At 65.6% G+C, this 57,671-nt stretch carries 53 protein-coding genes and 4 tRNA genes (2 of these 57 only partly in view); 37 read left to right on the forward strand and 20 right to left on the reverse strand.

The features are described 5' to 3' along the window. The 5 genes in view from M1247_RS08650 to M1247_RS08670 are tightly spaced (at most 5 nt apart) and all read left to right on the forward strand, a layout consistent with a single transcriptional unit that may run on beyond the window. A protein-coding gene (locus M1247_RS08650; protein ID WP_317155875.1) for an ABC transporter permease crosses the window boundary here: on the forward strand, positions 1–564 show its 3' portion. Its footprint begins 393 nt before the window's first position; only the last 564 of its 957 coding nucleotides appear in the window; its start codon lies beyond the left edge, outside the window; its stop codon occupies positions 562–564. After that, positions 561–1,409: an ABC transporter permease gene (locus M1247_RS08655; protein WP_317155876.1), complete on the forward strand. Its 849-nt coding sequence runs from the start codon at positions 561–563 to the stop codon at positions 1,407–1,409. The genes M1247_RS08650 and M1247_RS08655 overlap by 4 nt, the downstream gene beginning before the upstream one ends. Position 1,410: 1 nt before the next feature. Continuing rightward, positions 1,411–3,003: a dipeptide ABC transporter ATP-binding protein gene (locus M1247_RS08660; RefSeq protein WP_317155877.1), complete on the forward strand. Its 1,593-nt coding sequence runs from the start codon at positions 1,411–1,413 to the stop codon at positions 3,001–3,003. Further along, entirely contained in the window at positions 3,000–4,640 is a 1,641-nt protein-coding gene (locus tag M1247_RS08665; RefSeq protein ID WP_317155878.1) for an ABC transporter substrate-binding protein, read from the forward strand. Before M1247_RS08660 ends, M1247_RS08665 begins: the two co-directional genes overlap by 4 nt. 5 nt (positions 4,641–4,645) lie before the next feature. Beyond that, positions 4,646–5,854: an acyl-CoA dehydrogenase family protein gene (locus tag M1247_RS08670; protein ID WP_317155879.1), complete on the forward strand. Its 1,209-nt coding sequence runs from the start codon at positions 4,646–4,648 to the stop codon at positions 5,852–5,854. A gap of 90 nt (positions 5,855–5,944) precedes the next feature. On the opposite strand, the gene M1247_RS08675 is transcribed toward M1247_RS08670, so the two are convergent. Together M1247_RS08675 and M1247_RS08680 are read right to left on the reverse strand one after the other, a co-directional pair. Beyond that, on the reverse strand, positions 5,945–6,961 hold the full coding sequence (locus M1247_RS08675) for an aldo/keto reductase (RefSeq protein WP_317155880.1): 1,017 nt from the start codon (positions 6,959–6,961) through the stop codon (positions 5,945–5,947). Positions 6,962–7,003: 42 nt separating this feature from the next. Beyond that, entirely contained in the window at positions 7,004–7,945 is a 942-nt protein-coding gene (locus M1247_RS08680) for a TauD/TfdA dioxygenase family protein (protein ID WP_317155881.1), read from the reverse strand. A gap of 549 nt (positions 7,946–8,494) precedes the next feature. On the opposite strand from M1247_RS08680, the gene M1247_RS08685 reads away from it, so the two are divergent. The 10 genes from M1247_RS08685 to M1247_RS08730 all read left to right on the forward strand — a co-directional run bounded on the left by M1247_RS08685 (position 8,495) and on the right by M1247_RS08730 (position 20,073). Next, complete coding sequence (locus M1247_RS08685; protein ID WP_317155882.1) at positions 8,495–9,427, forward strand: LysR family transcriptional regulator; 933 nt, start codon at positions 8,495–8,497, stop codon at positions 9,425–9,427. A gap of 121 nt (positions 9,428–9,548) precedes the next feature. Continuing rightward, positions 9,549–10,346, forward strand: coding sequence for an SDR family NAD(P)-dependent oxidoreductase (locus tag M1247_RS08690; protein ID WP_317155883.1), 798 nt, complete (start codon positions 9,549–9,551; stop codon positions 10,344–10,346). A gap of 144 nt (positions 10,347–10,490) precedes the next feature. After that, the gene (locus tag M1247_RS08695; RefSeq protein ID WP_317155884.1) at positions 10,491–11,006 is read left to right on the forward strand and encodes a nitroreductase family protein; all 516 of its coding nucleotides are present in this window, start codon (positions 10,491–10,493) and stop codon (positions 11,004–11,006) included. Between the two features lie 20 nt (positions 11,007–11,026). After that, positions 11,027–11,953, forward strand: a complete 927-nt coding sequence (locus M1247_RS08700) for a 2-hydroxyacid dehydrogenase (protein WP_317155885.1) — start codon at positions 11,027–11,029, stop codon at positions 11,951–11,953. 308 nt (positions 11,954–12,261) lie between these two features. Further along, positions 12,262–13,845 carry an ABC transporter substrate-binding protein gene (locus M1247_RS08705; RefSeq protein WP_410506838.1) on the forward strand — a complete coding sequence of 528 codons (1,584 nt, stop codon included), beginning with the start codon at positions 12,262–12,264 and terminating at the stop codon, positions 13,843–13,845. Beyond that, on the forward strand, positions 13,842–14,804 hold the full coding sequence (locus M1247_RS08710) for an ABC transporter permease (RefSeq protein ID WP_317155887.1): 963 nt from the start codon (positions 13,842–13,844) through the stop codon (positions 14,802–14,804). The genes M1247_RS08705 and M1247_RS08710 overlap by 4 nt, the downstream gene beginning before the upstream one ends. A gap of 5 nt (positions 14,805–14,809) precedes the next feature. Further along, the gene (locus M1247_RS08715; protein ID WP_317156172.1) at positions 14,810–15,637 is read left to right on the forward strand and encodes an ABC transporter permease; all 828 of its coding nucleotides are present in this window, start codon (positions 14,810–14,812) and stop codon (positions 15,635–15,637) included. Between the two features lie 15 nt (positions 15,638–15,652). Then, entirely contained in the window at positions 15,653–17,272 is a 1,620-nt protein-coding gene (locus M1247_RS08720; protein WP_317155888.1) for a dipeptide ABC transporter ATP-binding protein, read from the forward strand. Between the two features lie 4 nt (positions 17,273–17,276). Then, positions 17,277–18,572: an NtaA/DmoA family FMN-dependent monooxygenase gene (locus M1247_RS08725; RefSeq protein WP_317155889.1), complete on the forward strand. Its 1,296-nt coding sequence runs from the start codon at positions 17,277–17,279 to the stop codon at positions 18,570–18,572. An 85-nt stretch (positions 18,573–18,657) separates the two neighbouring features. After that, positions 18,658–20,073 carry an LLM class flavin-dependent oxidoreductase gene (locus tag M1247_RS08730; RefSeq protein ID WP_317155890.1) on the forward strand — a complete coding sequence of 472 codons (1,416 nt, stop codon included), beginning with the start codon at positions 18,658–18,660 and terminating at the stop codon, positions 20,071–20,073. Positions 20,074–20,085: 12 nt separating this feature from the next. On the opposite strand, the gene M1247_RS08735 is transcribed toward M1247_RS08730, so the two are convergent. The 6 genes from M1247_RS08735 to M1247_RS08760 form a co-directional block, all read right to left on the reverse strand. Then, positions 20,086–20,292, reverse strand: a complete 207-nt coding sequence (locus M1247_RS08735; RefSeq protein ID WP_317155891.1) for a hypothetical protein — start codon at positions 20,290–20,292, stop codon at positions 20,086–20,088. 94 nt (positions 20,293–20,386) lie between these two features. Then, positions 20,387–21,418: an ABC transporter substrate-binding protein gene (locus tag M1247_RS08740; protein WP_317155892.1), complete on the reverse strand. Its 1,032-nt coding sequence runs from the start codon at positions 21,416–21,418 to the stop codon at positions 20,387–20,389. Further along, on the reverse strand, positions 21,415–22,161 hold the full coding sequence (locus tag M1247_RS08745; protein WP_317155893.1) for an ABC transporter ATP-binding protein: 747 nt from the start codon (positions 22,159–22,161) through the stop codon (positions 21,415–21,417). The genes M1247_RS08740 and M1247_RS08745 overlap by 4 nt, the downstream gene beginning before the upstream one ends. Next, complete coding sequence (locus tag M1247_RS08750; protein WP_317155894.1) at positions 22,148–23,017, reverse strand: ABC transporter permease; 870 nt, start codon at positions 23,015–23,017, stop codon at positions 22,148–22,150. Before M1247_RS08750 ends, M1247_RS08745 begins: the two co-directional genes overlap by 14 nt. Next, positions 23,014–24,564 (reverse strand): rhodanese-like domain-containing protein, encoded by a 1,551-nt coding sequence (locus M1247_RS08755; protein WP_317155895.1) that lies wholly within the window; start codon positions 24,562–24,564, stop codon positions 23,014–23,016. The genes M1247_RS08750 and M1247_RS08755 overlap by 4 nt, the downstream gene beginning before the upstream one ends. A gap of 23 nt (positions 24,565–24,587) precedes the next feature. Next, a complete protein-coding gene (locus M1247_RS08760; protein ID WP_317155896.1) occupies positions 24,588–25,928 on the reverse strand; it encodes an LLM class flavin-dependent oxidoreductase in 1,341 nt (446 codons plus the stop codon). 207 nt (positions 25,929–26,135) lie between these two features. Between M1247_RS08760 and M1247_RS08765 the strand changes: the two genes are divergently transcribed. Then, positions 26,136–27,374, forward strand: a complete 1,239-nt coding sequence (locus M1247_RS08765; RefSeq protein WP_317155897.1) for an acyl-CoA dehydrogenase family protein — start codon at positions 26,136–26,138, stop codon at positions 27,372–27,374. Beyond that, entirely contained in the window at positions 27,371–27,865 is a 495-nt protein-coding gene (locus M1247_RS08770; protein ID WP_317155898.1) for a DUF7700 domain-containing protein, read from the forward strand. The genes M1247_RS08765 and M1247_RS08770 overlap by 4 nt, the downstream gene beginning before the upstream one ends. Here the strand turns inward: M1247_RS08770 and M1247_RS08775 are convergent. Continuing rightward, a complete protein-coding gene (locus M1247_RS08775; protein ID WP_317155899.1) occupies positions 27,850–29,259 on the reverse strand; it encodes an amidase in 1,410 nt (469 codons plus the stop codon). The two genes, M1247_RS08770 and M1247_RS08775, sit on opposite strands and share 16 nt — an antisense overlap. A gap of 101 nt (positions 29,260–29,360) precedes the next feature. On the opposite strand from M1247_RS08775, the gene M1247_RS08780 reads away from it, so the two are divergent. Continuing rightward, entirely contained in the window at positions 29,361–29,963 is a 603-nt protein-coding gene (locus M1247_RS08780; protein WP_317155900.1) for a TetR/AcrR family transcriptional regulator, read from the forward strand. Between the two features lie 17 nt (positions 29,964–29,980). Here M1247_RS08780 and M1247_RS08785 read toward each other — a convergent pair whose 3' ends face one another. Further along, positions 29,981–30,967, reverse strand: a complete 987-nt coding sequence (locus M1247_RS08785; protein WP_317155901.1) for an amidohydrolase family protein — start codon at positions 30,965–30,967, stop codon at positions 29,981–29,983. Between the two features lie 58 nt (positions 30,968–31,025). On the opposite strand from M1247_RS08785, the gene M1247_RS08790 reads away from it, so the two are divergent. From M1247_RS08790 to M1247_RS08805, 4 genes are all read left to right on the forward strand, one after another. Next, positions 31,026–31,928: a LysR family transcriptional regulator gene (locus M1247_RS08790; RefSeq protein ID WP_317155902.1), complete on the forward strand. Its 903-nt coding sequence runs from the start codon at positions 31,026–31,028 to the stop codon at positions 31,926–31,928. A gap of 161 nt (positions 31,929–32,089) precedes the next feature. After that, positions 32,090–33,268, forward strand: coding sequence for an LLM class flavin-dependent oxidoreductase (locus M1247_RS08795; protein ID WP_317155903.1), 1,179 nt, complete (start codon positions 32,090–32,092; stop codon positions 33,266–33,268). A 7-nt stretch (positions 33,269–33,275) separates the two neighbouring features. Beyond that, complete coding sequence (locus tag M1247_RS08800) at positions 33,276–34,640, forward strand: NtaA/DmoA family FMN-dependent monooxygenase (protein WP_317155904.1); 1,365 nt, start codon at positions 33,276–33,278, stop codon at positions 34,638–34,640. Between the two features lie 60 nt (positions 34,641–34,700). Then, on the forward strand, positions 34,701–35,435 hold the full coding sequence (locus tag M1247_RS08805; protein ID WP_317155905.1) for a TVP38/TMEM64 family protein: 735 nt from the start codon (positions 34,701–34,703) through the stop codon (positions 35,433–35,435). A 13-nt stretch (positions 35,436–35,448) separates the two neighbouring features. Here M1247_RS08805 and M1247_RS08810 read toward each other — a convergent pair whose 3' ends face one another. The 3 genes from M1247_RS08810 to M1247_RS08820 form a co-directional block, all read right to left on the reverse strand. After that, complete coding sequence (locus tag M1247_RS08810) at positions 35,449–37,794, reverse strand: Tex family protein (protein ID WP_317156173.1); 2,346 nt, start codon at positions 37,792–37,794, stop codon at positions 35,449–35,451. Positions 37,795–37,929: 135 nt separating this feature from the next. Beyond that, entirely contained in the window at positions 37,930–38,823 is an 894-nt protein-coding gene (locus tag M1247_RS08815) for a LysR family transcriptional regulator (RefSeq protein ID WP_317156174.1), read from the reverse strand. A gap of 71 nt (positions 38,824–38,894) precedes the next feature. After that, positions 38,895–39,833 (reverse strand): alpha/beta hydrolase, encoded by a 939-nt coding sequence (locus tag M1247_RS08820; RefSeq protein ID WP_410506839.1) that lies wholly within the window; start codon positions 39,831–39,833, stop codon positions 38,895–38,897. A gap of 170 nt (positions 39,834–40,003) precedes the next feature. Here M1247_RS08820 and M1247_RS08825 point away from each other — a divergent pair, with 170 nt between their 5' ends. Continuing rightward, positions 40,004–40,693, forward strand: a complete 690-nt coding sequence (locus M1247_RS08825) for a sigma-70 family RNA polymerase sigma factor (protein WP_317155906.1) — start codon at positions 40,004–40,006, stop codon at positions 40,691–40,693. Here the strand turns inward: M1247_RS08825 and M1247_RS08830 are convergent. After that, positions 40,597–41,706 (reverse strand): aldo/keto reductase, encoded by a 1,110-nt coding sequence (locus M1247_RS08830; RefSeq protein WP_317155907.1) that lies wholly within the window; start codon positions 41,704–41,706, stop codon positions 40,597–40,599. The genes M1247_RS08825 and M1247_RS08830 overlap by 97 nt on opposite strands. A 347-nt stretch (positions 41,707–42,053) precedes the next feature. Between M1247_RS08830 and M1247_RS08835 the strand changes: the two genes are divergently transcribed. Then, positions 42,054–42,407 (forward strand): DUF6319 family protein, encoded by a 354-nt coding sequence (locus tag M1247_RS08835; RefSeq protein WP_410506849.1) that lies wholly within the window; start codon positions 42,054–42,056, stop codon positions 42,405–42,407. A 97-nt stretch (positions 42,408–42,504) separates the two neighbouring features. Here M1247_RS08835 and M1247_RS08840 read toward each other — a convergent pair. Further along, positions 42,505–42,579, reverse strand: a tRNA-Val gene (locus M1247_RS08840). A gap of 298 nt (positions 42,580–42,877) precedes the next feature. Between M1247_RS08840 and M1247_RS08845 the strand changes: the two genes are divergently transcribed. The 3 genes from M1247_RS08845 to M1247_RS08855 all read left to right on the forward strand — a co-directional run bounded on the left by M1247_RS08845 (position 42,878) and on the right by M1247_RS08855 (position 43,140). Next, a tRNA-Gly gene (locus tag M1247_RS08845) sits at positions 42,878–42,950 on the forward strand. Between the two features lie 27 nt (positions 42,951–42,977). Further along, a tRNA-Cys gene (locus M1247_RS08850) sits at positions 42,978–43,051 on the forward strand. 14 nt (positions 43,052–43,065) lie between these two features. Continuing rightward, positions 43,066–43,140 (forward strand) — tRNA-Val (locus M1247_RS08855). A 97-nt stretch (positions 43,141–43,237) separates the two neighbouring features. Here M1247_RS08855 and M1247_RS08860 read toward each other — a convergent pair. Beyond that, positions 43,238–43,927, reverse strand: a complete 690-nt coding sequence (locus M1247_RS08860; RefSeq protein ID WP_317155908.1) for a cupin domain-containing protein — start codon at positions 43,925–43,927, stop codon at positions 43,238–43,240. Between the two features lie 418 nt (positions 43,928–44,345). On the opposite strand from M1247_RS08860, the gene M1247_RS08865 reads away from it, so the two are divergent. Together M1247_RS08865 and M1247_RS08870 are read left to right on the forward strand one after the other, a co-directional pair. Next, positions 44,346–45,872: a PPE family protein gene (locus tag M1247_RS08865; RefSeq protein WP_317155909.1), complete on the forward strand. Its 1,527-nt coding sequence runs from the start codon at positions 44,346–44,348 to the stop codon at positions 45,870–45,872. A 122-nt stretch (positions 45,873–45,994) separates the two neighbouring features. Beyond that, positions 45,995–46,807, forward strand: coding sequence for a hypothetical protein (locus M1247_RS08870; RefSeq protein WP_317155910.1), 813 nt, complete (start codon positions 45,995–45,997; stop codon positions 46,805–46,807). Here the strand turns inward: M1247_RS08870 and M1247_RS08875 are convergent. After that, the gene (locus M1247_RS08875; RefSeq protein ID WP_317155911.1) at positions 46,804–47,859 is read right to left on the reverse strand and encodes a 3-deoxy-7-phosphoheptulonate synthase; all 1,056 of its coding nucleotides are present in this window, start codon (positions 47,857–47,859) and stop codon (positions 46,804–46,806) included. The two genes, M1247_RS08870 and M1247_RS08875, sit on opposite strands and share 4 nt — an antisense overlap. Positions 47,860–48,163: 304 nt before the next feature. After that, on the reverse strand, positions 48,164–49,336 hold the full coding sequence (locus M1247_RS08880) for a CynX/NimT family MFS transporter (RefSeq protein ID WP_317156177.1): 1,173 nt from the start codon (positions 49,334–49,336) through the stop codon (positions 48,164–48,166). Between the two features lie 140 nt (positions 49,337–49,476). Between M1247_RS08880 and M1247_RS08885 the strand changes: the two genes are divergently transcribed. Then, positions 49,477–50,139, forward strand: a complete 663-nt coding sequence (locus M1247_RS08885) for a FadR/GntR family transcriptional regulator (RefSeq protein WP_317155912.1) — start codon at positions 49,477–49,479, stop codon at positions 50,137–50,139. Between the two features lie 11 nt (positions 50,140–50,150). Here the strand turns inward: M1247_RS08885 and M1247_RS08890 are convergent, their stop codons facing one another. Further along, positions 50,151–51,491, reverse strand: coding sequence for an ATP-binding protein (locus M1247_RS08890; protein ID WP_317156178.1), 1,341 nt, complete (start codon positions 51,489–51,491; stop codon positions 50,151–50,153). 148 nt (positions 51,492–51,639) lie between these two features. On the opposite strand from M1247_RS08890, the gene M1247_RS08895 reads away from it, so the two are divergent. Genes M1247_RS08895 through M1247_RS08910 form a run of 4 tightly spaced genes read left to right on the forward strand, consistent with a single transcriptional unit; the run spans position 51,640 to position 53,934 of the window. Beyond that, positions 51,640–52,374 (forward strand): Clp protease N-terminal domain-containing protein, encoded by a 735-nt coding sequence (locus tag M1247_RS08895; protein ID WP_317155913.1) that lies wholly within the window; start codon positions 51,640–51,642, stop codon positions 52,372–52,374. A gap of 28 nt (positions 52,375–52,402) precedes the next feature. After that, complete coding sequence (locus tag M1247_RS08900) at positions 52,403–52,840, forward strand: PPOX class F420-dependent oxidoreductase (protein ID WP_317155914.1); 438 nt, start codon at positions 52,403–52,405, stop codon at positions 52,838–52,840. 30 nt (positions 52,841–52,870) lie between these two features. Next, on the forward strand, positions 52,871–53,398 hold the full coding sequence (locus tag M1247_RS08905; protein WP_317155915.1) for a hypothetical protein: 528 nt from the start codon (positions 52,871–52,873) through the stop codon (positions 53,396–53,398). A 5-nt stretch (positions 53,399–53,403) separates the two neighbouring features. After that, on the forward strand, positions 53,404–53,934 hold the full coding sequence (locus tag M1247_RS08910) for a GNAT family N-acetyltransferase (protein ID WP_317155916.1): 531 nt from the start codon (positions 53,404–53,406) through the stop codon (positions 53,932–53,934). Here the strand turns inward: M1247_RS08910 and zapE are convergent. Further along, positions 53,910–54,959 (reverse strand): cell division protein ZapE, encoded by a 1,050-nt coding sequence (gene zapE / locus M1247_RS08915; RefSeq protein ID WP_458695201.1) that lies wholly within the window; start codon positions 54,957–54,959, stop codon positions 53,910–53,912. The two genes, M1247_RS08910 and zapE, sit on opposite strands and share 25 nt — an antisense overlap. A gap of 34 nt (positions 54,960–54,993) precedes the next feature. On the opposite strand from zapE, the gene M1247_RS08920 reads away from it, so the two are divergent. The 3 genes in view from M1247_RS08920 to aftC are tightly spaced (at most 31 nt apart) and all read left to right on the forward strand, a layout consistent with a single transcriptional unit that may run on beyond the window. Then, positions 54,994–55,764, forward strand: a complete 771-nt coding sequence (locus tag M1247_RS08920) for a pyrimidine reductase family protein (protein WP_317155918.1) — start codon at positions 54,994–54,996, stop codon at positions 55,762–55,764. A 31-nt stretch (positions 55,765–55,795) separates the two neighbouring features. Next, a complete protein-coding gene (locus M1247_RS08925) occupies positions 55,796–57,376 on the forward strand; it encodes an alpha/beta hydrolase (protein WP_317155919.1) in 1,581 nt (526 codons plus the stop codon). Between the two features lie 21 nt (positions 57,377–57,397). Then, on the forward strand, positions 57,398–57,671 hold the start of the coding sequence (gene aftC / locus M1247_RS08930) for an arabinofuranan 3-O-arabinosyltransferase (RefSeq protein WP_317155920.1). The gene runs 1,031 nt beyond the window's last position; the window shows 274 of its 1,305 coding nt (coding positions 1–274); its start codon is at positions 57,398–57,400; its stop codon lies off the right edge, out of view.

Genomic DNA, 57,671 nt, shown 5'->3' on the forward strand with positions numbered 1-57,671 from the left:
CGTGAGGTCGCGCGCGCACTGCCCCCTGCTTTTCTGTCGATACCCGTCTTCGTCACCGGATTGATTGCTCTGCAATTCCTTTCCTTCGGCTTGGGCTGGGTTTCCGCGGTGCGCGACGAGGGGTTCAAATCAACGCTGCTCGCCGCCATCCCACTGGCGTTGCCGGTGGCAGCACCAATTGCGCAGGTACTGATTCAAGGCCTGAGCAACACGGCCGGGCAGCCCTATGTCGAAGTGTTGCAAGCCAAAGGACTTGGCAAGCAGCGGATCATCTTCGGCCACCTCCTCAAGAACGGATCCATCCCCACCGTGACCATCGTCGCCATCACAGTCGGTGAGCTGCTCGCCGGTTCGATCATCACCGAGACGATCTTCAACCGCACCGGTATCGGCTATCTGACCGAGACTGCGGTCCGCAACCAGGACACCCCGATCATCCAGGCCGTGGTGATCACGGTTTCTGTCACGTTCGTCGTCGTCAACCTCGTTGTCGATCTGCTGTATCCCCTGATCGACCCCCGCATCACGCACTCCGTCCCACGGGCGATGGCGGTGCCCGCGTGACGCTCACCGGCGCACTTCCCGCCGTGCGCACGCCGAGCCTCGGTCGTCGAATCGACCTCAATGTGTGGGATATCCCCCCACTGGCAATTCTGCTGCTCGTCGCGGCGATGATCATCGCACCGGCGGCCATCGCGCCCTACGATCCGCTGCAGGAAAATCCCGACATCCCGCTGGCAGGCCCGAGCCTGGCACACCCGTTCGGGACGGACTACATCGGACGTGACCTGCTGAGCCGGGTGGTCGCGGGCACCGGCGCCACGATCACAGGATCATTCATCGCGGTGGTCATCGGCCTTGTCGCCGGGACGGTCCTCGGAGTGCTGGCGGCCTACTTCGGTCGCGCCACCGACAGCATCATCAGTCGGATCATGGATGTCCTGTTGTCGATTCCCACCCTGTTGCTTTCGATCACCATCATCGTGGCGCTCGGTTTCGGGACGGTGAATGCGGCGATCGCGGTGGGTGTCTCCTCCATCGCCGTGTTCGCCCGGTTGGCGCGGTCCGAGGTGCTCGCCGTGCGGAATCTGCCGTTCGTCGAGGCCAGCGAACACTTGGGCGCAGGCCATCTGACTTTGTTGGTGCGCCACATCCTGCCCAACTCCTACTCGGCCGTTTTGTCGCTGGCCGCCCTGCAGTTCGGCACGGCGATCCTCGCGATCGCATCGCTGAGCTTTCTGGGCTACGGCGCACAACCCCCCGAACCCGAATGGGGCCTGCTGATCTCAGAGGCCCGCAATTACATCAACTCCGCACCGGGACTGGTGTTCTACCCGTCCCTGGCGATCGTCCTGACGGTCATGAGTCTGTCCCGACTCGCCCACCTCATCCGAAAGAAAGTCGACTGACATGAATTCTCCTGCGTTGCTGTCGGTTTCCGGGCTCACGGTCGAATACGCACGCCCGGTGGTGCGCGAGGTCTCCTTCGACCTCAGTGCGGGCGAGGTTGTCGCTCTGGTCGGTCAGTCCGGCTCGGGCAAGTCGACGATCGCCCGCGCCGTGCAGGGGTTGCTACCCGACAACGGCCGCGTCAGCGCGGGACAGATCCGGATCGGCGGCCGGGAGGTCGGCGCTCTGTCGCAGCGCGGATGGCGCGAGCTCCGTGGCACCACGATCGGTTTCGTGCCGCAGGATCCGTTGGGCTCCCTTGACCCGTTGAAGCGAATCGGCGATCAGATCGCCGAAGTGCTCAGGGTGCACCGGCTCGCCGACCGGCACGGTGCGGCCAAGCGGGCAGTGGAACTACTCGACCGGGTCGGTATCGCTGAACCGCAGCACCGGGCCGCCGACTATCCACATCAGTTGTCCGGAGGACAGTTGCAGCGCGTGCTGATCGCCATTGCCATCGCCGGCGAGCCTGCGCTGTTGATCGCCGACGAACCCACGTCAGCACTCGATGTCACGGTGCAGCAGCGCATCCTGGAACTACTCGATGAGTTGCGCGCCGAACGCCGGCTCGGGGTTTTGTTCATCACCCACGATCTGGCTCTGGCCGAGCATCACAGCGACAGTGTGGTGGTCCTGCGCGACGGACAAGTTCGCGAAGCCGGGCCGACCAACACCGTGCTCGTCGCCCCACAGAACAGCTATACGCGTCAGCTGATTGCGGACGCGCCCGCACTTTCCCCTGACAAGTACGCGAGGCAGTCGGATGCGGCACCGTCCACCACACCGATCCTGCAGGTGAACCAGCTGGTGAAGCAGTTCGGTGGTACCCGCGCACTCGACAATGTCTCGTTCGACGTGAGAACGGGCTCGATTCATGCGCTGGTGGGTGAATCGGGGTCGGGGAAAACCACTGCAGCGCGAATACTCGCCGGTCTCACCGACTTCGATTCGGGTCAGGTGCGGGTCGACGGAGTACTCCGCGAGCCGCACCACCCGCTGAACTCGGCGCAACAACGCACGCAGGCCCGAACCCTGCAGCTCGTGCACCAGAACCCGCTCGCGGCCCTCGACCCCCGGTTCACCGTCGGTGAGGCGATCGCAGAACCGTTGCGGATCAATCGGGTCGGTTCCCGGTCGCAGCGTCGACGTCAGGTCGCTGACGCTCTCGACCGCGTCGGTCTACCGGCCGATCTGGCCGGCCGCAGACCTCGGGAGATATCCGGTGGCCAGCGCCAGCGTGTTGCGCTCGCCAGGGCGCTGGTGTTGCACCCGCCGGTCCTGGTACTCGACGAACCCACGTCGGCGCTGGACGTCACCGTGCAGGCGCAGGTGGTGGATCTGCTCATCGAACTGCAGCGGGAACTGAGCCTGACCTATCTGTTCATCTCCCACGACCTGAGCCTGGTTCGTCAGATCGCCGATGACGTCAGTGTGCTCGAACACGGCAAACTGGTGGAAACCGGCTCGGCGGCGCGCATTTTCGCCATGCCGGACGCCGCGTACACACAACGTCTACTCGATGCCGTCCCCGGCGCAGCTGCGCGCGCGGCATGAGCGTCCACCGAGGTGTCGCCGCCGTGATGCTCACCGCGTTGCTCACCGCGAGCAGTCTGACTGCGTGCGACTCCGATGAACATCCGATCCCCGAAAGCACCCGCGGTGGCGACCTGACCTATCTGGATGCCGAAGCACCCGCCTCCCTGCAGATTCAGGTCGGCTACTGGCAGAACAGTCTACTCAAGGACCAGATGCTGGACCGCTTGATCTATCAGGACCCGAAGACCTTCGAATTCGTCCCGTGGATCGCCGAGAAGTGGGCCGTCGACGACACCAAGCGTGTCTACGAGTTCACCATCCGCAACGGCGTGACCTACAGCAACGGGCAGCCGCTGGACGCCGAGTCCGTACGGCGCAACCTGGACTGGGAGGCCAACGGGGACAAGGACAAAGGAATCACCCGCAATATCTACTTCCCGGAAGTCGAATCGATCACGGCAGACAATGCCCGTCGCACGGTCCGGGTCACTCTCGCCGAACCATATGCGCCGTTCATCGCGGTGCTGTCGTTGAACACCTCGGGACTTGTCGCCGATGCCACGATCGACGCCAGCAAGGAAAAGCAGTCCGTCGTCACCAACCTGATCGGGTCCGGGCCGTTCTACGCCACATCCGAGATCCCCGACAAGAAGATCGTGCTGTCCAAACGCCGTGGTTACAACTGGGCGCCTGAGACCGCACCGCATCAGGGCGAGGCCTACCTCGACACCATCACCGTCATCCCGGTGACCGAGGACAGCGTCCGCGTGGGGGCGCTGCGGGCCGGCCAGGCCGACGCGATCCGCTACGCCCAACCACCAGATGAACGTCTGCTGGGCAGAGAGGGTTTCGATGTGCGGGGTCTGCGGACCCCAGGGCTGGCCAACACCCTCGACGTCCGCCAGACCGCGCCCAACATGTCGGACATCAACATCCGCAAGGCCATCGGGTTCGGGATCGACCGCGAGGAGATCCTGCACACCCTCTACACCGACAACTGGAAACCAGCACAGAACATCGTCACGAAGAACTTCCCCGGCTACATCGACCGTAGTGACGCCGTCCGATTCGACCCGGCCGCGGCCGTCCGCTTGCTAGAGGCCTCCGGGTGGACACAGCTCAACGCCGACGGCTACCGCGTCCGGGACGGTCAGGAACTTTCGGCAAAGATCTACGTCGACGTGTACGACCACACCGCCAAACCGATGTACGAACTGATCCAACGCCAACTGCGCCGGATCGGCATCAGGCTGGTGATCCGCCAGACGGATTTCGCCAACTACCCCACCGCCAGCATCGAAGACTCGGTGGGGCTGCGGCGCAACGGATGGCCGACCGCCGACCCGGTGCGACTGTGGCAGAACTACGCCAGCTCGGGCGGCGACCTGTACGCGCTCAATGGTTCCGATCCGAACATCGACCGCCTGCTACATGACCAGATCAGCGCCACCGATCCCGCACAGCGCGAACGGCTGCTGCGGGAATACAACAACTACGTGATCGACAACGCCTACTCCGTCCCCTTGTTGGAAGACACCCAGATTTTCGCGGTGGCGCCCAGAGTGCAGGGCTTCGCCAACGCGGCCAACTCGGTGCCGTGGTTCTACGACACCTGGATCGATGAGTCAGTGCACGCTGACACCGGAAAGGATTGACACCGATGACCACCGAGGTCGTACTGAAGACTGCTCCCGCCGAAGCCGAGTTGCACGGTGTGTTCGACGCCATAGCAGCCGACTACCGTCGGCGCCTCGACGACGGCGGGCTTGAACCACCGCGATTGGGACTGCGACTCGTACGCGAGCATCGGCTGGGAGCGGTACGGCTGGGCGGTGAGTTCGGCGGCGCGGACTACACCGTGGCGGAGTTCTTCGACTTCCTCATCGCGCTCGCCGCGGCAGACCCTGACCTCGCGCACATCCTGCGCGTGCACTTCGCCAACGTCGAAGAGCTGCAACGAGCCCCAGTCGATCCCGGAAAGCTGCGGTGGATCTCGGTGATCGCCGAAGGAAACCTCATCGGCGGTGTCAGCTCGGAACAGAGCACTGCCAGGGTGGGCGGTCAGAGCTACGACACAAAGTTGGTGCACAGCGCAGATGGGTTGCGATTGGACGGCCGAAAGTTCTACAGCACCGGTGCGCAGTTCTCGGATTATCTGCGGGTGACCGCCGAGAATGAGCATGGCGCACCGGTCGCGGCGGTGATCCCCGCGGATCGGCACGGGGTGGCCCATGCCGACGATTGGGACGGGGTCGGCCAGCGTCACACCGGCAGCGGGACCACGATTTTCACCGACGTCGAGGTCTCCGGCGACGAAGTGCTGACGCTGGGCACCACTATCGGCGTCGACCGTGCCCGTGGCGCCCTGGTCCAGTTGTATCTGCACGCGATCGCCGCTGGAATCCTGCGTACCGCCGCCGCCGAGGCCGCCGACCTGGTACGCAACAGGCACCGAACCTACACGTTCGCGACGGCCGAAACCCCCTCCGGCGACCCACAGTTACTGGCGGTCGTCGGCGAGATCGACGCGGTCGCCTTCGCAGCGGAAGCCGTGGTGCTGCACGCGGCAAGCAAACTGGCGGCCGCGCTGGACGCCGCCCGTATCAACGGCATCGACACCACCCTGGAAACGCGAGCCTCGATCGCGGCCGCCCGGGTCAAGGTCGCGATCGAGGAGCCTGCCCTGCGTGCCGCGTCACGCCTCTTCGATGCCGGCGGTGCCTCATCGGTTCGGGCGTCGACTCACCTCGACCGGCACTGGCGCAACCTGCGGACCCTGTTCTCACACAATCCGACGGTCTACAAGGCTCGCGTGCTCGGGGACATCGCGGTAAACGGGGCAGCGTTACCTGACAGCGGCTTTTTCTGAGCGCTCACACCCGCCTTCACCCGCCCGACGTGAAGAGGATGGCGAGATTTCTCGAAAATCTCGCCATCCTCTTCACATTCGGCCGGCGTCTCAGTGCACTGCGGGAGGAGCTTCAGTACCCAGGTGCTCCGGACGAATCGAGCGATGGCCCGCCACCTGCCCGGCAATGGTGTCAAGCCGTCCCAGCTGCTCGTCGGTGAGCTTCACGTCCAACGCTCCGATGTTCTCCCGCAGATATTCGACGTGGCGAGTTCCCGGGATGGGCACGACATCGTCGCCGCGCGACAGCACCCAGGCCAGGGCGATCTGACTGGGCTGCACCCCGATCTCGGCGGCGATCTCGGCCACGTTGTCGGCCAGCGCCCGGTTTCGGTCGAAAACATCTGCGCCGAAACGTGGATGACGGCTCTGGACACCGGTGACGTCGGCCGCCGAACGCACCCGCCCGGTCAACCAGCCCCGCCCCAGTGGTGAATACGGCACGATACTGATTCCCAGTTGCCGAGCGATGGGCACGGTGTCGTTCTCGATATCCCGAGTGAACAGCGACCATTCGTTCTGGATCGCGGCGATCGGGTGCACCGCGTGGGCGCGCCGCAGGGTCTGCGGGCCGGGCTCGGACAACCCGATGTGACGGATCTTGCCCGCGTCGACGAGTTCCTTGAGTGCGCCGACGGTGTCCTCGATCGGTACGTCAGGATCGACGCGGTGCTGGTAGTAGAGGTCGACGTGATCGATACCGAGTCGCCGCAGCGATCCCTCGATCGCGGTGCGCACATACTCGGGCCGCCCGTCGAGCGCACGGGCGTTCGGGTTCGTGTCCCGGTCCAGCGCGTTGCCGAACTTCGTGGCGATGGTCAGCGCGTCCCGCCGGCCCCGGATGGCGCGGCCGAGCAGGATCTCGCTGAACTCCGGTCCGTACACATCGGCGGTGTCGAACAGTGTGATGCCCAGGTCGATCGCGGCGTCAACGATACTTCTGGCCTGCTTTTCGTCGTCCGGTTCGGCCCCGGTACGAAAGCTCATGAAGCCCAATCCGATTGCCGAGACCTCCGGGCCGTCGGCACCCAGTCGGCGCAGACGGTTGCTGAGTGGTGCCACTGTCATAGATATCCGTTTCTCTTGATTGCGGGTGGAGCTCAGCTGTCGTCAGGAACCGTAGAACGGCTCCCCCGACACCAGTTCGGACTCGCGCCCGTCGACGCCCTTCGGCACGTCTCCTTCGAGGGTGACCCGGTAGAGCACCCTGTCGTAGTCGAGGTGTCCGGCGTCGGGGATCGCCAGATGCGAGGTGGCACGATTGTCCCAGAACGCGACACTGCCGGGGGCCCACCGGAACCGGACCGTGTATTCGGTACGGGTGGCTTCCTCCCAGAACAGCTTGAGGATTGCCTCGCTCTGCGACGGCGTATAACCCCGGATCTTGCGCGCCCCCCGGGTGAAGCCGGGACTGACGAACAACGCCCGCTCACCGGTGACGGGGTGCACCCGAACTGCTGGGTGGTAGGCCACCAGATTCGCCTCCCGTACCTTGCGTTCGCGCTGACTGCCCTCGGCCGCCCTGGTGTTGAATTGATGCTTGATATCCAGCTTGTCGGCGAACTCACGCAGCTCTTTCGGCAGATTCTCGTATGCCGCGACGAGGTTGGTCCAAGCCGTGTCACCACCATAGGGCGGCAAGATGTGTGCGCGCAGGATCGAGGCTGCGGGCGGGTTCACGAGTGCGGTGACGTCGGTGTGCCAGCTGGCGTCATATGAGGTGCGCTTGCGCCCGAGATTCCGTTCGTAGCGGCGGCTGTCGATCGGCAGGATCTCCGGGAAGCCCTCGGGCGGCTCCTCCTCATGCGGGTGGGCCGGAGTGACCTTCCCGAACTGCCGCGCGAACGCGATCTGCTCGGCGTGACCGATCTCCTGATCGCGGAAGAAGATCACCTTGTAGGTGTGGAGTGCACCGCGGATCTCCTCGACCACGCTGGGTTCCAGCGTGGTCCGCAGGTCGACTCCGCGGATCTCGGCGCCGATGTAGCCGGCTTGCGGCACGACGTCGAGACCGGTATCGGTGAGAACGCCGCTTTCCCTGAGTTCGGTCATGGTTCTACTCCCCTGTCGTGACGTGGTGGGCCTGCGGAACGAGCCGGTCTGCCCGTGCCGCTACCGTCAGCGTCGGTCCAGAAGCCGAACAGAACAATGGTCTTTGGCTACCAGAACCATTCAGCGCGCCTTAACGCTGGACCTGAGTACGCCCGTTGGGACCGCCGATCCCGAACACGTCAGGCTGGACCACGCCGGAATTACATCCGCCGTGATTCCTGCCGACGTCACGCCGTAACCCCAGGTCAGACGGCAAGAGGAATGTTGGTCGACGCGACCGTCCACGCGCCCACCTGCATTTCTCTGTCATCATTCGACCTGTGAACTCGACGGATCACATCGCCAGGCACTACGTCGATCTCATGCGTGACTGCAGCGCGATCTGTTGTCGGTGAACCTGTCCCCGGATCGCCGCGCGCCAGCACTGATCGACACGGTGGACCCCACCGTGTCAGCCGAACGTCTTGCACCCAAGCCGATGAGGTCCACCATGCCCACCTCCGTTCACTCCGCACTCCTCGACCAGATCGCAATCGCAGGCGGTGCCTGATGCTCGACCTGCGCCGCATGATGTTGCTCTCCGACCTTGCCGATCTCGGTTCGGTCACCGCCGTCGCCGAGCGCCGCAACATCACCAGTTCTGCTGTGTCACAACAGCTGCGTGTGCTCGAAGAAGAGGCGGGTGCGACCTTGTTCCGCCGGGACGGTAGAACGCTGGGACTGACCCGTAGCGGCCAGGTGCTCGCCGAGCACGTGCGCCGGGTCTTGGTCGCCGTCGACGAGGCCATGAGCGCAGTCGCCGAGACCCGGGACCGAGTCGCCGGACAGGTCGCCGTCGCGACGTTCAACATGGGGCTGCCCACGCTGGCGGCTCCGATGATGCGGCGGTTGAACGCCGATGCACCCGAGCTGCGTGTGCAGGTACAACAGGAGACCACCACAGCGGCGCTACGGCTGCTGCGACAGGGCGAGGTTGACGTTGCGATCACCTGCCAATACGACTTCGTCGGAGAGCAAACGCCTGGCGGCCTCGCCACCACCCCGTTGCTGTTTGAACCACTCGTGCTGCTGGCACCGACACAGTCACACCTCAAGATCCGCAAGCAGGGGTTGGCCGCATTGGCCGACGGCCCGTGGGTGACCGGTCCGCCGAACTCCGGCCTCGGCATCGCCGTCCTACGGGCGGGTGAAAGCGCGGGCTTCACACCTCAGGTCAAGCACCGGCTGATCGGCGCGCAGAACATCTGCGACCTCGCCGCAACCGAGATCGCTTCGGCGATCGTCCCGCGGTTGTCGGTCCCGGCCCAACTGGAGCCGATGATCGTTCCCGATCTGAGTCTCGGAGGCCGCACCGTCAGCGCCGTGATACGCGCCGGTCGACAGCGTGACCCGAACATCGCCCTGATCCTGCGCACATTGCGCGAAATCGCGGCGGCCGCGTTGCCGGAGCGGCCGACCGATTCGCTGCGCGTCGCTTCGTGATCAGCACGCCCTATTCGCCAGATCATCGAAATGGTCGAAATCACATTGTAGTTTCGACCATTTCGATGATCTCGGGTTAAGTCAGCCGGCTCAACAGCGCAATCGCCGAACGGGAGACACAATGGATCTACAACTGACGGGCAAGCGGGCCATCATCACCGGCAGCAGCAAGGGTATCGGCCTGGCGGTGGCACATGCTCTTGCCGCCGAGGGCGTCGATGTGGTGCTGGCCGCACGCGGCAAGGAGACGCTGGAGAAAGCCGCTGCCCAGGTTTCCGAACGCAGTGGGCGCCGCGCCGTACCAGTGGTCACAGACACGGGCGACGACGACTCGGTCAAAGCGCTGGTCGCGCGGACCGTCGAAGAGCTGGGCGGGGTGGACATTCTGGTCAACAACGCGTCGAATCAGGCTGTTGGTGCGGGTTTTCCCGATCTGGCCGGCACCAGCGACGAAGACTTCTGGGCCGATGTCAACATCAAGGTGGTCGGCTATCTGCGTGCGGCACGTGCGGTGGCACCGCACCTGGTCGAGCAGGGCTGGGGCCGGATCATCAACGTCAGCGGGCTGGGCTACCGGCAGACCCATTCGATCGTGCGCAGCATCCGCAATGTCAGTGTGGCCGCTCTGACCAAGAACCTCGCCGATGAGCTCGGGCCGCACGGGATCAACGTCACTGTCGTACATCCGGGCCAGACCCGCACCGAGACCAGGACGCCGCAGTACGAAGCCGCGGCCAAAGCTGCAGGCCTGGCGGTCGCCGATTACGAGAAGCAGATCGCCGACAACGCGATCGGCCGTGTGGTGGACGCGACCGAGGTCGCCGACGTCATCGCCTTCCTGGCCTCCCCGCGCAGCGTGAGCATCACCGGCGATGCCGTCGCCGTGGGGGGCGGGTTGCTCGGCACGGTGAACTACTAGGGGGCCGGGCGGGCCTCGAACTGACCGATTGATCGGTACCGGCCGGCGGCGGGACCTGACCAATGAAGCGGAGTGCCGCCCCTCCCACGGCGCTCCCGTGACCGGCGAGGAGAATCTGCGATAAACCACACTACGGAGGACGCAATGGAGACGTGGGATGCGATACGTGCCAGGCGAAACGTACGAAACTACCTCCCGGACCCGATCGCCGATCACGATCTGGACCGGATCGTCGAGGCGGGTTGGCGGGCACCGTCGGCCTCCAATCGCCAACATTGGGACTTCGTCATCGTCACCGATCGCTCCCAGCTCCAAGAACTCTCGACGGTGTGGCGCGGCGCCGGCCACATCGCGGCGGCACCCGCGGCGATCGCGTTGATCGTTCCCCGACCTCCTGACGAACGCACCAAGCTCATCGACCAGTACGACCTTGGGCAGGCGACGCTGGCCATGACCATCGCGGCAACCGACCTCGGAATCGGCACCGGTCACTCTTCGGTGGGCGATCAGGACAAGGCACGCGAAATCCTCGGCGTTCCCGACGATCACCTGGTCTGCTATCTGCTCGGGGTCGGATACCCGGCGGACCGTCCGTTCAAGCCGATCGACAATCCCGATCGTCGTCCTTTCGATGAAGTCGTGCATCGAGGTCGCTGGTGACCGGTCCGTCAGAATCCGTCGTGAAAGTTCTTGTCCCAGACGACCTCGGCGTCAAGGCGCTGACGACGGAGACTAACCTCGAGCCGATCCGCTACGAGCCTGGCCACCCGTGGCCGGCCGGACATACAGACGCAGCCGTGGTCGTCGTCGGCTACGAGTCGGTCGCTGCCGTCGGTGCCCGATTCGTCGAGTTGCCCGACCTGCGTCTGGTACAGACCCTCAATGCCGGATATGACCAGTGGCTGCCGCATCTGCCGGCCGGGGTATTGCTGTCCAACGCGCGCGGCGCGCATGGCGGCTCGTCCGCCGAATGGGCGGTGGCTGCGCTGCTTGCGCTCTATCGCGACTTACCGTTCTTCAACGATATGCAGTCACAGGGAATTTGGCGACCCAAGACGACTGAGACCTTGATCGGCAAACGAGTAGTCATACTCGGCGCTGGCGACCTGGCGGTCAATCTGGCCTCCCGACTCACTCCGTTCGAAACGGAGGTGACATTGGTCGGTCTACGCGCCAGGCCGGGCGTCCACACGTTCCAAGACATCGAGGGCCTGTTGCCAGACGTCGACGCCGTGGTCGCAATGCTGCCCGCTGACGAATCCACTTACCACATCATCGATGCCGGATTCCTCGCCGAGCTGCGCGACGGTGCCGTGGTCGTCAACGCGGGCCGCGGCGCGGCAGTGGACACCGATGCGCTGCTGGCGGAACTGACGGCCGGGCGCCTGCGCGCCGCACTCGATGTCACGGACCCCGAACCGCTGCCGCAGGATCATCCGCTGTGGTCAGCACCGGGCCTGCTACTGACGCCGCACGTCGCCGGGAGCACTACCGGGGCCTGGGACCGCGCATGGGCGATCGCCGCCGAGCAGATCACCAGGTACGCCGACGGTGGAATCCCGAAGAATGTGGTGGCTGGGCCAGTTACCTCCCCAGACAGCCGGTGATCACCTCACGGTAGCCAGGGGCTCCGCGTGACTACGGCAGGCACGGCAGATCCGTGATGAGCTGGCATGCAGATCTTCAACGTCGGAGGCGCATCAGCAATTTCGTCCTGATCGGCCAAATAGTTTTGCGCACTGCAAGGTAAACCGTTGAACCTTGCCGGCCGCACCCATAACGTTCTGCATACGTTCGGGTGGGTCCGGCGGCGTCGACGCGTGGTTGAGTTCCGTTGTATCCGTGTGGTTCCGGTAGTCCGGCCGAACTCGACACGCAATGCACATCGAATAGCCGAAGGACGCCAATGCGCCGAATGTACACACTGATCGCCAGCGCACTCACGGTCGCAGTGCTGGCGAGCTGCTCAGGACAGCAGCATTCGGCGAGCACCGGTCCGACCGGTGACCCCCAACCGGGAGGCACGCTGACGTTCTCCGATGTCCAGTTCGTCACCGACGCGCTGAGCACCAACTACACGACCGCCAACCTGCTCTTCCAGGTCGTCGACCGGCTTGTCTATCTCGATCCGAAGACCGGGGAGGTCCAGGGCTGGTTGGCGAGTGAGTTCTCCCGCAACGACGACGCGACCCGATACACCTTCACGATCCGCGACGACGTCACCTTCAGTGACGGGACGCCGCTCACCGCCGACATCGTCAAGGCGAACTTCGACCAGCTCGGCAAAGGTGATCCGGGCAAAAAGATCCCGCCCTTCACCGACTTCGTCGGCTATGACCACAGTGAGGTCAACGGCAACACCATCACGGTCTTTCTCAGCCAGCCCAACAGCAACTTCTTCCGGGTGGCGGCCAGGGCGCGTTCGGGGATTCGCGGACCGAAAACGCTGGCGCTGGACTACGACGGCCAAGCCAAGATCGAAAACGTCGTCGGCTCAGGCCCGTTCGTCTACGAATCGCAGATCACCGACCAGGAGGTAGTACTCACCAAGCGTCCGGACTACGCCTGGCCACCGACGTCCTCCCCCAATCAGGGCGCGGCCCATCTCGACAAGCTCGTCGTCCGCGTCATCGGTGAGCCCGGGCTGAGGGCGGGTGCGGTCCAGTCCAAGCAGGTGGACCTGGCCCGCGGTATCCAGCCGACCGACGAGCCTGCCCTGGAACAGGGCGGCTTCCAGGTGATTCCGGTGGCCGGACCGGTGCTCACCGCCAACATCGTCGGGTTAAGGGTCAACAACGAGTTGGTCAGCGATCCCCGCGTGCGCCGCGCCCTGCAACTGGCCATCGACCGCCAGGCCGTCGTCGACACCGTGCTGTCTCCCAGTTATCAGGCCGCTGATTCCGTTCTTGGACATGATGACCCGCTGTACGTAGACGAGAGTGCCGACATCGGCTATGACCCTGAGACAGCAAAAGGCCTGCTCGACGAGGCCGGTTGGAAGGTCGGCAGCGACGGGATTCGCGAAAAGGACGGCAAGAAGCTCAATCTCACCCTGGCGGCGTCGAACCAGAGTGTGGTGTTCCGACCAGCCTTCGAGTTCATCGAGTCCGGATGGCGCGACATCGGTGTGGCACTGCAGAACCGTGCCGGTGACACCACGCTGTTCAACGCCGCCAACACCGATCCGTCGACTCCGCTGTTGGGCACACGAACCGGCTACGACAACGGCCTGGGACTGCTGTTCGGGCGGGAGAACGGCAACCTGACGTTCGCCCGCGACGACGAACTCATCGCCCTCTCGAAAGAGGAATTGCGAGCCACAGATCCCGCCAGGGTCAAAGATGTGGTCGCACAAATCCAGAAGAAGGTCATCGACGACCAGCTGGCGTTGATCCTCTGGGACGAGGTGCAGGTACACGCCGCCACACCGAATGTGCACGTGGAGTTCACCAATTACACCGAGCCGCTGTTCCAGAGCGCCTGGAAGAGCCAATCGTGATCAGGTACGCCGCCGCACGCATAGGCCAGTCTCTGCTGGTACTCGTGCTGGCTTTCACCGTGATCTTCTGGGGCGTCAGCATCCTGCCGACCGATCCGGTGTCGATCTTCGTCGCCAAAGGCGACGGCTATTTCAACCCGGACATCGTCGCTCAGGTCAAAGAGTTCTACGGCTATGACCGGCCCACCTACATCCAATATTTCTCCCAACTGAATCAGCTGCTACACGGCCAGTTCGGCTTCTCGCTTTCGAGCGGACAGGCGGTCACCGAACGGATCGGCAGTGTGATCGGCGAGACCCTCAAGTTGGCGTCGACGGCAACCGTGCTGGCCCTCACATTCGCCATGGGCATCCTATTGCTGTCCTCGACCACCGGGTGGCTGCGCACCTTCATCCGCAGCATCCCTTCGCTGTTCAGCGCGGTACCCACATTCTGGCTGGGGCTGGTTGTCCTGCAGATCTTCTCGGTGCAGCTGGGGTTGTTCTCGTTGTTCCCGGACGGGTCGGTGGCCTCGCTCCTGGTCCCAGCCGTCGTCCTTGCGGTGCCGATCTCGGCACCGATTGCGCAGGTGCTGCTCAAGAATGCGGAAGCGACGCTCGCGCTTCCGCACGTCAATACCGCACGTGCGAAAGGCGGCAGCCCCGCCTGGGTGATCCGCAAACACGTGCTGAAGAACGCGGCAGGCCCCGCGCTGACCGTGACCGCAACCACGATCGGTGCGCTGCTGGGCGGATCGGTGGTCACCGAGACGGTGTTCTCCCGGTCCGGATTGGGCACCGTCCTGCTGCAGGCGGTGTCCAACCAGGACATCTCGCTCATCCAGGGTCTGGTGCTGCTCACCACCGTCGTCATCGTCGGAGCCAATCTCCTGGTGGACCTGGTCTATCCGATCCTCGACCCCCGTGTCACCAAATCACAGCAACATGGTTTCAACACCCGATTGGGCAGGTTCAATTGACCACCATCCTCTCGACTCCGGTCATCTCGGCGGTCAAGGCGGCGCCGTGGTCAGTCCGGGTATCGAGCGCGATACTCGTTCTGGTTACGGCCTGGGCCATCGTGCCCGGCCTGTTCACGAACCAGGACCCGCTCAGCGGCAACCGGTTGGAGAAGTTCCAGCCACCCAGCTGGGCACATTGGTTCGGCACCGACCATCTCGGCCGGGATGTGTTGACCCGCGTCATCTACGGCACCTCACACACCATCCTGACCGCGGGGTTGGCGGTAGCGGTGGGCCTGGTCGTCGGCAGCCTGGTGGGCATCATCGCGGGTGTGTCGGGTCCTGTGGTCGACGCCGTCGGGATGCGGTTCAGCGACGTGCTGTTGGCGCTGCCCGGCTTTCTCGTCTCGGTGTGGATCGTCACTGCCTACGGCGCAGGTCCGCTCTCAGTGGGAATCGGCGTGGGAATCGGCTCGATTGCGATCTTCGCCAGGGTGTTCCGGGCGGAGGTGATGCGCGTGCGCGCACTGGACTACGTCGAGGCTGCCTTCCTGTCGGGCGAGAGCCGATGGTCGGTGGTCAGGCGACATATCGTGCCCAATGCGATCGGCGCGGTGGTGGCGCTGGCCGTCATCGATCTGAGTGCAGCGATTCTCGCGATCTCGGCACTCGGCTACCTCGGATACAGCGCTCCGCCACCGATACCGGAGTGGGGTCTGCTGGTCGCCGAGGGCCGTAGTTATCTCGCCACCGCCTGGTGGCTCACGTCCCTGCCCGGCGCGGTCATCCTCGTGGTCATCGTCGCCCTCGGCGTGGTGAGCAGGCGCGTGCTGAAGTCCAACAACATCTGACCGGGAGCATCCGACATGTCTCTGCTCGAATTGTCCGACGTCACCGTGACCTACCCCGGTGATGAACCCGCCGCCGAGCCCAAGCTCGCCCTTGATCGGGTCAGCCTGACCCTGTCGGCGGGCGAGTTCGTCGCCGTCGTCGGCGAATCCGGCTCAGGGAAGACGACGTTGGCCAATACGGTGATCGGATTACTGCCTTCCACGTCGACTCTCACCGCCACCTCACTCCGACTCCGCGGCAACAGCACCATCGGATTGACCGAACGAGAATGGAGCCGCATCCGCGGCACCACCGTCGGATTGGTTCCCCAGGATCCCGGCGCATCACTGAACCCGGTGCGCACCATTGGATCCCAGCTGGGCGAGATCTTCGAGCTCAGGGGCGAGAAACTCAGTCGGCGCGACCGCAGACAACGTTGCATCGAACTGCTCGAGCAGGTGGAGATCGATCATCCCGAGCGGAGGCTGGACCAGTACCCCGGAGAACTCTCCGGGGGAATGCGCCAACGTGTGCTCATCGCGATCGCGTTCGGACTCAACCCCGAACTGCTCGTCGCCGACGAGCCGACATCGGCGCTCGACGTCACCGTGCAGAGCCAGATCCTGCGGGTATTCGACCGGTTGGTGGCCGAGCACGGCACCACCGTTCTGTTCGTCACCCACGACATCGGGGTCGCTACCGACCATGCGTCCCGTGTCGTGGTGATGCGCAACGGCACGATTGTGGAGGATGCGCCGGTCGACGAGATCATCAGCCGACCCAAGTCGGACTACACCGCGACCCTGGTGCGCCGAGTGGGCACGGCGGAACGCCCGCCCGCCGCACCCGAGCAGCCGGATGCCGAGGAAGTCATCCGGGTTACCGGCGTCTCCAAAGAGTTCCGGATCAGCCGGCGGAACCACCACACCGCGGTCGACAATGTGAGCTTGGCCGTTCGCCGCGGCGAAACGCTGGCACTGGTAGGCGAATCCGGATCGGGTAAGTCGACAACCGCCAAGATGATCATCGGCCTGACCAAGCCCACCCGTGGATCGATCGAGGTGCTCGGCAGCGATATCACCAAGCTCGATCAGCGGGCCCGGCGCGCGCAGTGGAAGAACATTCAACTCGTCTACCAGAACCCCGATTCCGCTCTGGACCCACGCTGGAACGTACGACAGATACTTGAGAATCCGCTGCAGTCCTACCACCTGGGTGACCGAACCACCCGGACACAGCGGGTTGCCGAGGCACTCGACAACGTCAACCTCACCCGGGAGAAGCTCGACCGGCGCACCTCCGAGCTCTCCGGTGGCGAACGTCAACGCGTCGCCATCGCCAGGGCACTGGTGGTTCAGCCGGAGATCATCCTGCTCGACGAGCCGCTGTCGGCACTCGACGTCGTGACGCAGGATCAGATCCTGCGTCTGCTCCTCGACCTGCAGGACGGCCTCGGCCTGACCTATCTGTTCATCTCCCACGACCTGTCGGTGGTGCAGCGATTGTCGCACCGAGTCGTCGTTCTGAAATCGGGACAGGTGGCCGAAAGCGGTGATACCGCAGCCGTGTTCGCTTCCCCCAAATCGCCCTACACCCGCACGCTCATCGACGCGGTACCCGGGCGCCGTCTCGCACAGTTGGCGCTGGCCTCGTGACGCGATGACCGGGCCGACGCAACTGCACCTCAACCTCAACCTGCTCGCTACCGGGCGACACGACCAAGCCTGGCGAACCGTGCCCGGCAAGGTCACCCCCGTTGACGTTTCTCACTTCCGGGAGATCGCGCAGATTGCCGAGCGGGGCCGGTTCGACTCACTGTTCCTGGCGGACAGCCTGGCGTTGGAGGGTGAGGCGTACCGCAGGCCGTGGCGGGCGCTCGATCCCGTCGTGCTGTTCAGTGCCCTGTCCCAGGCGACCGAGCGGATCGGGTTCATCGCGACGATCAACGCGCTCTTCGCGGAGCCCTTCTCAATCGCCCGGCAGGTTTCGAGTCTGGACCACATCAGCGACGGCCGGGCCGGCTGGAACATCGTCACCAGTCTCAACCCGTCCACACAGGCCAACTATTCGCAGGTCGGCGCTATCGACCACGCGGACCGCTACCGCAAGGCCCGGGAATCGGTCGAGGTGGTTCACGCACTGTGGCGCAGCTTCGATCCCGATGCGTTACGCAGCGATCTGCAGTCGGGTACCTATCTCGATCCCGAGAAGGTGCACCGCATCGATCACAATGGGGATTTCTTCTCCGTGACAGGCCCGTTCATCTTGCCTCGGACGCCGCAGGATCGCCCGGTCATTGTGCAGGCGGGCGATTCAGAGCAGTTGCGGGACATGGCCGGCCGATGGGCGGACGCAATCTTCACCGTCCAGCGCGATATCGGGGCCTCGCGCGAGTTCGCGCGCGACGCAAAACGCCGAGCGACGACACACGGTCGGCGACCGAGCGACCTAAAGATCCTGCCTGGTCTATTCGTCGTCGTGGGCGGAACAGAAGCGGAAGCGCTGGACCGCAAGGCCGAGATCGACGCCTACGTGGACGTCGAGACCGAGCGGGAGCGACTGGCTCAGCGGATCGGGTCCGACGCGAAACTGCTGGTGCTCGACAAGCCGGTTCCCGCCGCTGTGCTGGATTCACCGCGGACCGGCACCTCCGCCAGCCCCGCCTTCGCGAAAGCACTGGTCGCACAATCGAACAGTGAGGGTCTGACTGTGCGCGACCTGCTGACCAGCAATCCAGGCGGGCACCGTTATCTGGTGGGTTCACCGGAATCGGTCGCCGACAATCTTGAGCACTGGTTTCGCGAGGGAGCCGCCGACGGATTCAACCTCAACATCGACAGGCTACCCGACGGGTTGTCGGCATTCGTCGACCACGTGGTACCGATCCTTCAGCGGCGCGGAATCTTTCGCCGGGAATACCGCGGTGCCACGCTGCGCGACCATCTGTCGAACTGAGGTGGGTTGCCGTTGCGCGAATACGTTTCGCGCCCGGTGAGGCAAACCATGTTCGATGTGCGCATCAATGCCTAGCCTCGGTGATATGACCCGCCCGCGGCTGATCCTCAACGCGTTCACCATGAATACCGCCACCCACGTCTCCTACGGCTCCTGGCGCAACCCGGCGACGCGCAGTGTCGAATTCGATCAACTCGACGTCTGGGTGGACCTGGTGAAACTTCTCGAACGCGGGAAATTCGATTCCGTGTTCTTCGCCGACGTCGTCGGGCTGTACGACGACTACCGTGGCGGCTGGGAAACCTATTTACGCGAGGGCCTGCAGATCCCCAATCACGATCCGTCCGCAATCGTGTCGGCACTGGCGCTCTCAACGCGACACCTGGGCCTGGTGATCACGAGTTCGGTGTTGCAGGACCATCCATTCTCGTTCGCGCGCAAGATCTCCACGCTCGATCATGCGTCGAATGGCCGGATCGGCTGGAACGTCGTGACGAGCGCACTGCAGAACTCGGCTCGCAACTTCGGCCTGGTCGAGCGCGAAGAACATGATGCGCGCTACGACTGGGCCGAGGAATACACCGAGGTCGTGTACAAGCTCTGGGAAGGGTCGTGGGACGACGGCGCCCTGGTGCGCGACCGCGAACGCGGTATCCATGCCGACCCTGACAAGGTGCACAAGATCCATCATGTGGGTAAGCGGTATCGGGTGGAGGGTCCGCATCTGAGCTTTCCCTCCCCGCAGCGCACACCGGTGATATTTCAGGCCGGAACTTCCACGGCGGGAAGGAGGTTCGCGGCCCGCCACGCCGAAGGCGTGTTCATCAACGCCGCGTCGCCGAAGGGCGCGGCTGTGGTCATCGACGACACCCGCGACCGCGCGGTTGCGGCGGGTCGGCAACGCGATGACATCAAGTTCTTCCAGGGCCTGTCCTTCGTCGTCGGCTCGACCGAAGCCGAGGCAAAAGCACGCGCCGTCGAACTTGACGAGTACCTCAGCGTCGACGGTCTGATCGCGCACCGTAGCGGAGGCATCGGTATCGATCTGGGCGGCCTGGACCACCACACTCCGATCGGCGATCTGGCGCCAGATGTGCAGGGCACCCGCAGCACCATCGAGTCGCTGATCGCGGCCGCGCCACCCGGCACCAATCCGACGATCGCTGATCTGGTTCGCCAGCAACAGGAATCCACGCGGATCGTGGGTACCCCGGAACAGATCGCAGACCGGCTCGAGCAGTGGCAGGACGCGGGGGTGGACGGAATCAACATCCGCTACATCACCACGCCGGGGAGTTTCGAGGACTTCATCGACCACGTGGTTCCCGAGCTGCAGTCCCGAGGTCTCGCGCAGACCGAGTACGCACCGGGGACACTGCGCGACAAGTTGTTCGGTGTAGGACCCGAACTGCCCGACCGTCACCCCGCCCGGCAGTGGCGCGGCCAGTTCACCTCGACCGCGGTCGGGGTGGGGACGGGCGTCACGACCGCACAAGACTGACGCCGGTCATGGTCAGGCCTGCAGTGCGATGGCCGCAACCTTATCGAGCATGGCCCGTGGAATCCGGTCACTCGCAGCCTGAGCGATCCCGTTGAGAGTCGTCATGACGTACTGGGCGAGTGCTCCCGCATCACTTTTACGAGACAACTCACCCGCCGTCATGTCGGCCCTGATCTTGTCGGCGATCTCGTCCGTTTTGTGGCGGCGGATGCCGATCAATGGATCGACGCCAGCGGCGGATCGATGCTCTGACGGCTGTTGCGCGGCCCCGATCCGTCGGCCAGTGGTCAGCGATCCATTCCCGCACCGACTGTCACCTCAGCGCAGGCACCGGAGCGGGTCCCTGCGCCTTCTGTGCCTCGTTGTACCGCGGGTCGTACTCGACAGCGACGTCGACGCGCTTCTTCACCACACCACTGCGTGCGAGTTCATCGGCCACGGCCTGTTCCTCGGCGACCAGCGGAGCGTCCAGTTTGCGAAAACCGCCACTACGGACCTGGTATTCGAAGTCGGTGCGTTCGTCGGTGAGTTTGAGCGTCGATTTCAAGGTCTGCTTCACCGCGTCGGGGTTCTGGTCATACCAGTCCCAGAACGTGGCGAGCCGGGCGAAGAAGTCCCGCAGCGCGGAATCCTTGGCCGGGTCGGCCAGCACATCGGTGCGGGCGGTCCACACGTTCAGGGCAGGGATCCCAGTGTCGCGGTCGGTCAGCAGGATCTTGGCGTCGCCGCTGGTGATCGACTGCAGGATCGCTGCCTGGCTACCCGAGTAGACATCGACCTGCCCGGAGTTGAACGCCGCCGCCGAAGCGTTGCCGTCATTGAACTTCACCGGGGTGATATCCGATTCCGACAGGCCGGCTTTCGCCAGGGACACCAGATACTGGCCGTGGTTGTAACCACCGAAGTTGTAGGCCCAGGAGTGGCCACGCAGATCGGCCCGCGTGTGGATGCCCGCGGTGGTGCGCACCGCGGTGACCAGTGGGGTGTACTGCGGGTCGAAACCGTTACGCCAGCCTGCGACGATCTTGAGCGGAGTGTTCTGCGGGCCCCAGTCGGTGGCGGCGTTGGCCTGCTCGATGGTCAACGAGGTATCACCCATGTGCCCGACATCGATCGTCTTGCCGTACAGCGCCGACAGATTCGCGGCCGGCCCGGCCAGGATCGCCCAGTCGACCTGATACGGCGCACCGTCCAGCACCCCGGACTGTTTGACCAGTGCCGGAATCCCGTTGTCCTGGTAGGCGATCACCAGCTTCGGGGTGTCGTCGTCGGCGTCCGAGGAACATCCGGCCATGGCGGCCGCGGTGACGATCGCCAGCATCGTCGCGAGTAGTCGATTGATCACGTTGTCCCCCTTGAGGTATTGCTGAGGCTGTCGAGCACGGCGCGCTTGATGGCGTTGAAGCCCGCGGAGGTGACATCGCGGGTCCGGGGCACCGTCACCGGAATGTCAGCCTGCACCACTCCCCGGCCAAGCACCACGATGCGGTCCGCCAACAGAACCGCCTCTTCAATGTCATGGGTGACCATCAGCACCCCGACCCGGTGTTCCTGCCACAGCGCGGTGACCAGGTCCTGTGCGCTCCTGCGGGTGAAGGCGTCAAGTGCGCCGAACGGCTCGTCGAGCAGCAACAGATCCGGTGACCGGAACAGCGCCCGCGCCAACCCGACCCGCTGCGCTTCGCCACCGGACAGACTCTTGGGCCACGCGTCGACCTTGTCGGCCAGGCCCACCTCGGTGAGTGCCTCGACGGCACGCCGACGGGTATCTGCACTGCGCGACGTGCTCAGAACCACGTTCTTCCAGACCCGCTGCGCCTGGATCAACCGCGGCTCCTGAAAGACCACCGACGTCCGCGCGGCAATGCTCACGTGCCCGGACGTGGCGTCCTCCAGCCCGGCCAGAATTCGCAGCAACGTTGTCTTCCCGGTACCCGACGGCCCCAGCAGGGCCACGAACTCACCCTTACGGACCCTGAGCTCAAGGTCATCGAGGATGACCTGGCTGCCATAGGCTTTCGACAACCCGGACAGATCGATGACGTCGTCGGCGACCGGCCCGGCCGTCGTGAGATCAGGTGCCGTCATGGGTGGACCTCCACGGGAGCAGCACACGCTCGGCCAGGCGCATTACCACGTCGACGACAATGCCCAACGCCGCATATACCAGGATGCCGGCAATGATGATGTCGGTGCGCTGAAACTGGTTGGCGGTGTTGAGGATATAGCCGATCCCCGAGGTGGTGTTGATCTGCTCTGCAGCCACCAGCGCCAACAGCGCGGTTCCTGCCGCGTAGCGCCAGCCCACCAGGATCGCCGGCATCGCCAGTGGCACCACGATCAGCCGGATCGCTTCGCGACGAGTCAGGCCGAAGGTGCGGCCGACCTCGAGCAGCCGGCGGTCGATGGCCCGGATGCCGTGATAGGTGTTCAGATACACCGGGAAAATGGACGCACCGACGATCAGCGCCACCTTCGACTCTTCGCCGATGCCGAACCACACCACAAACAGCGGGACCATCGCGATGAACGGAACGGTTCGCAGCATCTGCAGCGGGGCGTCGTAGACGCGTTCGGCGACCGCCCACAGCCCGGCAGCCACCCCGAGGAGCAGGCCTGCCAGCCCACCCATCAACAGACCGAGACCGGCCCGCTGCAGTGAGATGGGCAGCGCCGCTTGCAGATCGCCGGTGGTCCACAGCTCCTGGTAGCTCTCCAGGATGGTCAGCGGCCCTGGCAACACCGAAGGGCTGATGACTCCCAGCGATGCGGTGATCTGCCAGACCGCCAAGAGCAGCACGGGCACCACCAGGCGGATACCCCAGGTCGCGGCGCGGTCCGACCCGCGACGCCGCTCCTCGCTCTCGGTGCGATAGTCACGCCGCACGGTCACGGTGGGCTCGACCGTGACCGGTGCCGCCGGCGCCGACGTCGTCGCGGTCACGTGGCGGACACCGCGGTGAAATCGAAGAACGGGTCACCCGCGGATTCCTCGAGTAGCGCGAGCTCCCAGTCGAAGTACTCCGCGTACCAGGCGTCGCGCTCCGGGCCGAAATCCGGTGGTCCGGTGCGGTCCACGATCTCGCCGGCGTAGCGGGCGTCGTCGGTGACCAACTCCTCCTGCGCAGCGGCGATACCGCCGTCGAGCACCCAGACGTCGCCGATCCGCGGGTCGGCGAGATGCTCCGCGGCGAACTCGTTGTCGCCGATCAACACCACCCTGCCGGCACCGGCGGCAAGTTCGTCGAGATGTTCGCGTCTGGCGTGCACGGAGCCCGGGACGTGGCCTGCGGCGTAGCGGGCCGAGGACCGCACATCCACCAGTTCGACCGGACCGTCAGCCCGCCACTGCACCAACGTGTTCCAGGTGACGCGGCGACCAGCTGCCGGCGCCGGAGTCACCTGCTCGGCGCGCACCAGATCAGCCGCCGGATCGAACACCACCACTGCCAGCGGTCCACGGTGCAGGAATTGCAGCCACTGCACGGTGTTGGCGGCGCGCACGAGATCAGCCGTGTCCACCAAGACGAGACGAGCGTTGCGCACGGCGACGAAATCATCGGTCGCCTGCACCAGTTGACCACCGGGTGTCGAGATCGCCGCAGCGTAGTGGGCCGTGGCGAACTCCCCCGGCGAACGAACGTCGAGCAGATACGTGGTCGACGCCGCATCGTCGAGGTGGCGTTGCGCAGCAGCGGCGGCCAGAATCGTCGCGCCGGCCCCGGCGAGGGTGCGCCGCGCCCAGGCCAGCGTCTCCGCGGGCACCTCGTCAGGCGCGGGAACGTCTGTTCCAGCGCCGTATTCGAGCGGTTGCCCGGCCCATTCCCAGGCCGGTGTCCCGTTCTGGAGCGAGAAGACAGGGTTCGCGATGCCGGTGTTGATCAGCGACTGGGCACCGACGATGCCTCGGGTCCGCCCCTGGCAGTTGATCACCACCTTGGTCGCCGGATCATCGATGACCTGATGTGCCCGGTAGGTGACCTCGGCGCCACCGCCCGTGTTGAAGCCGCCCGGGATGTGGTGGTGGAGGTACTCGGCCGGGGTTCGGGTGTCCAGGATGACCACCCGCTCGCCTGCGGCCTGCCACGCCGCGACCGTATCGGCCGCGACCGTCGGCGTGGCGTAGGTGTGTTCGATCCACTCTCCGAGCGTCTTGCTCCGCACATTGGTACCGGTGTAGACCCGACCGCCGGCACTCTTCCAACCGTCGATCCCGTTGTCCAACACCGCCACATCGCGGTACCCGAGCGCTTCCAGCAGCGCAGCACCCCGCTCGTCGACATCGGGCCGCCCGGCCAACACGATGGCGGTGCCCGGATTGGGCACGAGGCGACCGACGCGCTGTTCGAGGTCGTGAAGTGGGATACCGGCGCCGACCGCGATGTGACCGCCGGCCCGCTCCGCGGGGGCCCGTAGATCGAGAACCGCGAGTTGACGGTCGGTGGACAGCAGAGCTGACAACAGCTCCGCTCCGGCAATCCGTCGAACCATGAATATTCCTCCCGATTGATGGGTCAGGGCAGCGCTGCCGTGACAGGTTGTCGCGGCGATGGCGCAGGCAGCCCGAGGTGGCCGCGCAGTGTGCTCGAGGTGTAGGCCCGGCGAAACAGCCCGCGCCGGCGTAGTTCCGGCACGACCTGGTCGGCGAACAACCGCAACCCGCCCGGATACACGTCGAAGTTGAGGTTGAACCCGTCGGCGGCACCCGTGGTGAACCAGAGCTCGATATCATCGGCGATCTGTTCCGGCGTGCCGATGACCATCCGGTGAGCTCCGCCGTTACGGTCGATGAGGTCACGGATCGTCAGCCCGGAACGCTGCGCGAATGCCACGGTGGTGTTGAGGAAGCCGTGCGAGGTCGACACGGCACCTACGTCGGTGATGAGTCGCGCGTTGAGCGGCTGGTCCAGCGGCAGGTCATCCGGGGTGACGCCGAGTTGATGTGCCAGCCTGCGGAGTTCGCGGTCGTAGTCGAGTTGCTCGTTGAACTCGCGGAGCCGCGCCGCGGCCTCTGCCTCGGTGGAGCCGACGACGGGGAACAGGCCCGGCAGTACCAGCACTGAACCGGGTGTGCGGCCGAACTCCTGCGCGCGTGCATTGATGTCGCGGTAGAACCATTGGGCGTCTTCGCGCACGGTCTGGACGGTGAACACCACGTCTGCCCAGCGGGCGGCCAGCTCCTTGCCCTGCTCCGAGGCGCCGGCCTGCACGAGCACTGGTCTGCCCTGCGGGGTTCGCGGAACGTTGAGCGGGCCTGCGACTCGGTAGTGGGCGCCGGCGTGATCGATCGCAGGGATGGCTTCGACGCCGCTGAACACCCCCGAGCGAGCATCGGGCTGCAGACCCTCAACCGGCCAGGAGTCCCACAGTTTGGTGACGACGTCGACGAACTCATCGGCTTGTGCATAACGCTCGTCGTGACCGGGCAGGTGTTCGACACCGAAGTTGCCTGCCGCTTGGGCATGCATCGTGGTCACGATGTTCCAGGCCACCCGACCGTGACTCAGGTGATCCAGTGACGCGAACCGCCGCGCCAGCTCGTAGGGAGTGCTGAAAGTCGTTGAGGCCGTGCCGATCAGGCCGATATGAGTGGTGGCAGCGGCGACGGTGGCCAGTACCACTGTCGGGTCAAGCGATTGCCACGGTTTGGTCGGCGGGTTCTCGGCCAACGCCGGCCAGTCGGACAGGAAGATCGCATCAAAGGTCGCTTGCTCGGCGATGGCGCCGATCTCAGTGAAGTACTGCGGGGTCAGAAACGACAACGGGTCGGACTGATGACGCCAGGCACTCGGATGTTTCCCGGCGTCGGTGATATTGGCGTTCAGATGCAATTGACGGGCAGGCTGGAGAGTCACAGACCAATCGATTCGGCTAGCACAGCGATGCGGACATTCATAGGCTAGGTACCGACGGGGACACCGACCACCATTAACCGCGCCATGCGCAAAACTGTGCCGACTCTTGGCGCGGGCCACGGCGCGTGATGTCCTGGCGCAGGATCCTTTTGTGCACAGCGAGATTAACGCTGGATCGGCCCTGAGTCGCCCCGCTACCGTCGCAGCGTGAGTGTGCCCTCCCCCCTCCTGGCCGGAACCGACGACGATCTGGCGCGGCGGTTCTTCGACGACCTCGCGCCCGCAACAGTCGGCATCGCAGCGTCAGCGGCCGAGCGTGATGCGCAACGCCGTTATCCCACTGCCGAATACGACGCACTCAGGCAAGTGGGGTTCTGGCGCCTGCCCGTGCCGGCCGAATACGGCGGGCTCGGTCTGGACCATGACGCACTGGTCACCGCGGTGATCGAGGTTGCCGCGGCCGACGGCAGCCTCGGTCAGATCCCGCAGAATCACTTCAGCACTCTCGAGCGTCTGCGCCTGCAGGGATCCCCTGCTCAGCAGGCACGGATCTATGCCAAGGTGGGCGCAGGGGCAGTCCTCGGCAACGCGAGCGCCGAACCGAGAGAACGCCCACCTGGCGAGGCCGAAACCCGGGTCACACTGTCGGCCAACGGATACCGACTCACCGGACGCAAAGTCTATTCGACGGGCGCGCTGCTCGCCGATCTCATCGCAGTACAGGCCCGTGACGACGGGGGCGAGCAGGTGTTCGTGCTTATCGACCGGCATGCCCCGGGAGTGGACGTCATCGACGATTGGTCCGGATTCGGCCAACGCACCACCGCATCCGGCTCGGCGGTACTCGACGACGTGCCGGTGGAGACGCTCGACATTCTGCGCACCGGAACCGATCCCCGCCCGCGTTACCGGGTCTCGGCGCACGCCCAACTGCTGCATTGCGCCATCGACACCGGGATCGCCGAAGGGGCACTGCGGGCGGCGGTCCGGCTGGCCGGTCACGTGCACGGTGGGCGTGGCAGTCACGCAACCGATTTCGCCGACGACACGCTGGGGGTCGCGCGGCTCGGCGAGCTGTGGATCGCCGTCGAAGGCGCCAGAGCCCTGGTACAACGGAGCGCTCAGCGGCTCGACGCACTCACCGCGGCCAGCCCGCTGGAAGACGTGCTGGCCGCGTTCTACGGTGTGGCTGCGGCGAAGTCCGTGTCAACCGACGCAGCGCTGACGGTCACCTCGGCATTGATCGACATCGGCGGTGCCAGTTCGACACATACGGCGCTCAGCCTGGATCGGCACTGGCGCGATGCCCGCACGCACACCGTTCACGATTCCGTGCGGTGGAAGCCATATGCGATCGGGCGCCGCCTGATCAGCGGTGACGTCGCCGACGCATGGAGCTACGCCCACCCCTTCACTCCATACGACCGGCTGGAAGTCCTCCGATGAGCGCCCCTCCCTTCACCACGACCCGGCTCGGCAAGCTCTATCAGGGCGATCCGCTGCCGGTTGTGCCTGAAGCGACCACCTACTATCCAGCCGGTGCGGTGACGTTCGGGGTCGAGGGACGAGCCCTGTTCGAGCAGGGCGCAGACGCGCCCTGGGCCGGTGGCCCCACTCTGCACGTCTTCGAAACCGCCTCCGGCAGGGAATATCTGCGCTTCGACGCATTTCCCGGCGAGGAGCACTATCACTACCTGACGCCCGGCGTCCAGAACCACTGGGTCGGGTTCGACACCATCGCAGACGGCGAGTTCATCGACTGGCTCGTCGACCGGGTCCGCACCAAGCTGCCCCAGTTGCTCCGGTTCGCCGGCGCCGCAACGCTCGCCGATGCGGTTGACCCGCACCTCGTCGACGCCGTGTTCGACGAGGTTGAAACACATCTACGCAGCCGTGAACTTCAGCTCGAACCGGCTTCCCGTCAGATATCCGGGTGAAGGTCGCGAACAGGGCTGACGGCTTCCAGTAGCGACGCCAGATGCAGAATGTTGGTCTCGGCGTGCCAGCCGGCGACCAGTTGCACGTTGACCGGCAGTCCCTCGCTGCTCGTTCCGAACCTGATTGACAACGCCGGAAGTCCCGTCACGTTGAACGGCACGGTCGCGGCCTGGATGTATGTCGCGTCCACCGTCTGGCCATTGATCACGAACTCTTTGGAGCCGTGCCTGTGGGCCGGGATCGGCAGCACCGGGCAGAGCAGCGCGTCGTAGCGCTCGAAATAGTCGGCGAAGCCGTCCCTGAGTCGCTCGGCCGCCTGTTCGGCCTGCACATAGTCCTCGATCGACGTCTCAGGCGCCGCAAGCATGCGCTTTGCGATCTTGAAGAGCTCATCCCTCGCCCGCCCTGCCGTTGCTTCGGCGAATGCGGGTTTGAGTTCCATCACGTGGAGGCGATCGAACACCTCGAGGGCGAAATCGCGCTCCAGCGCCGGGATTCGCACGGTTTCCACGACACAGCCCGACCCCTTCAACGCGTCGGCCGCCGCCTGCACGGTCGTCGCCACGTCGGGGTCGATCGGTCCGAAGCCGGGCTCGACCAGCCAGCCAACCCGCAGTGGCCGCGACGGCGCGGTGCCCATTCCCGCATCGAACGAGACGGCGCCCGAGGCGAATCCGTCGGCGCCGTCCGGCCCGGCGAGAAGCGAATAGGCCAAGGCGATATCGCGCACACTGCGCGCCATCGGGCCGACATGCCAGAAGCGACGCGGCACACGCGGCCAGATGCCCGTCATCGGGACGCGTCCGTGTGTCGCCTTGAGCGCGACGATCCCGGTTTGCGCCGCCGGGCCACGCACCGAAATGGCGAGATCGGTACCCAGACCGAGTGGCGACATGCCCGCCGCGATGGCCGCCGATTCCCCTCCACTGGACCCGCCGGGCGTGCGGTCCAGATTCCACGGATTGTTCGACCTGCCGGTGAGCAGATTGTCGGTCTCGGTCGAATAGGAGAATTCGGGAAGGTTGGTCTTCGCCAGCACGATCGCGCCCGCGGTTCTCAGACGCGCAACACTGACCGCATCCGTATCGGGGATGCGGCCTCTGAAGATCGGCGATCCACGCTGGGTCAGGACCTCAGCGGTGTCGATCGAATCCTTCACCGAGATTGGTACCCCGTGCAGGGAGCCGAGTTCATCACCGGCCAGGACCGCCGACTCGGCCGCCCTGGCAGCGTCGAGCGCGTCGCCGGCAACCGTGACGATCGCGTTGAGCACAGGGTTGACCGCTTCGATGCGGTCGAGGTGCGCCTGTACGACTTCGACCGGGGAGACCTTACGAGTCCGGATCAGCTCGGCCAGCCTGGTTGCGTCGGAATAGATGATCTCGGAGCTCATTGCGTTTCCTTCACTGTTGTCTACCTGCCACTCGGTAGGCACACTACCTGCCGCCAGGTAGACTGTCTACCTGACGCTTGGTAGGCTGATGGCATCGATCGATGGAAGAGGCGGAAGTGATGGCCGAAGTGAGCACCGGGGCGGCCCCCAGTTCGAGAGAGAAGATCCTGGTGGCTGCCAGGAGCGTCGCGCAGACGCGTGGTTACAACGGGCTGAGCTATCGCGATCTCGCACGCGAGGTCGGCATCAAGGCCGCCAGCGTCTATCACTACTTCCCCAGCAAGGCTGAACTCGGCGCGGCGGTCGCGAGGCGTTATTGGGAGGATTCGGCGGCCGCGCTCGAGTCCCTGTCGGCCGGCCCCTCGGATCCGATGACCGCTCTGCGTCGATACCCCGTCACGTTTCGCAAGGCGCTTGAGGATGACAACCGGATGTGCCTGTGCAGCTTCATGGCTGCCGAATTCGACGACCTGCCCGAGCCGGTGCAAAAGGAAGTGCAGACCTTCGCCGATGTCAATGTCGCGTGGCTCAGCAAGGTCCTGTCGGAGGCGTCTGTGGTCGGCCCTGAGGAGAGCGAGTCGCGGGCTCGTGCCATCTTCGCCGCCGTCGCCGGCGCTCAACTGATTGCGAGAAGCCGCTCGGACCTCTCGCTCTATGACGCATTGATCGAGAGTTACCGCGCGGCGGGCCTCCTACCGGGGTGAACTGATCCGTGCGGGTGTCACAGCCGGAGAAGACGTTCGGCGTTGCCGTGCGCGATTTGTTCGCGGTCGCGTTCGGTCAAGACGGTGTGCTCGAATCCAGCGACCGCTTGCTGGGATGACTCGTACGGGTAGTCCGCTGCGAACATGATTGCGTCCGCGCCGACCTCCAGCAATGCTCCCGTCAGTGTCGCAGGTGAGAACACACCGCTGTTGGTGAACACGACGTTGGTTCCCAGGTAGGCCGAGGGCAGCCGCTCGAGCTTGATCTCGGGGTCTAAGGTCTGATAGCGCGAATCGAGCCTGCTGCGCTGAAAAGGCAGGAACTCACCCATGTGCCCAAGGATCAGGCTGGCGCCAGGGTGCCGATCGAACACGCCGCTGTAGATGATGCGCAATGCGTGCCCGGCCACCTCCGCGCCCCAACTCCACGATGCCCCCAGCAATTCCGGATGTCCCTCGAGAACGTGCCATCGGTCGGCAGGTGGCGCACCGGGATGCAGGTACAGGGGTACGCCGAGAGATTCGAGGGCCGCCCACACCTCGTCGTATTCAGGGGCGTCCAGATAGCGCCCGCCGGGGCCGGATATGCAATCGTTCACCAGCGCGCCGCACAAGCCGAGTTCAGTGACCGCACGGTGCAGTTCGGCGGCAGCAGCCATGGGGTCCTGCAGAGGTAAGGCGGCAAACCCTCGGAATCGATCAGGGTTGCGGGCCACCACTTTCGCGGTGTAGTCGTTGACGAATCTGGCGTTATCGCGCGCCAGTTCGGGCTCGATATCAACTTGCAAACCGGGCACTGTCAATGACAGGACCTGTATATCGATGCCGGCTTCGTCCATCTCGGGCAACCGGTATTCGGTGAAGTCCGGCAGTCGCGCGACGAATCGATCGACAGCATCGGAACGCAGACGAGGTGCCAACTGACGCAAGGCATCCCGGGGCATCGGTTGCCGCTCGGCGAGCCCGGGAATGACGAAGGCTTCCTCTAAGGCGATGTACCGCATACCTATGAGCTTGGAGGTCCGTGCACTATTTGTGAAATGAAAATCTAGTATGCAGACTATGCACCACACGCATATTGCGGGCGTCGATCTGAATCTCTTACCAGGACTGGTAGCCCTGCTCGAGGAGCGCCACGTCTCACGAGCCGCCGCGCGCGTCGGATTGAGCCAGCCGGCGATGAGCCGTGCCTTGCAGCGGTTACGGCGGACCTTTGACGACGCCCTCCTGGTCAGTAGTCGCGATGGCTACACGCTGACGCCTCGGGCCGAACGGCTACGCGCACGCCTGGCAGGCGTGTTACCTGAGCTCGACGCCTTGTTCGGTCCGGAGCACTTCGATCCGTTAACGGCGCAGGAGTCCTACCGGCTCGCGCTGAGCGATTATTCGGTGGCGCTTTTCGGCGGAACTCTGGCTCGAGCGATCCGCGGGCAGTCACCGGGTTCGACCCTCGCCTACAGCTTGATCGACGACGCTGCCGTCGATGACCTCAGCGCCGGGACGATCGATCTACTTATCCTTGGCAGGCCTGTGCGCGCACCATACTCGCAACATCTGTTGTTTCAGGACCGATTTGCGTGCGCCGTCGCCGCTGATCACCCCTTGGCCGGCCGGCAGCAGCTCGCGTTGCAAGAATACCTGAGCTGCCCTCACATCAGGATCGACATCGGCCGCGGCGGAATGCATCTCATCGAAGACGCACTGCCCATTCGTCGGAATATAGTGATAACTACACCATTTCACGCATTCACGCCCGAGATGTTGCCTGGCACCGATCTCGTACTGACTTTCCCGGCGCGGCTTGCGCCAAAGTTCACGCATGGACCAGACATCAGCATCATCAAAGCCCCCACAGAATTGCCAGCACTTCCGTTCTATTCGGTGTGGCACCCCCGCCTGGACAACGACCCAAGCCACCGCTGGCTACGGGCGGTGACCCAGACCGTCGCGGCCGCACCCGCGTAAACCACGTCATCCCACCGCTCAGCCAACCGAATCACCGTGCGTCGATCTCTTGAACGCCCTGCACACGTCGACACACTGGACACTTCGCCGGTGGTCAGCCGGAATGAGTACGGGACACCACACGTTGACCGTGACACCACGCAGGAAAGCGAGACTCAGCTGTGTCAGTTTCCGGTAAGCACCCGACGCATCTCCATCTGGCCGTCGCACTCGACGGGACGGGTTGGCACCCGGCGTCCTGGCGGGAGCCCGACGCCAGGCCCGCTGAACTGCTGACACCGCGTTACTGGACCGACGTGGTCGGCGAGGCCGAACGCGGCCTGGTGGACTTCGTCACCATCGAGGACGGTTTCACCCTGCAGTCCGACCACCCCCTGCGCGCCGACGATCGCACCGACCGGGTACGTGGCCGCCTCGACGCGGTGCTCATCGCATCAAGGGTTGCCCCGCGCACCCGCCACATCGGGCTGGTGCCGACAGCCATCGCGACCCACACCGAACCGTTCCACGTGTCCAAGGCCATCGCCACCCTCGACTATGTGAGTTCCGGGCGGGCCGGGGTGCGGGTGCAGGTGACGGCGCGACGCGATGCCGCTGCACACTTCGGGCGTCGGACGATAGCCGACCGCTCCCCCGCGTTGTCGGAAGAGCTCCTGCGAGAGGCCGGCGACTACGTGGAGGTGCTGCGCCGGCTGTGGGACAGCTGGGAGGACGACGCCGAGATCCGCGATGTGGCGACCGGACGGTTCATCGACCGAAACAAGCTGCACTACATCGACTTCGAAGGCGCCCAATTCTCGGTCCGGGGCCCATCCATCACCCCGAGGCCACCACAGGGGCAGCCGCTCGTCGCCGCACTCGGCCACGTCGAGCCCGCCTACCAATTGATCGCCGACAGCGCCGATGTCGGCTTCATCACCCCGACCGACGCCGCCGAGGCCGCGTCCATCGTCGAGCGGATCGCGGCGCTGCGGACAGCCGGCGAACCGGTCAGGGTGTTCGCTGATCTGGTGGTCTTCCTCGCCGATACCGACGGCGCCGCTGTCGAGCGCCGGGATCGGCTCAACGAGGTCGCCGGAATCGAATACCGCAGCGACGCCCATATTTTCGCAGGAACTCCGGCGCAGTTGGCGGATCTGCTTGAGCAATGGCACGCCGCGGGGGTGTCCGGATTCCGGCTTCGTCCGGCCACCCTCCCCCACGACCTTCGCCAGATCACCGGCGGTTTGGTGCCCGAGCTGCGACGACGCAACTCCTACCGCGAAGGTTATGCCGCCACGACACTGCGCGGTCTGCTCGGCCTGCCCCGCCCCGCCAACCGGTACTCGACCGCCTCTTAGGAATCCGATGAGTAAGCCAATCAAGCAGATTCACCTCGCCGCACATTTTCCCGGGGTCAACAACACCACGGTGTGGAGCGATCCCGCGTCAGGCAGCCACATCGATTTCAACTCCTTCACGCACTTCGCGCAGACTGCCGAGCGCGGCAAGTTCGACTTCCTGTTCCTGGCCGAGGGGCTGCGCCTGCGCGAGCAGAATGGCCAGATCTACGACCTCGACGTCGTCGGGCGACCGGACACCTTCACCGTGCTGACGGCACTGGCGGCGGTGACCGAACGGCTCGGGCTGACCGGCACGATCAACTCGACGTTCAACGAACCCTACGATGTGGCCCGCCAGTTCGCCTCGCTCGACCACCTCTCTGAGGGGCGTGCCGCGTGGAATGTCGTCACCTCATGGGATGCCTTCACGGGCGAGAACTTTCGCCGCGGCGGATTCCTCGCCGAGAACGAGCGCTACGAACGCGCCGAGAGCTTTCTGGAGGCTGCGCACACGCTCTTCGATTCCTGGCGGGGCGACGAGATCGTGGCCGACAAGGAGCGTGGCGTATTCCTGTCCGATCCGACTGCGGGCGCATTCTCTTACAGCAACACCCATTTCGACATCAGCGGACACTTCAACGTCCCACGCAGCCCGCAGGGCAGGCCGGTGATCTTCCAGGCCGGCGATTCCGACCGCGGCCGCGAATTCGCGGCGCGCGCTGCCGACGCGATCTTCTCCCGGCACGGCACGCTGACCGAAGGCCAGGCCTTCTACACCGATGTGAAAGACCGGCTCGCCAAATACGGGCGCCGCCACGACCAGCTGCTCATCCTGCCCGCGGCGACATTCGTGCTCGGCGACACCGACGCCGAGGCGGCCGAGATCGCCCACCAGGTCAGGTTGGCGCAGGTGTCGCCGGCGACCGCGATCAAGTTCCTCGAGCAGCTGTGGAACCGCGACCTGTCCGACCATGATCCCGACGGGCCGCTGCCCGCGGTGGATCCGATTGTCGGGGAGAACACCATTTCCCGGGGCCGGGCCAGCGTGCGGATGCATCGCGATCCGATCGCCACGGCCAACGAGTGGCGGGCCAAGGCCGAAGCCGAGAATCTGACCACCCGTGAGCTCATCGTCGAGGTGACCGGCAGGCAGAATTTCGTCGGCTCGGCATCCACCATCGCCGAATCGATCAATGACCTGGTACAGGCCGATGCGAGCGACGGGTTCATTCTGGTTCCCCATGTCACTCCCGGCGGGCTGGACCCATTCGTGGACCGGGTGGTTCCGCTGTCGCAGGAGCGCGGCGTGTTCCGCGCCGACTACGAAGGCACGACGCTGCGGGAGCACCTTGGGCTGGCCGAACCCGCCCGCGTCGCCAGGGTCAGTTAGGACCGTCCGGTCGACGTCGGTGTCAACCGACGGGCATCGTGCGGGACAATCGCGTGCAGCATGACCGACAGTGACAGATCCCCCGCCACCAGCCGACGGCGCCACATTCTGCGGCTCGCCGTATTCGCAGCATTCCTGCTCGGCTTGTTCTATGTGGTGGCCGTCGCCCGCATCGTCGACGTCGACGGTGTCCGGAGCGCGGTAGCGGCCACGGGTCCGATGGCGCCACTGGCCTATGTGGTGATCTCGGCCTGTCTCGGCGCGTTGTTCGTGCCCGGCCCCATCCTGGCCGCAGGCAGTGGTGTGTTGTTCGGCCCGGTGCTCGGGACCTTTGTGACGCTGGGCGCCACCGTGGGCACCGCGACGATCGCCAGCCTCATCGGCCGGCGCGCCGGCCGCGACAGTGCCCGGGCGCTGCTGGGTGCACAGCGCGCCGACCGCCTCGATCGCCAGATCCAGCGCGGTGGATTGTGGGCGGTCGTCGGGCAGCGCTTTGTCCCCGGTATCTCCGATGCGTTGGCGTCGTATGCCTTCGGTGCGTTCGGAGTCCCGCTGTGGCAGATGGCTGTCGGCGCGTTCATCGGTTCGGTGCCGCGAGCGTTCGTCTACACCGCTCTGGGCGCGTCAGTCGGCGATCTGTCGGCCCCGCTGGCGTACACCGCGATCGCGGTGTGGTGTGTGACGGCGGTCGCCGGGGCATTTGCCGCACACCGCGGCTACCGCTCATGGCGAGACAGGTCCGGCGAGCCTCCGGAGCGCGACGGATCCAAGCCCGCCCCGGAGGCCGCGACTTAGCCGACCCTGCGGGTCACCGCCCGAAGCCGGCGTTGCGCAATGCGTCCGCCATCGAACCCGAGGGTTGGCTGGATTCCCGTCGGCCGGTGTTCTTGCCGCGACTGGGTTTCCGTCCATCCCCGCGGCCCTTGTTGCCGCCGTCGTGCCCGGCGGGTCCCCCACGCTCGGGTCGCTTGCCCTGGCCATTCTGCGGGTTGTCGCCCAGGCGCAGGCTCAGGCCGATCCGCTGCCGTTCCACATCAACCTCGAGCACCTTCACCCGCACCACCTGCCCGGACTTCACCACCTCATGCGGATCGGAAATGAAGCGGTCGGCCATCGCCGAGACGTGCACCAGACCGTCCTGATGCACGCCGACATCGACGAACGCACCGAAGGCCGCCACGTTGGTCACCACGCCTTCCAGCACCATGCCCGCCTTCAGGTCGGCGACCTTCTCCACACCCGCGGCGAACGTGGCGGTAGAGAATGCCGGCCGCGGATCACGTCCGGGCTTTTCGAGTTCGGCGAGAATGTCGGTCACCGTCGGGATTCCGAACCGGTCGTCGGCGAAATCGGCGGGTCGCAGCGTCCGCAGTGACCGCTCGTCGCCGATGAGCTCGGCCAGGGTGACACCCGAGCGGTCCAGTATGCGCCGCACCACCGGGTACGCCTCGGGGTGCACCCCCGACGCGTCGAGCGGATCCTCACCGTCGCGGATCCGCAGAAACCCGGCACACTGCTCAAAAGCCTTGGGTCCCAGGCGCGGAACCTCCAACAGTGCGCTCCGGCTGCGGAATGCCCCGGATTTCTCCCGGTAGGCCACGATGGCCGCGGCGAGGGAGTCGGTGACACCGGACACCCGCGACAACAGCGGCACGGAGGCCGTATTGAGGTCGACGCCCACCGCGTTCACCGCGTCCTCGACGACAGCGTCGAGGCTGCGGGCCAACGAGCCCGGCGTCACGTCGTGCTGGTACTGACCAACCCCGATCGACTTCGGGTCGATCTTGACCAGCTCGGCCAGCGGATCCTGCAGCCGCCGAGCGATCGACACCGCCCCGCGCAGGGTCACATCAAGGTCCGGCATTTCCTGCGCCGCGTACGCCGAGGCCGAATACACCGAGGCCCCCGCCTCGCTCACCATGGCCTTCGTCGGGGCGGCGGCACCGGCGGCGCGGATGTCGGCGATCAGTTCGGCCGCCAGGGCGTCCGTCTCGCGCGACGCCGTGCCGTTGCCGACGGCGATCAACTCGACACCGTGGCGCGCCACCAGCGCGGCCAGAGTCGCCTTGGCCGTATCCCACTGCTTCTGCGGCTGATGCGGGAAGATCGCGCAGGTGTCGACGACCTTGCCGGTGCCGTCGACCACGGCCACCTTGACGCCGGTGCGGAAGCCGGGATCCAGGCCGAGGGTGGTGCGGGTGCCCGCGGGCGCCGCGAGCAACAGGTCTTTGAGGTTGCGGGCGAACACCGTGACGGCATCCTCCTCGGCGCGTTGACGCAACCGGATCCGGGCGTCGACGGCGGCGGAGATCATCAGCTTGACACGCCAGGCCAACCGCACGGTGGTCGCCAGCCACGGGGTGGCCGGTGCGCTCGATGTCATGTCGATGCCCAGCGCCTGGGCGATCATGGCCTGGTAGACCTCGTCATCGCCGCCGTCGAAGGTGAGCGCCAACGCTTCTTCCTTCTCGCCGCGCATCACTGCCAGCACGCGGTGTGACGGCATCTTCTCCAGCGGTTCGGAGAAGTCGAAGTAATCGCGGAACTTCTGTGCGGCAGCACTCTTCGCAGCCTCTTCGGACCACGGCGCGGTCCGAAGGGAACCGTCGGCCCAGAATTTCTCGCGGCTGGCACCGACGAGTTCGGCGTCCTCGGCGGCCCGCTCGATGAGAATGTGGCGCGCGCCGTCGAGCGCTGCGGCCGCGTCGGCGACGCCCTCGGTCAGGAACTCGGCGGCCAGTTCCTCGGGTACCAGTGTCGGGTCGGCCAGCAGGCGATCGGCCAGCGGTTCCAGGCCGGCTTCCCTGGCGATCTGCGCCTTGGTCCGCCGCTTGGGTTTGTACGGCAGATAGATGTCCTCGACCCGGGATTTGGTTTCGGCCGCCATCAGCGCGGCCTTCAACTCCTCGGTGAGCTTGCCCTGCTCCTCGATCGAGGCGAGCACCGCGGTTCGGCGTTGATCGAGTTCACGCAGGTAACCCAGGCGTTCCTCCAGGGTGCGCAGCTGGCCGTCATCGAGGCTGCCGGTGACTTCCTTGCGGTACCTGGCGATGAACGGAACCGTCGACCCCTCGTCGAGCAACCCCACCGCAGCGATGACCTGGCTTTCCCTGACGTCGAGTTCCTCAGCCAGACGGACGGTTACAGGCTTGATCGCGCGGACGGGCGGAGCAGATTCTGAAGTTGCGCTCTGAGTCACCCGCAGGACCCTACCGAATCCGGCCGACAGGCCTCGATCACGACGGGCCGTGTGTTCCGCACGAACAGGCGACCGCCCCGCTGAACCGCCTCAACCGCTGCTGCCCGCGGCCTCCAGCAACATCCCCGCCAGCCTCGCCGCAGCCGGGCTGATGTTCTGCGGCAGCGGCCGAGCCAGGTAGATCGACCAGGTGATGGGTTCCGCCGGAGCCACCGTCACGAGATCGGCGAACCGCGCCGCCTCGCTCGCGGGCATGAAGGCGGTGCCCAGGTTGTTGCGGATCAGCCCCGCGGCCACCGTGTAGTCGGCGGGCACTTCGTAAAATGTGCGCGCAGTCACGCCCGCGGCGGCCAACGCGTCATCGACGAGCAGCCGGATTCCGAATCCCTCCGGGAATCCGACCATTTCCTCGTCGGCGAGATCGGTGAGGGCGAGTTTCGTACTGGTGGCCAACGGGTGGTCACCGCGGCAGACGAACACCATGGGTTCGTCGGCGAGCAGATGCATGTCGAGGCCCGGCGGGAACCGGTGGGGCGCGGAGACCAACGCCAGGTCCAGGCCGCCATCGACAATCGAACCCAGATACGCCGACGATCCACTTTGGCTCAGTCGCAACCGAAGTCGCACGAACGGATGGGCCTCGTGGAACTCGCCGAGCACTTTCGCCACGTCGAGCCGACCGAAGGTGACCAGTGAGCCGAATTCAACCGTCCCGGACAGGTGACCCCGGAACTCGGTGACGGACTCCCTGACCAGACGCGCGTTCTGGAGGAGGTGGCGGGCGTGTTCGCGTAACCGCTCCCCGGCCGGAGTGAGCCGGATGTGTTGCCGGGAGCGGTCGAACAGTTGCACTTCCAGGTCGTCTTCGAGCTTCTTGATGGACGTGGACAACGCCGACTGGACAACATGAACCCGCTGTGCGGCCCGCGTAAAACTGAGCTCATCGGCGACGGCGATGAAGTACTCCAACTGGCGCAGGTCCATCCGGACGAAGCTATCACCGGCGCCGCCGGTATCCGCGATGGTCACCGCGGCACCGGGGTGAGCCTTGCGGCTCAATCGCGTGGTCGCTCACGTTCGACACCGATCGCCCGGACCACATGCTCGACGATGCGCCGGTATGTCTGTGTGGTGGCAGCTACGGCGTTCGGCGCGTCGCTCATGATGTTGTAGCCGTGGTCCAGGCCCGGCACCTCGATGTACTCGGCGAGGGCGCCGACCGCGTCGAGACGGCACGCATATGCCGCAGCCTCGGCGCGCAGCCGGTCCAATTCGGCGGTCACCACCAACGCGGGTGCGATCCCGGCAAGGTTTGTGCCGTTCTCACCCCAGGCCGGCGACGCGAGCGGGTCACGACGGCGGTTGCGGTCAGGGATGTAGGCGGTGTCGAACACGTCCCCCATCCATGGACGCAGCACAGCCTTGCCCCGACGAGGCGACGGCTTGTCCCGCGTCGCTGTCACGAGGTCCAGCGGCGCATAGTGCAGAACCTGCAATGCGATGCGCGGCCCGCCGTCGTCAAGGGCCAGTCGCGAGACAGCCGCCGCGAGGTTGCCGCCGGCACTCTGCCCACCGATACACAGTTGCGACCCGTCCCAGTCCCGCTCGGGCGACGATGCCCACCGCACGACGTCGGCGATCTGCTCGACGGGGGTGGGAAAGCGACGGGCGGGAGCCAGAAGGTAGTCGGTGTTGACGACCGCGACACCGGCGTTGGCGGCCAGGAAGCGGCACCAGGGATCGTCCTGCTCGCGGTGCCCGACGACGAAGCCGCCGCCGTGGATGTTGACGTAAACCCCGGGAATGGGGTCAGCCGACGCGGGCGGACGGTAGACGGTTGCTTCGACCTGCCCGTGGCGCGTCGGGATCGAGACGACGTCGGTCCGGCCGGCGATGTCAGGGAAGGACACACCCTGTTTGGGTGCGGGGTTGATCGTGGCCGAGAAGATGCGGGCTATCGCATCGGCGAGCATCGGGCGAGAAAGCAGGGACACGCGTGCCTCCGAAGGCTGGACGAGGGTTGCACTGGTGCAAACGCACACTCGCCCGCCGGGATTTAGTCATCGCGTTTATCGATGGTTAAAATAAAAAACAATCGTTGGACTTGATGAGTGGACGTTGGTGACATTGACGGTGCCCCGCCCCGTCTAACGAAGAAGCAGATATGACAACCGCTGCACCGGTGGGAAACCCCGCCGCTGAGGAAGGCGCTGATGCCCGCGATGCCCGCTTCCAGCGCGACGTGGTGGGCCTACGGGCCGACCTCGAGCGCATCGCCGGCCGCTACACGACGAACCGGTGGGACGCCGAGGACTTGGTACAGGAGACCCTGACCAAAGCGTGGGTCGGGTTCGACTCCTTCCAGCCCGGAACCAATCTGCGGGCCTGGTTGTCCCGCATCATGGTGAACACCTGGATCAGCGCACACCGAAAGGCCGAACGGCGGCCCCAGGAGACGCTGACCGATTCGTTCACCGACGCCCAGCTTGTCATCGACGGGTACCGTCACGGTGGCTTACCGTCCGCGGAAGCGCATGCGTTGGAACGCTTCCCGAACGAAACGCTGGCCGACGCGGTCCGGGCGCTGCCCGGGCATCTGCAGGAGGCGATCTATTACGCGGACGTGCAGCAATTACCGCACCGCACCATCGCCGATCTTCAGAACGTTCCGGTCGGAACCGTGATGTCCCGGCTGCACCGCGCCCGCCGCCAATTGCGCACCGTGTTGGAGGCAGGCCGGTCCGCCGAAAGCGGGCATCACCCCGCCTGCTCCGAAGGCCAGTTCTGCACGGGCAGAGCATATCCGGCGGGCTTGTCACCGACCTTGATGCCGGGGCTGATGAGCTGTTGCTGATAGCCCGGGGTGAACATCCGGTACACCGAATCCGGCGGTACCGCACTCGCGGCGTCCAACTCTGCGCGAAGCGCGGCGGGTAACTCGAAGTCGAGCGCAGCGATGCTCGCGTCCAATTGCCCGACGCTACTGGCGCCGACGATCGCCGAAGCGATCCCCGGTTGGGTCGCCACCCAGTTGATCGCCACCTGGGCCATCGTCACGCCGAGCTTGTCAGCGACCACTTCCAGCGGCTTGAGCAGCTGCCACTGCCGATCCGTCAGTGCCAACCCGGAAGCTCCCGGAATGCTGAGCCTGCCGGTCCCCGACAGCCCCTGTTCGCCATGCCGGTACTTCCCGCTGAGGAATCCACCACCCAGCGGGCTCCATGCCGTAATGCCCAGTCCCAGAGTCTGTCCCATCGCCACATGCTCCACCTCGATGGCCCGCTCAGCCAGGGAGTACGGCAGTTGCACATTGATCGCGGGGGTCAAAGAATTCGCCATGGCAAACGTCTGGCCTTGTGCGGCATACCAACTCGGCACATCAGAGAAGCCGGCGTACCGAATCTTCCCCGCTCTGCTCAGATCGTCGAACGTGCGCATCACCTCCTCGACAGGGGTGATGCGGTCCCAGGTGTGCAGGAGAAACAGGTCGACGTAATCGGTGTTCAGCCTGCGCAGCGAGTCCTCGAGCGCACGGATCATGTGCTTGCGACCGTTGCCGCCGGCGTTGGGATTGCCGGGTTCCACGCTGTTGGTGAACTTCGTGGTGAGCACCACCCGATCGCGCGCATCGGCCTCGGCGACAAGCTTCCCGAGAATGGTTTCACTTTCGCCGGCGGTGTAGAAGTCCGCGGTGTCGATGAAGTTGCCGCCGGCTTCGAGGTAGCGCCGGAAGATCGGGCGGACCTCGTCCACCGGCTTTCCATAGGCGCTGTGGTAGCCGCCCGTGCCGAAATTCATTGTGCCCAAAGATAACCGGCTGACCCGAAGCCCGGACCGGCCGAGCAGGTAGTACTGGTCGAGCGCCATGAGGAGTGTTCCCTTCGAACGGTGCTGTGATTCCCTGACTTCAAGAACGCCGACCCCTCGGCCCTCATTCACAGCGCGTGGTCATCCTCACGTTCCTCGCAATTTTTTGGACCGGCAAGTCCAAAGATGCGAGTAGCCCGTGGGCAGACACGCGACCCCTTGGCTCGTGGTCGAACATGTGTTCTAATGAAATTTCAGCGCCCGGCCCGCTCACTGCGGGCGATGTTCAGAAGGAGTTCGCCGCAACGATGACTGTAGACACCCTGGCACCAGAAGCACCGCACACCGACTCCGACACCCCCGCCGTCTCGACGCCTTCGGTCGAGAATGCTGCGCCCGAGAGTGCTGTGCCGGCGCCGGCCGTGCCCACCGCTGACGCTCCCGCCGAGGAAAAGCCGAAGAAGACTCCGGCCAAGAAGGCGGCCGGCAAGAAGGCCAAGACTCTTGAGCTGACTCTCACTGTCGTCGGTACCGCCGACGGCGAATGGCACGCCGAGCTCAAGCAAGGCACGACCTACCTGGCCCGCAACCTCGCGGTCGCGGCCGCCGCCGTATCCCGCGCGGCGGCGGAACTGCACGAGGACCTGTCCACCCCGATCGACGCGGTCATCGAAGAGGCACGCACCCAACAGGCCGCAAAGGTCGCCGCCCTGGAAGCCGAACTGGAAGCCGCCCGCAAGGCCCTCGCCGACCTGGACTGAGTCATTGAGCCCGGCTGATTTGGCTACGACGACCGCACTGACCAACCCCGGCAGACGCGTTCAGAGCCCCTTGAGGGGCTCTGAACTTGAGATTTTGTGGTGGTCCCGGCTGGTATCGAACCAGCGACCTTCCGCGTGTGAGGCGGACGCTCTCCCACTGAGCTACGAGACCGGGGAACGACGTCGAAGACTAGCACGCTCTCGGCGCGTCACCAGAATCGCCATCCCCATTGCCCGCATGCGCATCGTTCACGCACCCATCCGGCACGTGCGCGCAGGCGGCGGGTTTGTCGCTGCCCGCCGGGACGTCGCCTCCAGACACCGTGCGGAATCCCAGGCGCCGCTTACCGACTTGTTTTGACACACCGTTTTCGGCCGCCGGTTCCCTTCCCGTCATGCGGATTTGTGTAGCCGCGCTTGGGTCGACTAATGTTCTGCATCGCGACGGGCGACGATCTCGCCCGTGGCGCGCGGATGTAGCGCAGTTGGTAGCGCATCACCTTGCCAAGGTGAGGGTCGCGGGTTCGAATCCCGTCATCCGCTCGAAGGTGCAGTGGCATCAACCCCAGCGGTGGAGTGGCCGAGTGGTGAGGCAACGGCCTGCAAAGCCGTGCACACGGGTTCGATTCCCGTCTCCACCTCCAATTTGTTTCAACCCGCGCGATTAGCTCAGCGGGAGAGCGCTTCCCTGACACGGAAGAGGTCACTGGTTCAATCCCAGTATCGCGCACCAACTTCAATGCAGGTCAGTGGCGATTTCTTCGCCCGATTCGGGTCGCGTTATCTCATGACTCTTGGCCTCGACGTGGCGCGGACCCCAGCGTCCCCGGCTACGGCGTTCTTAGGATGACGATCGCGTCGTCGATCTTTGTGAAGTTGCTAAACGTCTCCGCGGGTACGCCGAAGATCGCGGACAACACCCGCGGTGGGAGCCGGCTGACGGACGCCCCTATGCCGATGTTGTCCTTGTCCTCTGGCGCGCTGGTGTTCTGGATGATGATCAATGTCAGGTCGTCTGGGCCCCGGTTCTCGAAGTAGTGAAATGAACCTTGGGGCGCGAAGACGACGTCATTCACCCGCTGGTCGAAGCTCTCATGGTTGCCGTTCCCGTCGATGACGACCCAGGTCGCGACTCCGCTGACAACGATGTTCAGCTCCCACGCGCTGGGATGCCAGTGCGGCTCGCGGATACCGCCGGGCTGCAATGTCAGCAGCAAGACGCTGGCTTCCTGGCCTTTGAGGATTGGAAAGTTATCCTCGCTGGCTTGCTGAAAAAAGCCTCCGTCATGCGTGGTGCGGGGCGAAGCGCCGAGACGGAACAGATGTGACTCCGAGGTGATCGTCTCAGCCGGTAGGCGTGGATCACCAAAGCGCGCAGCGTCGTCAGACATGGGGGTTTCCTCGTCGGTGCCGTAGCCGGTGCTGTTGGAGATGACGAGGCGATCGACGCCCACGCCAGTCGCGGCAGCAGCGCCCGCCAGACCTGCCCCGCCTAAGACTTTGCGACGACTGACCGTCACGCCCGGAGATTACCTCCGACGAGGGCGATTCCGTCGACATTCGATGAGAAGCCAATTCGCCGGCTCAACAACCGTCTGCACCACATCGGCGGCGCCAGGCACGAAACCGTAGGCCCCACAGGGCGACGACCGCGTGCTAGCTTCCTGACAGCTTGTCAGCATGATGTCGACAAGCTGTCATCGAACTCACCGTTACCGGGACGACGTATTCACCTACGACACATCTCGGTAAGTTAGCTTATGCTAACCACACTTTGCGAAGTTGAGCTAGGCAAACCGTTGGAGAGGAGACACCGGGCTGGCGCACATGCTGCTGCCCGGGACAAATGCCGATGCGAATCCGTAAAGCCACCTCCCTGGCAACGATCAGTGACAGCGCTGTACTCACGCTGCTCCGCACAACTACCGGTGGTGCGCGATGACCGCCCCCGTATGGATGGCCGTGCCTCCCGAGGTGCATTCGACCTTGATCAGCAGCGGTCCCGGTGCCGGGCCCCTACTGGCCGCGGCGGGCGCATGGAACTCGCTGAGCACCGAATACGCGGCGGCCGCAGCCGAACTCACCACTACGCTCGGCACCGTGCGGGCCGGGTCGTGGCAGGGTCCCAGCTCCGAGCGGTACCAGGCCGCCCATGTCCCCTACCTCACGTGGTTGTCGCAGGCGAGCACGAACAGCGCCGGGGTGGCGGCCCAGATCGAGACGGCGGCCGCGTCCTACTCCGCGGCGTTGGCCACCATGCCGACCCTTGCCGAACTGGCCGCCAACCGTGCGACGCACGGGGTGCTGCTGGCGACCAACTTCTTCGGGATCAACACCATCCCGATCGCGGTCAACGAGGCCGACTACATCAGGATGTGGATTCAAGCCGCCACGACCATGAGCACCTACCAGGCTGTCTCGCAGGTGGCGGTGACCTCCGCGCCGCAGAGTACGCCGGCCCCGCTCGTGCTCGCACCCGGCGTCGGTGAGGCCGGCGCGGCATCAGCCGGCGTGCTGCAGTCGGCGGCTCAACTGCGCGCCGTCGAGTCGGGGCAGGCGCTCGCCTTCAACGACCCGATCGAGGAGTGGCTCGGCGAGCGTTCCGAGCATTTCCAGGGCATGTACGTGGCGCTGCGAGACCTGCTGCTCCATCCGGAGACCATCCCGAGGATCGTCGCCGACATCATCGCCAACCCCTCATTGCTCTTCACGACGTATCAGAACCTGTTCTTCGTCGGCGCCTACGCGGCCACCTTCGCGCTGATGGGTACGCCGCTGTACGCCGCGGCCATGGGCGCGGGGGCCGGTCTGGGCATGCTCGGTCTCACGGGCCTCGTCGGCATGGCGCAGAACTACGACATCCCGGTCGAGGAGACACCGGCAGCGGTCAATCACCCGGCCGAGCAGCCGAGTGTGGTTGCGATGTCAGGTGCGCCGAGCGGGGCGACTGCGCCTGCAGCTCCGGCTCCCGCCCCGACGGCCGCTGCCCCGGCGCCCGCGCCGTCGGCACCGGCGGTCCCCGGCGGTGCCGAGGGTTTCGGATACGCCGTGCGCGGCGACGGTCCCGGCTTCGGTTTCGGGCCCTCGATGCGTAGCAGCGCCGTCGACGTGGCCCATGCTTCCAACAGCGCGGCGGCTGCGGTAGGCGCCGCAGCGCTGTCGTCCAGTCGGCAGAAGTCGAAGTCCCGCAAGCGCCGTGGCGCCGGCGCCACGGACCGCGGCTACCGCTACGAGTTCATGACCATGGACGACGGGCCAACACCCCCGACACCCGACGAGCCGACAGCCACCACCGCGTCGAGCACAGGCGCCGGCGATCTCGGCTTCCCCGGCACCACTGCGAAGCCCACCGTCGCCGAAGCGGCCGGGCTGACCACGCTGACCGACGATGCGTTCGGCAACCATCCCACGATGCCGATGATGCCCGGCAGCTGGGGATCCGGAGCCGACGCTGATAGCGACTGAACTATGTTGAACCTCTGAGCAACTCGTGAGAATCGTGACGATGTTGCGATCGCTGCGTGCGGTGGGCGTCACCCACGGCGATACTGGGGGCTCGTCCAGCCGGTAGCGAAGGGGGCCACGCGTTGATCCACGACACCGAACCTCCGATCTGGGAGGACACCCTCCCCCACTTCTCCACCAGCGAGAAGGGTGGCCGCATCACCGCGTTGCCTCTCGATTCCCGCGGAAGGCTCGGCTTTTTCGCGGTTGCGACGTTTGTCCTGTGGGTGCCCGCCAGCGCCGCGGGCACCCTGTTTGTCCACCACGCGGGTCGCCCGGGATCGCACGCCATGGAAGCGTGGCAGGGGATCCTCATTCTCCTGTTCGCGTTTCTGCCGTGCATCCTCACCGGCATCACCTCCGACGAGGCACGCGACCGGTTCGGCCAACGCAAGACCGCCAACCGGGTTGCCGCCATACCCGCATTCAGCGGCATCGCCGTCGGCCTGCTGATCGCCGGACTCCGGGTGGGTGGATTCGCGGGCGGGATCATCGCGTCAACCAGCGTCCTGTGCTCAGTCGGCGCGATCGCTGCCACCCTTACCGCCTGGTCGGGCATCCGCACGACGCGGCGCCGTCAGGCCTGGATCACCTCGATGCGCCACTACGGCAAGCGATCACGCGGAGTCCTGCGCGAAGTCGACTTCCGCCAGGAGTGGTCCGGCACCGATCCGCAATTCAGCGTGATCGTGGAGTTCACCGGCGAATCCGGCCCACAGTGGATCACTGCGCACATGACCACCACGACTCGTCGGGTGCCGTTGCCCGGGACCGTGGTCGTCGTCTACCGCGCACCCGGAGACCCGCAGGGCGAGGTCCTCATCGAACTCGACCGCACCGCACACCCCGAGTTCGACCCCGAGCACTCGAAATACGAGCAGCCCAGCGGAAGCTAATCCCGCTTGGCCAGTTCGCGCAGCACCAGATCCGTTGTACCCCAATCCATGCACTTGTCGGTCACCGACTGCCCGTAGGTGAGCGGCTGCGCTTCGGGCGACTGAGCTCCGGCGACCAGGAAGCTCTCCAACATCACCCCGCTGACCGGCATACCGTCACGTACCAGCTGTGCCACCTCTGCTGCCACGGCGGCCTGGCGTACATGATCCTTGCCGGAATTGGCGTGGCTGCAGTCGATCACCACGCGCCCGGGTAATCCGGCCGCCGTTAATTTGGCCGCAGCGGCCTGCACCGCGTCGGCATCACAGTTCGGCCCGTCGGTGCCGCCGCGCAGAATCACGTGGCAGTCCTCGTTGCCCTCGGTGCTGACCACGGCGCCACGGCCCAGATCGTCCATGCCGAAGAAGACATGCTGTGCGGCGGCGGCTTTCACTCCGTCGACGGCGACCTGGACGTTGCCGTCAGTGCCGTTCTTGAACCCGACGGGCATCGACAGTCCGGATGCCAGCTGGCGGTGCACCTGAGATTCGGTGGTACGGGCGCCGATCGCGCCCCACGCGACGGCATCGGCGATGTACTGCGGGCTGGTCGGTTCCAGGAACTCGCATCCGACCGGCAGTCCGATGTCGATGATGTCGAGCAGCAGTTGCCGGGCGGTGCGCAGGCCTCGCGCCACATCGAAGGTGCCGTCCATCCCCGGATCGTTGATCAGGCCCTTCCAGCCAATCGTGGTGCGGGGCTTCTCGAAGTAGACGCGCATCACGATCTTCAACCGGTCACTCAGTTCACCGGCCACGGCGGCCAACCGGCTCGCGTAGTCCAGCGCGGCAGCGGTGTCGTGCACCGAGCACGGGCCCACCACGACCAGCAGCCGGTCGTCCCGGCCTGCCAGGATTTCGGCGATCTCGTCGCGGTCGCGGGCCACCCGTTCGGCGCGACGTGCGCCGAGGGGGAATTCGGTGAGCACATCGTGCGGGCTGGGAATCGCGCTGAAACTGCGGATTCGTCGATCCGATGTCGCAGGCGGGTTCGCGATCTGCGCCAGATTCATGTTCGGGTGCCTTCCTGATGGTGGGCACCAGTGCACGTCCGGCGCCCTTGAATGACGAAAGGCAGCGACCTGATGGTCACTGCCTGGGCTCCGGGTGGATGCGTGCGTTAACGCTGCGCTTTATCGGCTCCGCCCGGAGCCTCGATAAAGCGCCAATAGCTGGCACACACACCGATAGTCACGACGGCCAGGCTACACCACCGATCGACCCGGCAACATCGGGGAGCCCGCACAGCTACTTTTGTGACCGGCATCACTCGCCGCCGTCGCGACGAAAACCCCTACTACCGCAGCGAACTCGCGCTTACACGTACCGGTTGCGGCCTGCCAGAGCTCCGGCCACCATCTGCACCAGGTAGACGACCAGGACCATGACCCAGGGCACCGTCCAGCCGCCCGTGGCGCCGTGCAGCAGGCCGAACAGGAACGGCCCGACGCCCGCCAACAGATAGCCGAAGCCCTGCACCATCCCCGACAACCGGGCGGTGTCCTCGGCGTTGCGGGCACGCAGCGCGATCACGGTGAGCGCCAACGAGAACACGCTCATGCCGAGCCCCAACAACACACTCCACAGCAGTGGCGCGGCCCCCGGATCGACCAGAAGGCCGATCGTCCCGGCGATCCCGATCAACCCGAGGCCCACGATCCACGGGCTCTGGCTGGACTGGCGCGCGGCCAGTGGCGCGATGAACAGGCTGATCGGAACGGCCAGGATGGATGACAGGCCGAGCAGCAGCCCGGCATCGCTCTTGCTCACGCCGCTGTCGATGAACACCTCGGGTAGCCAGCCCATCGCGACATAGGCCAAGAAGCCCTGGCAGCCGAAGAACAGGGTGATCGTCCACGCCAGCGGGCTGCGCATCAGTGACCGGCGCGGCGCCGTCGTCCCATCGGCAGCCGACGCCTCCGCGGGCCGGGAACCGCTGATGCCGCGGGCACCCAGCAGCCAGAACGCGAGCGCCAGCACCGCCAGCACCGACCAACTGCCCAGCGCTCCCCGCCATCCGCCCAGGGCCGGTTCCAGCACCGGGGTCAGCGCCGAGCCCAGCGCGCCGCCGCCCTGCAGGGCGGCGGTGTAGATGCCGGTCATCAAACCGATCTGGGCCGGGAACGATCCCTTGATCACCACCGGGATCAGCACGTTGATCAGGGCGATGCCGGCGGTGGCCACCAGCGTGCCGCCGATCACCACATAGGCGCCGTCAAGCACCCGCACGACAAGTCCCACGGTCAGAATCACCATGGCCACCGAAATCGCCCGGCCGAGGCCCATCCGTCGAGCCAGCCATGGCGCGGTCAGACCGGCGGCCGCGAAGCACAGGCCGGGCAATGTCGTCAGCGCGCCGGCCCAGACAGCCGAGGCCCCCAACGACTCGCGCATCTCCCCCAGCAACGGCCCGATGCTGGTGATCGCCGGCCTCAGGTTGAGCGCGGTGAGCACGACGGCGACGACAAGCAGTGCTCCACCGGCGGCCATCGCGCCGGGGCGGAGCTCTACGGCACCATCAAGCTCGAGCTCAAGATCATGCTCATAACTTTCTGGCGCTTTGTCTCGCACGTTCGGATTCACTCAGCTATGGTGCCATACATCCTATGATTGGATGAAAGGACTTTATTGTGCCGCTCGCCACAACCCGACGCGCCGGTTTGGTCGATCAGGTCATTGACCAGCTACGCACGTCGGTGACCTCGGGCGAATGGGCGGTCAATGAGAGAATCCCCACCGAGCCCGCGCTGGCCGAGGCGCTCGGTGTCGGCCGCAACACCGTGCGCGAGGCGATCCGCGCGCTGGCCCACGGCGGCATCTTCGAGGTCCGCCAGGGCGACGGTACCTACGTGCGCGCCACCAGCGAGGTATCGGGCGCGCTCCGCAGGCTCTGCGGATCGGAGCTGCGTGAGGTGCTGCAGGTCCGGCGATGTCTGGAAATGGAAGGGGCCCGGCAGGCCGCGCAGACCCGCACCGAGGAAGACCTCGCCGAGCTTCGCGCCAGCCTGGCACGCCGGGACACCAGCAACCCCGACGACTTCGCCCGCACCGACACCGAGTTCCACCTCGCCGTCGTGCGCGCCTCACACAACCGGGTGCTGATCGAGCTCTACCGCGGACTCACCGAGGTGATCATGGCCAGCGTGGCCACCACGAGCACCCCAACCCAAGCCGGCATGTACCCGCACGACGGACTGGTCGAGGCGATCGCCGCGCGCGATGTCGAACGCGCCGGCCATGAAGCCAGCGGCTTTCTCAACGAGATGCTCGCACGGGCCGTTCCGGACTGCTGAGACGCCGGCAGTCAGAACGGGGCATCCTCCATTCGCGACCGCATGATCGGCAGTCGCAGCAGCAGGCGCGCTCCGCCCAGCGGGCTCTCTTCCAAAGATGCTGTGCCACCGTGTAATTCGGCCTGCTGGGCGACCAGCGCCAGCCCCAGGCCCGAACCCGAGCGCGAGGCGGTCGTCCCGCGCGCGAACCGCTCGAACACCCCCGCACGCTCCTCCTCGGGTACGCCGGATCCGTTGTCGTCCACCACGATCTGCACATCATCGGCGGAACTGACGGCACTGAGCCGGATTTCAGTTGCCCCACCGTGTTTGACCGCATTGGCGATCGCGTTGTCGATGACCAACCGCAGGCCCGCGGGCATCCCGAGCATCAGCACGGTCGGCGAGGGCATCAGCGTGGCCCGCAGACCCGGGTAGGTGCGCAGCGCGTCGTGTGCGGCCCGGTCCAGAAGTTCGGTGACATCCATCGGCACGAAGTCCTCGACCGTGGTCAGTTCGCCCTGCGCCAGCCGCTCGAGCGCCGTCAGCGTGGCTTCGATGCGGCTCTGGGTCCGCATCACATCGCCGATCACCTCCTGGCGCTGTTCGGCGGTCATGTCCAGGGTGTGCAGCACCTCCATATTGGTCCGCATCGCGGTCAGCGGGGTCCGCAATTCGTGGGAGGCGACGGCGGCGAAGTCACGTGCGGATTCGAGCGCGGCGCGCGTCCGCTGCTGTTCATCCCCGATGCGCGCGAGCATCCCCTCCACCGCCTCGGCAATCTCCACCGCCTCGCGCACACCCCGCACCTGGACCTCGTCCGGCTTGGACTGGGCATTGATGGCGCGGGCCTGTTGGGCGAGCAGCCGGAACGGGTTGATCATCACCAGCGAGATCACCCAGCCGACCACGACGGTGCTGCCGATGACCCCGGCACAGATCAGCAGCACCCGCAGGTGCAGTTCGTCGATGCGGCGCTGGGTCTCCGCCAGTGGCGCGCCGAGCGCGATGGAGGCCGGCCCGGCAGTGAACGTCCGCACCCGGTACTCCACGCCGTCGATCGTCGTGTTGGCGTAGCCATTCTCCAAGTGCGGCAACACGATATCGCTCGGCACCGAAACGCTGACACCGCCGATACGCGCGGTGCGCACCAACCCGCTGCTGTCGGTGGCCGATTCGTCGGTTCCTGGCTTGGCGCTGTTGAGCAGGGTGCTGACGTCGCCGAGACTGCTCAGCGAGTCCAGCCGGCGATCCAGCTGGCTGTACTGATCATTGGTGACGCCCAGCCACACCCAGGTGCCGAGGGTGATGACGGTGACCACCACCGAGAGCGCGGCGATGATGACGATGGTGCGCAGCGACAACACCCGCATCACCGGTCGAAGCACTGGCCGGAGCAGCCGGATCATGCGCTCTTCGAGTTTCACTGGCGCTATCTTGCCCGATCCCGATGCGATCTACGTCCTCGCGATCGTCAACCACAGGTTGACGATTATCGCGCGTCAACCTAGAGTTGACGGCATGAGTGAACCCGTCAAGATCACCAACCCCGTCCGCCTCGACGACCTCATCACCGCCATCAAGAAGGCCCATGTCGAACCGCTCGAACAGCTCATCGACGCCGTGATCGCCGCTGACGCGCTCGGCGAGATCTCCGATCACCTCATCGGGCATTTCGTCGATCAGGCCCGACGTTCGGGGGCCTCATGGACCGAGATCGGCAAGTGCATGGGCGTCACCAAACAGGCCGCCCAGAAGCGGTTCGTACCCAAGGTGCCCGACTTCGATCCGGCCGCGCTCGATCCCAACGCCGGCTTCAGCCGATTCACCCCGCGAGCACGCAACGTCATCGTGGGTGCGCAGAACACCGCGCACGGTGCCGGAAACGCCGAGATCACCACAGACCACCTGCTGCTCGCCCTGTTCGCCGACGCAGACGGGTTGGCCGCCAAACTCCTCGCCGGCCAGAACATCGACGCCGAAGCGGTCCGCAAGGCGGTCACACTGCCCCCGCGAAGTGCGGACATGCCTGCGCTCATCCCGTTCAGCGGCGCGGCCAAGAAGGCCCTGGAGTTGACCTTCCGGCAGGCACTCCGGTTGGGCCACAACTACATCGGCACCGAACACATCCTGCTGGCGCTGCTCGAAGTGGAACCGGAGGACGGCCCGCTGCACGGGTTGGGCGCCGACCGGGAGCGGTTCGAGACCGATCTGACTGCCGCGCTCGAACCGTTCACCACCAAAAACGGGGAATGAATGCCGCGACGCATCTGTAGAAAAGGATGTGAAACTCGGTGACGCCGCACGTGAACTGATCGGATCGGGTGCCGATGGCACACTGATCACCCTCAACCCGGACGGCAGTCCGCAGGCCACGCTGGTCTGGTTGGCGCTGCAATCCACCCCGGACGGTGACGAACTGGTGACCGCCCATCTGTCTGAGCACAAGAAGGTACGCAACATCCGTCGTGATCCCCGGGTGGCGGTGACAATCGTCGACCCTGGCCACGTCGGCGCTGTCATGCGGCCGTACCTGGCGATCACCGGCACCGCCAGGGTCGTCGAGGGCGGCGCTCCCGAGGTGCTGCGGGGCCTGGCACAGAATCTGGCACATCCGGACGCCCATTTTCCGCCGGATGACGCACCGGCCGGCTGGGTTACCCGGATCCGTATCGACAAGGTCGGTGGCGTCGGGCCCTGGTCGTCGGCCAACCGGGTGTAACACGTTTCAGTCTGTGCGATCATGCGTGGCATGCCTCGCTGGTTCGTACTCATGGTTTCCGTCCTGACGGTCGCCGCCGGCGTCCTGGCGCCGCAGGCGGCCGCCACGGACGGGACCCCCATCGGCCGGATCGGTGAGACCTTGCGGGTCGATTCCGACGGCATCGTCGCCGACGTCACCGTGCACGACGTACTCGCCAGCGAAGTGCCGCCCGGGTGGGGCTGGAACGGCTCGCCGCGCTGGCGTGCCCAGGGCGGCCCGTGGCGCGCCCCCGTCACGATCACCACCATCGCCGCACCCAACCCGTATGCGATGGCGCTGGCGTTCAGCTTCAACGGTGTGACGCCCTACGCCGACGCATATGCGCCCAAGCACACCGATGCGCCCAACGCACTGGAGAACGCGCTGCGGAACGCACCTCCCGGGGCCACCGTCAACGGGGACGTGTACTGGGATGTGTATCGCGCGCTGGTCACCAACGTGGTGCTGGTGAACCCCAAGTCCGGCAAGCACCTCGCTCAGTGGAACCTCTGGCAGCCGGGTACGCCGCTACCGTAGGCCGCATGCCCGTTTTCGTCGACGCACCACAGCCCGCTGATCTGCCCGAGTTGGTCACCGTAGCCGCCACGACTTTTCCACTGGCCTGTCCCCCGTCGGCGACGCCGGACAACATCGCGACGTTCATCGCCGAGAACCTCTCCGAAGCACGCTTCGCGGAGTACCTTGCCGACCCTGACCGGAAGGTGTTGGTAGCGCGGTGCGGCACGGCAATCACGGGTTACACCATGCTGATTCGCGGTGTCGCCGACGACGATGACGTGCAACGCGCGGTACCGCAACGCCCGGCGATGGAACTGTCCAAAATGTACGTGCTGCCAGAACACCACGGTGCCGGTGCGTCGTCGGCGTTGATGACCGCGGCGTTGCACAATGCGGCGGCACTCGGTGCCGCGTGTGTCTGGCTGGGGGTGCAACAGGAGAATCAACGTGCCCAGCGCTTCTACACCAAACACGGCTTCGTCATCAACGGCACCAAGACTTTTCAGCTCGGTGCAGACATCGAGAACGACTATGTGATGGTGCGGTCGGTCTGAGCAGGCGCAGTCAGTGCCAGCAGTCGGGACGTCGCCCGCAGGTACTTCTTGCGGAACCCACCCGCCAGCATCTCCTCACTGAAGATGGTGTCCAGCTTGGTACCTGAGGCCAGCACCGGGATACCGGCGTCGTACAGCCGGTCGGTCAGGGCCACCAGGCGCAGTGCCACGCTCTGGTCGTCGATCGGATGCACCCCGGTGATGAACACCTCGGTCACGTCCTCGATCAGCGCGTGATAGCGCGACGGATGCATGGTCGCCAAATGCGTGCACAGCGCATCGAAGTCGTCGAGGGTGGCCCCACCGGTCCCCTCGGCCCTCTGGGCCACCTCGCTGTCGGTGAGCGGCTCCGGTGCCGGCGGCAGGTCGCGGTGCCGGTAATCGGGACCCTCGATCCGCACGGTGGTGAAGATCTGCGCCAGTGTGTTGATCTCCCGCAGGAAGTCCTGGGCCGCGAAGCGCCCTTCCCCAAGCTGCTCGGGCAGGGTGTTGGAGGTGGCGGCGATCGACACCCCGCGCTCGACCAGCGCCGAAAGCAGCCTCGAGATCAGCGTGGTGTTGCCCGGGTCGTCGAGTTCGAACTCGTCGATGCACACCACCACGTAATCGGCCAGCAGGTCGATGCATTCGGTGAACCCGAACACGCCTGCCAGTTGGGTGAGCTCACCGAAGGTGGCGAACGCAGTGGGCGCGTCACCCGCCGCCGACAATGTGTAATACGTCGACGCCAGCAGGTGCGTCTTGCCGACTCCGAAGCCGCCGTCGAGGTAGATGCCGACGCCGGGCAGCACCTCACGCTTGCCGAACAGTTTCTTCTTGCCGGCCCGGCGCTGCGCGGCCTGTTCACAGAACTGACGGCAGGACTGCACCGCGGCAGCCTGCGACGGTTCGGCGGGATCCGGCCGGTACGAGTCAAAGCTGACGTCGGAGAATGTGGGCGGCGGAACCAGCTGGGTGACCAACCGCTCCGGCGTGACGGAGGGATGCCGATCGGCGAGATGTGCGACATCGCTGGACCCGTGCATGCAGGCAGCGTAGCGACGTGCTCCAATTTTCCTCATGCCCGACGACGCCGCTGGGACACACCTCACAGTGCTGGGCCCGCTCAACGCGGCCTCCGACAGCCAGGTTTGTGACTTCTACGCCTACCCCGAGGACCTGCAACGCTGCTGGGTACGGGGCAACATGATCGCCAGTCTCGACGGCGGCGCCACCGAAGACGGGAAGGCCGGCGGACTGGCCGGCCCGGGTGATCGCGCGGTGTTCAATCTCATGCGCAACGCCGCCGACGTCATTCTCGTCGGTGCGGCGACAGTGCGGATCGAGAACTACTCCGGCGCGCAACTCACCGTCGCGCAGCGGGAGGCCAGGCAGCGCCGCGGGCAGGCTGAGGTACCCCCGATCGCTGTCGTCACCGCGTCGGCCGAACTCGACCACAAGGCCAAGTTCTTCAGCCGCACCGAAGTGCCTCCGCTGGTCCTGACGTGTAGCGACACCGTTGTCGACGCGCGGCGACGGCTCGGGTCGGTCGCCGAGGTGATCAATGCCTCCGGCGCGGACCGCGGCAGGGTCGACGCGCGCACGGCGCTGCGAATCCTGGCCGAACGCAAGCTGTTCCGGGTGCTCACCGAGGGCGGCCCGCAGTTGTTGAGCCTGCTGATCGAGAACGACCTACTCGACGAGCTGTGCCTGACCATCGCACCGGTCCTGGTCGGCGGGGTGGCACGTCGCGTCGCCACCGGAGCGGGGCAGGTGCACACCCGGATGCGGCCCTCACACCTACTGACCGACGACGACGGCTACCTGTACACGCGTTACGTGCGCGGCTAGGCCGGACACACGTGTCGCTACTGTGGTCAGCATGTGTCGTCAGCTGGTGAGGGCCCTGCGCCTGTCGACTGTCGCGGCCGCTGTCATGTCGCTGACACTGCTCACGGCATGCACACCGCTGTTCGCCGCCGACCCCAGGTACGCCACGGACTCGGGCGCCCACCCGCAGGGACAGCCGGAGACCACCTCCGCAGCCCCGGCAGGCCCGCCGCCCATCGAGGCGCCCAAAAACGACCTGGCCTGGCGGGACTGCACCTCGCGGGTGTTCTCCGGCGCCGCGATCACCCCGCCGCCCGGTGTCACCCTCGACTGCGCCACCTACGACGCCGATCTCGATTCCCTCGAAGGGGCGACCGGCACGGTGAGTATCGGGGTGGTGCGTGCGCGCTCGGAGCAGACTCCGAAGGATGCGGGCCCGCTGGTCATGACGACCGGTTCGGACGTGCCGACCTCGGTACAGCTGCCGGTGTGGCTGTCTCGATCGGGCACCGATGTCCTCAAAGATCACCCGATCGTGGCCGTCGACCGTCGCGGCATGGGCATGTCGGGCGCCATCGACTGCCGGGACCTCTACGACCGGCAGGAGATGCTCGACCAGGCACAGTTCCAATCGGGCGACGACCCGGTGGCCAACCTGGGCGCGGTGACGATGACCGCGACCACGAGCTGCACCGACACCATCGCCCCTGGCGACTCGGCCTACGACAATGCGCACGCCGCCGAGGACCTCGAACGGCTCCGCAGCACCTGGGACGTACCCACGCTGGCCCTGCTGGGCATCGGCAACGGCGCGCAGGTGGCGCTGGCCTACGCGGGCTCGCATCCGAACAAGGTCGCCCGGCTGGTTCTCGATTCCCCCTTGCCGCTGGCGATCGGCGCCGAGGCCGCCGCCGAGCAGCGCGTCAAGGGACAGCAGGCAGCGCTGGACGCGTTCGCCGCGCAATGTGTCGCCATCAACTGCCCCCTTGGACCGGATCCCAAGGCCGCCGTCGATTCACTGCTCTCCGATGCCAAGGCCGGCCGCGGACCGGGCGGGGCCTCGGTGGCCAGCCTCGTCGATGCGATCACCACCGCGCTCGCGTTCCCCGTCGGCGATCGGGTCGCCTCGACGAACGCATTGGCCACCGCCCTGGCGGCGGCGAATTCCGGAGACCCCAATCCGATCAACAACCTTGTGGTGCAGGCTGACAGCCTGCGTCAGACCGACGGCCAGTTCGTCAACTCCTGCAGTGACGCACTCAACAGGCCGACCCCGGACCGGGTCAGGGAACTCGTGGTGGCGTGGGGCAAGCTCTACCCGCAGTTCGGCAGCGTGGGCGCCCTGAGCCTGGTGGAATGCCTGAACTGGCCGAGTGGTTCGGCACCCGAGGATCCGAAGGACCTGAAGATTCCAGTGTTGCTGCTCGGTGTGCAGAACGACCCGATCGTCGGCAACGAGGGTGTTGCCGCGGTCGCGGCCACCGTGATCAACGCGGGCGCCAACAACCGCCGGGTGATCTGGCAGGGCATCGCCCACGGGGCCAGCATCTACACGCCGTGTGCATTGAAGCCGGTGACCGGCTACCTCGACAGCGGCAAACCACCGGAGACGGACACGTACTGTCCTGCCTGACGCTGCACCGCGGCGGCGTCGGTGTACGGTTCGCTGGTGGCGGCAGCAGATTCCACGACAAATGTCATGAGCACCGGTCTCGTCAAAATGTTCCGTCCCCGCACCACCCCACCCAGCATCGCCACGGTGCTGCGCTCGGTGCTGTGGCCGCTGGCGATCCTGTCGATCATTCACCGCAGCTACGTGCTGGCAACGAACGGCTACATCACCGATGACTTCGGCCCGGTGTACCGGGCGGTGGTCAACTTCAAGCTCGGCCTGGACATCTACAACGAGCATTTCGAGTACGTCGACC

Source organism: Mycobacterium appelbergii, from assembly GCF_032883035.1.
Lineage (GTDB): Bacteria > Actinomycetota > Actinomycetes > Mycobacteriales > Mycobacteriaceae > Mycobacterium > Mycobacterium appelbergii.

Bases quoted from the DNA above. Each gene is read 5' to 3' on its own strand.
- M1247_RS08660 (WP_317155877.1), top strand. From the start codon at position 1,411: ATGAATTCTCCTGCGTTGCTGTCGGTTTCCGGGCTCACGGTCGAATAC.
- M1247_RS08665 (WP_317155878.1), top strand. From the start codon at position 3,000: ATGAGCGTCCACCGAGGTGTCGCCGCCGTGATGCTCACCGCGTTGCTC.
- M1247_RS08670 (WP_317155879.1), top strand. From the start codon at position 4,646: ATGACCACCGAGGTCGTACTGAAGACTGCTCCCGCCGAAGCCGAGTTG.
- M1247_RS08675 (WP_317155880.1), bottom strand. From the start codon at position 6,961: ATGACAGTGGCACCACTCAGCAACCGTCTGCGCCGACTGGGTGCCGAC.
- M1247_RS08680 (WP_317155881.1), bottom strand. From the start codon at position 7,945: ATGACCGAACTCAGGGAAAGCGGCGTTCTCACCGATACCGGTCTCGAC.
- M1247_RS08685 (WP_317155882.1), top strand. From the start codon at position 8,495: ATGCTCGACCTGCGCCGCATGATGTTGCTCTCCGACCTTGCCGATCTC.
- M1247_RS08690 (WP_317155883.1), top strand. From the start codon at position 9,549: ATGGATCTACAACTGACGGGCAAGCGGGCCATCATCACCGGCAGCAGC.
- M1247_RS08695 (WP_317155884.1), top strand. From the start codon at position 10,491: ATGGAGACGTGGGATGCGATACGTGCCAGGCGAAACGTACGAAACTAC.
- M1247_RS08705 (WP_410506838.1), top strand. From the start codon at position 12,262: ATGTACACACTGATCGCCAGCGCACTCACGGTCGCAGTGCTGGCGAGC.
- M1247_RS08720 (WP_317155888.1), top strand. From the start codon at position 15,653: ATGTCTCTGCTCGAATTGTCCGACGTCACCGTGACCTACCCCGGTGAT.
- M1247_RS08725 (WP_317155889.1), top strand. From the start codon at position 17,277: ATGACCGGGCCGACGCAACTGCACCTCAACCTCAACCTGCTCGCTACC.
- M1247_RS08730 (WP_317155890.1), top strand. From the start codon at position 18,658: ATGACCCGCCCGCGGCTGATCCTCAACGCGTTCACCATGAATACCGCC.
- M1247_RS08745 (WP_317155893.1), bottom strand. From the start codon at position 22,161: ATGACGGCACCTGATCTCACGACGGCCGGGCCGGTCGCCGACGACGTC.
- M1247_RS08755 (WP_317155895.1), bottom strand. From the start codon at position 24,564: ATGGTTCGACGGATTGCCGGAGCGGAGCTGTTGTCAGCTCTGCTGTCC.
- M1247_RS08770 (WP_317155898.1), top strand. From the start codon at position 27,371: ATGAGCGCCCCTCCCTTCACCACGACCCGGCTCGGCAAGCTCTATCAG.
- M1247_RS08775 (WP_317155899.1), bottom strand. From the start codon at position 29,259: ATGAGCTCCGAGATCATCTATTCCGACGCAACCAGGCTGGCCGAGCTG.
- M1247_RS08780 (WP_317155900.1), top strand. From the start codon at position 29,361: ATGGAAGAGGCGGAAGTGATGGCCGAAGTGAGCACCGGGGCGGCCCCC.
- M1247_RS08785 (WP_317155901.1), bottom strand. From the start codon at position 30,967: ATGCGGTACATCGCCTTAGAGGAAGCCTTCGTCATTCCCGGGCTCGCC.
- M1247_RS08790 (WP_317155902.1), top strand. From the start codon at position 31,026: ATGCACCACACGCATATTGCGGGCGTCGATCTGAATCTCTTACCAGGA.
- M1247_RS08800 (WP_317155904.1), top strand. From the start codon at position 33,276: ATGAGTAAGCCAATCAAGCAGATTCACCTCGCCGCACATTTTCCCGGG.
- M1247_RS08805 (WP_317155905.1), top strand. From the start codon at position 34,701: ATGACCGACAGTGACAGATCCCCCGCCACCAGCCGACGGCGCCACATT.
- M1247_RS08815 (WP_317156174.1), bottom strand. From the start codon at position 38,823: ATGGACCTGCGCCAGTTGGAGTACTTCATCGCCGTCGCCGATGAGCTC.
- M1247_RS08825 (WP_317155906.1), top strand. From the start codon at position 40,004: ATGACAACCGCTGCACCGGTGGGAAACCCCGCCGCTGAGGAAGGCGCT.
- M1247_RS08830 (WP_317155907.1), bottom strand. From the start codon at position 41,706: ATGGCGCTCGACCAGTACTACCTGCTCGGCCGGTCCGGGCTTCGGGTC.
- M1247_RS08865 (WP_317155909.1), top strand. From the start codon at position 44,346: ATGACCGCCCCCGTATGGATGGCCGTGCCTCCCGAGGTGCATTCGACC.
- M1247_RS08875 (WP_317155911.1), bottom strand. From the start codon at position 47,859: ATGAATCTGGCGCAGATCGCGAACCCGCCTGCGACATCGGATCGACGA.
- M1247_RS08880 (WP_317156177.1), bottom strand. From the start codon at position 49,336: ATGGCCGCCGGTGGAGCACTGCTTGTCGTCGCCGTCGTGCTCACCGCG.
- M1247_RS08890 (WP_317156178.1), bottom strand. From the start codon at position 51,491: ATGCGGGTGTTGTCGCTGCGCACCATCGTCATCATCGCCGCGCTCTCG.
- M1247_RS08895 (WP_317155913.1), top strand. From the start codon at position 51,640: ATGAGTGAACCCGTCAAGATCACCAACCCCGTCCGCCTCGACGACCTC.
- M1247_RS08905 (WP_317155915.1), top strand. From the start codon at position 52,871: ATGCCTCGCTGGTTCGTACTCATGGTTTCCGTCCTGACGGTCGCCGCC.
- M1247_RS08910 (WP_317155916.1), top strand. From the start codon at position 53,404: ATGCCCGTTTTCGTCGACGCACCACAGCCCGCTGATCTGCCCGAGTTG.
- zapE (WP_458695201.1), bottom strand. From the start codon at position 54,959: ATGCACGGGTCCAGCGATGTCGCACATCTCGCCGATCGGCATCCCTCC.
- M1247_RS08920 (WP_317155918.1), top strand. From the start codon at position 54,994: ATGCCCGACGACGCCGCTGGGACACACCTCACAGTGCTGGGCCCGCTC.
- M1247_RS08925 (WP_317155919.1), top strand. From the start codon at position 55,796: ATGTGTCGTCAGCTGGTGAGGGCCCTGCGCCTGTCGACTGTCGCGGCC.